Annotated in this window: 51 protein-coding genes, 1 tRNA gene and 4 pseudogenes (1 of these 56 only partly in view); 35 read left to right on the top strand and 21 right to left on the bottom strand. The window is 70.7% G+C overall.

Annotated features, from left to right (window positions below; translation table 11 throughout):
• From ACIP94_RS33605 to ACIP94_RS33580, 6 genes and pseudogenes are all read left to right on the top strand, one after another.
• A protein-coding gene (locus ACIP94_RS33605; RefSeq protein WP_402434270.1) for a GntR family transcriptional regulator crosses the window boundary here: on the top strand, positions 1 to 506 show its 3' portion. Its footprint begins 373 nt before the window's first position; only the last 506 of its 879 coding nucleotides appear in the window; its start codon lies beyond the left edge, outside the window; it ends in the stop codon at positions 504 to 506.
• 373 nt (positions 507 to 879) lie between these two features.
• Positions 880 to 2,973, top strand: coding sequence for a phosphotransferase family protein (locus ACIP94_RS33600; RefSeq protein ID WP_402434427.1), 2,094 nt, complete (start codon positions 880 to 882; stop codon positions 2,971 to 2,973).
• Between the two features lie 76 nt (positions 2,974 to 3,049).
• Positions 3,050 to 3,787 (top strand): annotated as a pseudogene (locus ACIP94_RS33595) (AAA family ATPase); the annotation flags it as partial.
• 147 nt (positions 3,788 to 3,934) lie between these two features.
• A complete protein-coding gene (locus tag ACIP94_RS33590; RefSeq protein WP_402434267.1) occupies positions 3,935 to 4,456 on the top strand; it encodes a helix-turn-helix domain-containing protein in 522 nt (173 codons plus the stop codon).
• Positions 4,457 to 4,539: 83 nt separating this feature from the next.
• Complete coding sequence (locus ACIP94_RS33585; RefSeq protein WP_402434264.1) at positions 4,540 to 5,187, top strand: hypothetical protein; 648 nt, start codon at positions 4,540 to 4,542, stop codon at positions 5,185 to 5,187.
• A gap of 150 nt (positions 5,188 to 5,337) precedes the next feature.
• Positions 5,338 to 5,673, top strand: a complete 336-nt coding sequence (locus tag ACIP94_RS33580) for a DUF2516 family protein (protein ID WP_267971890.1) — start codon at positions 5,338 to 5,340, stop codon at positions 5,671 to 5,673.
• A gap of 31 nt (positions 5,674 to 5,704) precedes the next feature.
• Here ACIP94_RS33580 and ACIP94_RS33575 read toward each other — a convergent pair whose 3' ends face one another.
• From ACIP94_RS33575 to ACIP94_RS33565, 3 genes are all read right to left on the bottom strand, one after another.
• Entirely contained in the window at positions 5,705 to 7,024 is a 1,320-nt protein-coding gene (locus tag ACIP94_RS33575) for a PP2C family protein-serine/threonine phosphatase (RefSeq protein WP_402434261.1), read from the bottom strand.
• 272 nt (positions 7,025 to 7,296) lie between these two features.
• Positions 7,297 to 8,403, bottom strand: a complete 1,107-nt coding sequence (locus tag ACIP94_RS33570) for an NlpC/P60 family protein (RefSeq protein ID WP_402434258.1) — start codon at positions 8,401 to 8,403, stop codon at positions 7,297 to 7,299.
• Between the two features lie 362 nt (positions 8,404 to 8,765).
• Positions 8,766 to 9,584 (bottom strand): class I SAM-dependent methyltransferase, encoded by an 819-nt coding sequence (locus ACIP94_RS33565; RefSeq protein WP_402434255.1) that lies wholly within the window; start codon positions 9,582 to 9,584, stop codon positions 8,766 to 8,768.
• Between the two features lie 226 nt (positions 9,585 to 9,810).
• On the opposite strand from ACIP94_RS33565, the gene mshA reads away from it, so the two are divergent.
• The 3 genes from mshA to ACIP94_RS33550 all read left to right on the top strand — a co-directional run bounded on the left by mshA (position 9,811) and on the right by ACIP94_RS33550 (position 13,505).
• Positions 9,811 to 11,151, top strand: a complete 1,341-nt coding sequence (gene mshA, locus ACIP94_RS33560) for a D-inositol-3-phosphate glycosyltransferase (RefSeq protein WP_402434252.1) — start codon at positions 9,811 to 9,813, stop codon at positions 11,149 to 11,151.
• 23 nt (positions 11,152 to 11,174) lie between these two features.
• Positions 11,175 to 11,675, top strand: a complete 501-nt coding sequence (locus ACIP94_RS33555) for a YbjN domain-containing protein (protein WP_402434249.1) — start codon at positions 11,175 to 11,177, stop codon at positions 11,673 to 11,675.
• A gap of 150 nt (positions 11,676 to 11,825) precedes the next feature.
• Positions 11,826 to 13,505: a glycosyl hydrolase family 28-related protein gene (locus ACIP94_RS33550; RefSeq protein ID WP_402434246.1), complete on the top strand. Its 1,680-nt coding sequence runs from the start codon at positions 11,826 to 11,828 to the stop codon at positions 13,503 to 13,505.
• A gap of 92 nt (positions 13,506 to 13,597) precedes the next feature.
• On the opposite strand, the gene ACIP94_RS33545 is transcribed toward ACIP94_RS33550, so the two are convergent.
• Positions 13,598 to 14,935: an MFS transporter gene (locus ACIP94_RS33545; RefSeq protein ID WP_402434243.1), complete on the bottom strand. Its 1,338-nt coding sequence runs from the start codon at positions 14,933 to 14,935 to the stop codon at positions 13,598 to 13,600.
• A gap of 175 nt (positions 14,936 to 15,110) precedes the next feature.
• On the opposite strand from ACIP94_RS33545, the gene ACIP94_RS33540 reads away from it, so the two are divergent.
• Positions 15,111 to 15,872 carry a phosphoglyceromutase gene (locus tag ACIP94_RS33540; RefSeq protein WP_402434240.1) on the top strand — a complete coding sequence of 254 codons (762 nt, stop codon included), beginning with the start codon at positions 15,111 to 15,113 and terminating at the stop codon, positions 15,870 to 15,872.
• A gap of 65 nt (positions 15,873 to 15,937) precedes the next feature.
• On the opposite strand, the pseudogene ACIP94_RS33535 reads toward ACIP94_RS33540, so the two are convergent.
• Positions 15,938 to 16,414, bottom strand: a pseudogene (locus ACIP94_RS33535) (tyrosine-type recombinase/integrase); the annotation flags it as partial.
• Between the two features lie 150 nt (positions 16,415 to 16,564).
• Between ACIP94_RS33535 and ACIP94_RS33530 the strand changes: the two are divergent.
• Together ACIP94_RS33530 and ACIP94_RS33525 are read left to right on the top strand one after the other, a co-directional pair.
• Entirely contained in the window at positions 16,565 to 16,861 is a 297-nt protein-coding gene (locus ACIP94_RS33530; RefSeq protein WP_402434237.1) for a hypothetical protein, read from the top strand.
• A gap of 255 nt (positions 16,862 to 17,116) precedes the next feature.
• Positions 17,117 to 18,958, top strand: coding sequence for a trypsin-like serine protease (locus ACIP94_RS33525; protein WP_402434234.1), 1,842 nt, complete (start codon positions 17,117 to 17,119; stop codon positions 18,956 to 18,958).
• A gap of 351 nt (positions 18,959 to 19,309) precedes the next feature.
• On the opposite strand, the gene ACIP94_RS33520 is transcribed toward ACIP94_RS33525, so the two are convergent.
• Positions 19,310 to 19,657, bottom strand: coding sequence for a hypothetical protein (locus tag ACIP94_RS33520; RefSeq protein WP_402434231.1), 348 nt, complete (start codon positions 19,655 to 19,657; stop codon positions 19,310 to 19,312).
• 421 nt (positions 19,658 to 20,078) lie between these two features.
• Between ACIP94_RS33520 and ACIP94_RS33515 the strand changes: the two genes are divergently transcribed.
• Entirely contained in the window at positions 20,079 to 21,752 is a 1,674-nt protein-coding gene (locus ACIP94_RS33515; protein ID WP_402434228.1) for an NAD-dependent malic enzyme, read from the top strand.
• Positions 21,749 to 23,239: a class II fumarate hydratase gene (fumC, locus tag ACIP94_RS33510; protein ID WP_402434225.1), complete on the top strand. Its 1,491-nt coding sequence runs from the start codon at positions 21,749 to 21,751 to the stop codon at positions 23,237 to 23,239. The genes ACIP94_RS33515 and fumC overlap by 4 nt, the downstream gene beginning before the upstream one ends.
• Positions 23,240 to 23,566: 327 nt before the next feature.
• On the opposite strand, the gene ACIP94_RS33505 is transcribed toward fumC, so the two are convergent.
• From ACIP94_RS33505 to phoU, 3 genes are all read right to left on the bottom strand, one after another.
• A complete protein-coding gene (locus tag ACIP94_RS33505; RefSeq protein ID WP_402434223.1) occupies positions 23,567 to 23,818 on the bottom strand; it encodes an SCO4226 family nickel-binding protein in 252 nt (83 codons plus the stop codon).
• A 198-nt stretch (positions 23,819 to 24,016) separates the two neighbouring features.
• Positions 24,017 to 24,169, bottom strand: coding sequence for a hypothetical protein (locus ACIP94_RS33500; protein WP_402434220.1), 153 nt, complete (start codon positions 24,167 to 24,169; stop codon positions 24,017 to 24,019).
• Between the two features lie 165 nt (positions 24,170 to 24,334).
• A complete protein-coding gene (gene phoU, locus ACIP94_RS33495; protein ID WP_402434217.1) occupies positions 24,335 to 25,024 on the bottom strand; it encodes a phosphate signaling complex protein PhoU in 690 nt (229 codons plus the stop codon).
• Positions 25,025 to 25,267: 243 nt separating this feature from the next.
• On the opposite strand from phoU, the gene ACIP94_RS33490 reads away from it, so the two are divergent.
• A complete protein-coding gene (locus ACIP94_RS33490; RefSeq protein ID WP_402434214.1) occupies positions 25,268 to 26,536 on the top strand; it encodes a sensor histidine kinase in 1,269 nt (422 codons plus the stop codon).
• Positions 26,533 to 27,213: a response regulator transcription factor gene (locus ACIP94_RS33485; protein WP_176101913.1), complete on the top strand. Its 681-nt coding sequence runs from the start codon at positions 26,533 to 26,535 to the stop codon at positions 27,211 to 27,213. The genes ACIP94_RS33490 and ACIP94_RS33485 overlap by 4 nt, the downstream gene beginning before the upstream one ends.
• A 210-nt stretch (positions 27,214 to 27,423) precedes the next feature.
• On the opposite strand, the gene ACIP94_RS33480 is transcribed toward ACIP94_RS33485, so the two are convergent.
• Entirely contained in the window at positions 27,424 to 28,092 is a 669-nt protein-coding gene (locus ACIP94_RS33480; RefSeq protein ID WP_402434210.1) for a DUF461 domain-containing protein, read from the bottom strand.
• A 690-nt stretch (positions 28,093 to 28,782) separates the two neighbouring features.
• Between ACIP94_RS33480 and ACIP94_RS33475 the strand changes: the two genes are divergently transcribed.
• The 8 genes and pseudogenes from ACIP94_RS33475 (at position 28,783) to ACIP94_RS33440 (ending at position 36,028) form a co-directional block, all read left to right on the top strand.
• Positions 28,783 to 29,265: a CarD family transcriptional regulator gene (locus ACIP94_RS33475; RefSeq protein ID WP_003953493.1), complete on the top strand. Its 483-nt coding sequence runs from the start codon at positions 28,783 to 28,785 to the stop codon at positions 29,263 to 29,265.
• Between the two features lie 462 nt (positions 29,266 to 29,727).
• Positions 29,728 to 30,522 carry a 2-C-methyl-D-erythritol 4-phosphate cytidylyltransferase gene (gene ispD, locus ACIP94_RS33470; RefSeq protein ID WP_402434207.1) on the top strand — a complete coding sequence of 265 codons (795 nt, stop codon included), beginning with the start codon at positions 29,728 to 29,730 and terminating at the stop codon, positions 30,520 to 30,522.
• Positions 30,512 to 31,006: a 2-C-methyl-D-erythritol 2,4-cyclodiphosphate synthase gene (ispF, locus tag ACIP94_RS33465; RefSeq protein ID WP_402434203.1), complete on the top strand. Its 495-nt coding sequence runs from the start codon at positions 30,512 to 30,514 to the stop codon at positions 31,004 to 31,006. The genes ispD and ispF overlap by 11 nt, the downstream gene beginning before the upstream one ends.
• Before the next feature lie 52 nt (positions 31,007 to 31,058).
• Positions 31,059 to 31,466, top strand: a complete 408-nt coding sequence (locus ACIP94_RS33460; protein WP_402434200.1) for a PPOX class F420-dependent oxidoreductase — start codon at positions 31,059 to 31,061, stop codon at positions 31,464 to 31,466.
• Positions 31,467 to 31,562: 96 nt separating this feature from the next.
• Complete coding sequence (gene cysS / locus ACIP94_RS33455; protein WP_402434197.1) at positions 31,563 to 32,963, top strand: cysteine--tRNA ligase; 1,401 nt, start codon at positions 31,563 to 31,565, stop codon at positions 32,961 to 32,963.
• Between the two features lie 98 nt (positions 32,964 to 33,061).
• Entirely contained in the window at positions 33,062 to 34,000 is a 939-nt protein-coding gene (rlmB, locus tag ACIP94_RS33450; RefSeq protein ID WP_402434194.1) for a 23S rRNA (guanosine(2251)-2'-O)-methyltransferase RlmB, read from the top strand.
• A gap of 446 nt (positions 34,001 to 34,446) precedes the next feature.
• A pseudogene (locus tag ACIP94_RS33445) lies at positions 34,447 to 34,806 on the top strand (hypothetical protein); the annotation flags it as partial.
• 238 nt (positions 34,807 to 35,044) lie between these two features.
• Positions 35,045 to 36,028 (top strand): DoxX family protein, encoded by a 984-nt coding sequence (locus tag ACIP94_RS33440; protein ID WP_402434424.1) that lies wholly within the window; start codon positions 35,045 to 35,047, stop codon positions 36,026 to 36,028.
• 263 nt (positions 36,029 to 36,291) lie between these two features.
• On the opposite strand, the gene ACIP94_RS33435 is transcribed toward ACIP94_RS33440, so the two are convergent.
• The 3 genes from ACIP94_RS33435 to ACIP94_RS33425 form a co-directional block, all read right to left on the bottom strand.
• Positions 36,292 to 37,014, bottom strand: coding sequence for an NDP-sugar synthase (locus tag ACIP94_RS33435; protein ID WP_402434191.1), 723 nt, complete (start codon positions 37,012 to 37,014; stop codon positions 36,292 to 36,294).
• 51 nt (positions 37,015 to 37,065) lie between these two features.
• Positions 37,066 to 37,512: a hypothetical protein gene (locus ACIP94_RS33430; protein ID WP_402434188.1), complete on the bottom strand. Its 447-nt coding sequence runs from the start codon at positions 37,510 to 37,512 to the stop codon at positions 37,066 to 37,068.
• A 221-nt stretch (positions 37,513 to 37,733) separates the two neighbouring features.
• Positions 37,734 to 38,870: an ABC transporter ATP-binding protein gene (locus ACIP94_RS33425; RefSeq protein WP_402434186.1), complete on the bottom strand. Its 1,137-nt coding sequence runs from the start codon at positions 38,868 to 38,870 to the stop codon at positions 37,734 to 37,736.
• 225 nt (positions 38,871 to 39,095) lie between these two features.
• On the opposite strand from ACIP94_RS33425, the gene ACIP94_RS33420 reads away from it, so the two are divergent.
• Positions 39,096 to 39,169 (top strand) — tRNA-Thr (locus tag ACIP94_RS33420).
• A 104-nt stretch (positions 39,170 to 39,273) separates the two neighbouring features.
• On the opposite strand, the pseudogene ACIP94_RS33415 reads toward ACIP94_RS33420, so the two are convergent.
• The 6 genes and pseudogenes from ACIP94_RS33415 to ACIP94_RS33390 all read right to left on the bottom strand — a co-directional run.
• Positions 39,274 to 39,816, bottom strand: a pseudogene (locus tag ACIP94_RS33415) (hypothetical protein); the annotation flags it as partial.
• A 471-nt stretch (positions 39,817 to 40,287) separates the two neighbouring features.
• Entirely contained in the window at positions 40,288 to 40,506 is a 219-nt protein-coding gene (locus ACIP94_RS33410; RefSeq protein ID WP_402434183.1) for a hypothetical protein, read from the bottom strand.
• A 376-nt stretch (positions 40,507 to 40,882) separates the two neighbouring features.
• A complete protein-coding gene (locus ACIP94_RS33405) occupies positions 40,883 to 41,521 on the bottom strand; it encodes a YncE family protein (RefSeq protein ID WP_402434180.1) in 639 nt (212 codons plus the stop codon).
• Between the two features lie 931 nt (positions 41,522 to 42,452).
• On the bottom strand, positions 42,453 to 43,475 hold the full coding sequence (locus ACIP94_RS33400; RefSeq protein WP_402434177.1) for an LAETG motif-containing sortase-dependent surface protein: 1,023 nt from the start codon (positions 43,473 to 43,475) through the stop codon (positions 42,453 to 42,455).
• A 297-nt stretch (positions 43,476 to 43,772) separates the two neighbouring features.
• Positions 43,773 to 44,348, bottom strand: a complete 576-nt coding sequence (locus ACIP94_RS33395; RefSeq protein ID WP_402434174.1) for a hypothetical protein — start codon at positions 44,346 to 44,348, stop codon at positions 43,773 to 43,775.
• A 472-nt stretch (positions 44,349 to 44,820) separates the two neighbouring features.
• Positions 44,821 to 45,915, bottom strand: coding sequence for an acyltransferase family protein (locus tag ACIP94_RS33390; protein ID WP_402434171.1), 1,095 nt, complete (start codon positions 45,913 to 45,915; stop codon positions 44,821 to 44,823).
• 525 nt (positions 45,916 to 46,440) lie between these two features.
• Between ACIP94_RS33390 and ACIP94_RS33385 the strand changes: the two genes are divergently transcribed.
• From ACIP94_RS33385 to ACIP94_RS33355, 7 genes are all read left to right on the top strand, one after another.
• Positions 46,441 to 47,589, top strand: a complete 1,149-nt coding sequence (locus ACIP94_RS33385; protein WP_402434168.1) for a SchA/CurD-like domain-containing protein — start codon at positions 46,441 to 46,443, stop codon at positions 47,587 to 47,589.
• Positions 47,590 to 47,653: 64 nt separating this feature from the next.
• The gene (locus ACIP94_RS33380) at positions 47,654 to 48,115 is read left to right on the top strand and encodes a cupin domain-containing protein (RefSeq protein ID WP_402434166.1); all 462 of its coding nucleotides are present in this window, start codon (positions 47,654 to 47,656) and stop codon (positions 48,113 to 48,115) included.
• Entirely contained in the window at positions 48,112 to 49,380 is a 1,269-nt protein-coding gene (locus ACIP94_RS33375) for a beta-ketoacyl-[acyl-carrier-protein] synthase family protein (protein ID WP_402434163.1), read from the top strand. Before ACIP94_RS33380 ends, ACIP94_RS33375 begins: the two co-directional genes overlap by 4 nt.
• On the top strand, positions 49,377 to 50,618 hold the full coding sequence (locus ACIP94_RS33370) for a ketosynthase chain-length factor (protein WP_402434160.1): 1,242 nt from the start codon (positions 49,377 to 49,379) through the stop codon (positions 50,616 to 50,618). Before ACIP94_RS33375 ends, ACIP94_RS33370 begins: the two co-directional genes overlap by 4 nt.
• 106 nt (positions 50,619 to 50,724) lie before the next feature.
• Positions 50,725 to 50,982, top strand: coding sequence for an acyl carrier protein (locus tag ACIP94_RS33365; protein WP_402434157.1), 258 nt, complete (start codon positions 50,725 to 50,727; stop codon positions 50,980 to 50,982).
• Position 50,983: 1 nt separating this feature from the next.
• Positions 50,984 to 51,463 (top strand): SRPBCC family protein, encoded by a 480-nt coding sequence (locus ACIP94_RS33360; RefSeq protein ID WP_402434154.1) that lies wholly within the window; start codon positions 50,984 to 50,986, stop codon positions 51,461 to 51,463.
• 20 nt (positions 51,464 to 51,483) lie between these two features.
• Positions 51,484 to 51,816 carry a TcmI family type II polyketide cyclase gene (locus tag ACIP94_RS33355; protein WP_402434152.1) on the top strand — a complete coding sequence of 111 codons (333 nt, stop codon included), beginning with the start codon at positions 51,484 to 51,486 and terminating at the stop codon, positions 51,814 to 51,816.
• 91 nt (positions 51,817 to 51,907) lie between these two features.
• On the opposite strand, the gene ACIP94_RS33350 is transcribed toward ACIP94_RS33355, so the two are convergent.
• Both ACIP94_RS33350 and ACIP94_RS33345 read right to left on the bottom strand, forming a co-directional pair.
• Positions 51,908 to 52,936, bottom strand: a complete 1,029-nt coding sequence (locus tag ACIP94_RS33350; protein WP_402434149.1) for a methyltransferase — start codon at positions 52,934 to 52,936, stop codon at positions 51,908 to 51,910.
• A gap of 67 nt (positions 52,937 to 53,003) precedes the next feature.
• Complete coding sequence (locus tag ACIP94_RS33345) at positions 53,004 to 53,276, bottom strand: hypothetical protein (RefSeq protein ID WP_402434147.1); 273 nt, start codon at positions 53,274 to 53,276, stop codon at positions 53,004 to 53,006.
• 184 nt (positions 53,277 to 53,460) lie between these two features.
• Between ACIP94_RS33345 and ACIP94_RS33340 the strand changes: the two genes are divergently transcribed.
• The 3 genes from ACIP94_RS33340 (at position 53,461) to ACIP94_RS33330 (ending at position 56,102) form a co-directional block, all read left to right on the top strand.
• The gene (locus ACIP94_RS33340; RefSeq protein WP_402434144.1) at positions 53,461 to 54,087 is read left to right on the top strand and encodes a rhomboid-like protein; all 627 of its coding nucleotides are present in this window, start codon (positions 53,461 to 53,463) and stop codon (positions 54,085 to 54,087) included.
• A 10-nt stretch (positions 54,088 to 54,097) separates the two neighbouring features.
• The gene (locus ACIP94_RS33335) at positions 54,098 to 55,504 is read left to right on the top strand and encodes an NAD(P)/FAD-dependent oxidoreductase (RefSeq protein ID WP_402434141.1); all 1,407 of its coding nucleotides are present in this window, start codon (positions 54,098 to 54,100) and stop codon (positions 55,502 to 55,504) included.
• 124 nt (positions 55,505 to 55,628) lie between these two features.
• On the top strand, positions 55,629 to 56,102 hold the full coding sequence (locus ACIP94_RS33330; RefSeq protein ID WP_402434138.1) for a GNAT family N-acetyltransferase: 474 nt from the start codon (positions 55,629 to 55,631) through the stop codon (positions 56,100 to 56,102).
• Positions 56,103 to 56,190: the final 88 nt, after the last annotated feature.

Here is a 56,190-nt window from a genome sequence, read left to right as displayed (position 1 = left end):
TGGCCCTCGGCGAGCCGGTCCGGCAGATCCACGAGGGCCGTCTGCGCCCCCGGTCGATCGATGTGCGGATCCTTCTGCCCTCCCGGGAGATCAACCTCGCGTTCCCGGTCTCCGTCACGAACCCCGGAGACGAGGATCCGGTCCACCGGCGCTGGCTCGAGCAGCGCAACGCCCAGGGGCACGTCCTGCGCCACAATCTCCAGACCCTGCGCACGTCGCACAACATCGACGTCCGGGTGACCTTCCGCGCGCTGCCCTTCACCCCGCCGGTGAAGCTCTACCTCCTCAACGGGACCGAGGCCCTGATCGCGTACTACATGCTCACCAAGCGGCAGGAGGAGGTGGAGAGCCGGACCCTGGAGATGTACGACACCCTGGGCGCCACGTCGCTCCTCTTCTCCTTCGAACGCCGCACGGGCACCCGGGACGCCGCGTTCGTGGAGCAGTCCCAGAAGTGGTTCGACGCCCTCTGGGAAACCATCACCACGGACCTGACGCTCTCCTAGCGACCTTTGATACGGCACAGGCTGATTTCGACTCCCGCTGGACGCTCTGGGCTTAGGAGACCCGACCTGCGCGCCGGCCCTTCCGGGCCCGCGCGGGGCGTGGGCCTTCCGGGTGCCGCGGGTGCTCGGATCCCGCCGGGAGTGCCGGGTCCGCCCCTCGGGGGCGGTCCCGATGCCCTAAGGTGTGCCCACCTCGTTCGCGGCGCATGAACATCGAGAGCGTCGCACAGTCATGCAGGAGTCACCGTTGGGCGGTCCGTCAGTGCCTGACCACCCCGCTCCACAGCGGTCGGCGGAGGACGCGTACGGAAGTTTTCTGCGCTACGCGCGGGCGCTCGGCTCCTTCGACCGCGGCCATCACCACCTGAACTACATGGTGAGGCCGCTGACCGAGCGGGACTCCGCTCTGGTGGCGGCCGACGACGGGGCGGCGGTCACGGTGCGGCAGCGGATCCCGACCGCGCTGCCCGTGGTCATCAGGACCTGGCAGAACGAGTCGGAGATCCTCGACAGGATCCGGGGCGTTCTGCCGCACGTTCCGCGCTGCCTGGCCGAGCACCGGGACCTCGTCGTCCTCAGCTATGTCGAGGGCGTCCCCCTCTCGAGCATCTGCCCCGACGGCACACCGCTGGACCCCGGCGTCATCACCGCCCTGGCGGGCCTGCTCGCGGACATGACCCAGGTGCGACGACGGCATCTGCCGCCGCTGCCCGTGTCCTGGCCTCGGTCCGGCCGGGACGGCAGGGCCTTTCTGCGGGCCCTCGCCCTGGCGGCGGAGGAGCAGATCAGAGCGCGCAACCGGGCCCGGTTCGGCGGTCTGTTCGCGATGCTGGGCATTCCCGATGACGCCATGGTCCGCTTCGCGGAACGGGTGCCCGCCCTCATCAACCGCCCCTTCAGCCTCCTGCACACCGATCTGCACCGGGACAACGTCATCGTGTCCTTCCACGGTGATCCGCCGCTGATCTGCGTCGACTGGGAGCTGGCGACCTACGGCGACCCCCTCCACGACCTCGCCAACCACCTCGTGCGCATGCGGTACCCGAGCCATCAGTGGGACCAGGTCGTGGAAGTCTGGCGCACCGTCATGGGGGAGCGGCGCAGCAAGGCCGTCCACGGACTCGACCGGGACCTGAAGCACTATCTGGCCTTCGAACGCGCCCAGTCCGTGTATCCGGACGTGATGCGCGCGGCCGACTCGCTCGGCGACTCCTTCGACCAGCGGGACCTGGACGCCGCCACGCAGGCGGTGCACCGGGCGCTGGTGGCGGCGGAGGAGCCCCTGTGCCTGAAGAACCTGCCGGACGAACGGGAGATCGAACGCATCCTCTTCCGGTGGAACGAGTCCCACGGGGTCCGGCCCAGCCGGGAGCGCACCAGGTTCCAGATCGTCTGGGAGCGCGACCGACGGGTTCCCGTCCGTCCGGACTTCCCCCTCTGGGCGGTCGGCCGCGCGCTGTTCGAGGAAGGGGCCGCGTCGGCGGACCGGGTGTTCAAGGGCACGGCCCACCTCAACACGGCCGTGCGGGTGGCGGGGGTCGGCTTCCCGGTCATGGTGCGCCGGAAGGCGGGATCGTCGAGCCCCCGCGAGCGGCGCTTTCTCAACGAGCACGTGGTGCTGGGCGCGATCGAACAGACCGGCGTACGGGTGTGCGCGCCGCGGGTGCTGGCGCTGGGCACCAGCGGACTGTGCGAGCCGTTCACCATCCACACCTACGAGGGCCCGGCGGGCGGGATCCGGCCGCCCGCCCACCCCGAGTACGGACTGCTGCCGCACGAGGCCGACGACCTCGTCGACCAGCTCGCCGAACTGACGGCCGTGTCCTGCGAGCGGGTCGACCCCATATTCAGGGACGTGGACTTCTACTCCTGGCTGCGGGCCGAGCTGGTCCACATGGTCGGCGAGCTGCCCAAGGGCACCAGGGACCTGGCCCGGGAACTGGGACTCCCGGACAGCGTCCGGCTGGACGAGATCCTCACCCGCCACATCCTCGCCCCGCGCCGGTCGGTGCTTCTGCACGGCGACCTCAACCCGTGGAACCTCGTACGCCGCGCGGACGGCGGTCTCACGCTCATCGACTGGGAGATGGCCATGATCGGGGATCCGCTGTACGACCTGGTACGCCATATGCATCTGACGCCCACCCGCCCGGACATCCGCCGGCGGCTGCTGAAGCGCTGGTCGCTGCGGCTGCCGGACGACTGCACCAAGGGCTGGCAGGAGGACTGGCGGGTGTACCGGTGGATCGAGATCATCCGCTCCGCGTATGTGGACCTCGACCGCCTGGTGACGGGCGACAGCCTGGAGGCCCCGAACGTACGCCGGGCGGTGGACACCTACGCGATGACGCTGGTGGAGGCCACGGCCGCGCTGGGCCTGCCGGACAGGTCCACGCTCAATCCCTACCTCGTCCGCGCGTTGCCGCACGGGGGTCACCGGGCGGCGCCGATGACGGCGGAGATCTGACCCACGCCGGCCGGGCGTTCCCGGTGCCCCGGACGTCCCCCGCGCTCCCGCCCCGCGCGGCAGCGCCTAGGCTCGGCCGCGCTCCCACCGCTCGGCGCGCTGGTCGGCCGCCGACCTCGTCCTTCTGGACGAGGTCGCGGGACTCATCGAGCACCCGGAGGGGTACGGGCATGTGGTCGTCGACGAGGCGCAGGACCTGTCGCCGATGGAGTGCCGGGCGATCGCCCGGAGGGTCGTCTTCGGATCGCTGACGGTGCTCGGGGACCTCGCCCAGGGGACGACCCCGTGGGCCGCGCGCGAGTGGCCCGGACTCCTTGCTCATCTGGGCCGGCCCGAGACCGCCGTGGTCCCGCTGACGACGGGATTCCGGGTGCCGGCGGCGGTCGTGGGGCTGGCCAACCGGCTGCTGGAGCGGCTGGACGTACGGGTGCCGGCGGCGCGGTCCCTGCGCCGGGACGGCGAGTTGCGGGTCAGCCGGGCGGCGGAGCTGACGGCCGGGGTCGTCGAGGCGGTGCGGGGCGCCCTCGCGCACGAGGGGTCCATCGGGGTCATCTCGGCCGGGGCGGATGTCGCCCGGGTCCGGCAGGCACTGGAGGCCGCGGGTGTGGCGACCGCCGGCCCCGACCGGCTGGGCGCACGGGTCACGGTCCTGGCGGCCGGCGTGGCCAAGGGCCTGGAGTACGACCACGTCGTCACCGTGGAACCCGCCGCGATCGCGGAAGCGGAGCCGCGCGGGCTGCACCACCTTTACGTCGTACTGACCCGTGCGGTCTCCCGCCTCGATGTGATCCACACCCGCCCACTGCCCTGGTGAGCCGACGGGGCCGGGTGGCCTCACGTCCGGTGGCCTCACGTGGTCCGGTGGCCCCACTGGGCCCCACGGGGCCGCGTCGCGCGGCGCGGCACACTCTTGCAAGCGGTGTGCTTGCAATTGTTAGCGCGAGTAGGGCACAGTGGAGACATGGCATCGCTCAACGTCGGCAACCTCGGTGAGTATCTGCGCGAACAGCGGCGCAACGCGCAGCTGTCGCTCAGGCAGCTCGCCGAAGCCGCCGGGGTGTCCAATCCGTATCTGAGCCAGATCGAGCGCGGGCTGCGCAAGCCGAGCGCGGAGGTGCTGCAGCAGGTCGCCAAGGCGCTGCGGATCTCCGCCGAGACGCTGTACGTGCGGGCCGGAATCCTCGACGCCGAGCGGGAGAGGGAGGAGTGCCGACGGGAAGGTGCGACGCGCGCCGTCATCCTCGCCGATCCCACGCTCACCGAGCGGCAGAAGCAGGTGCTGCTCCAGATCTACGAGTCCTTCCGCAAGGAGAACGGAGTCGGGATCGCCCAGGCGGGCACGGCGGACGAGAACGACCGGGTGGCCCCGAAGGCTCCGGACACGGACGACGCCCAGGACACCGACACCCCCGGCCCCCGCACGGCCGACGACAGCGATGCCGGTCCGCGGCGCGACACCCGCCGACCGGGCCGGCCGGCATGACCGGGCCGGCCGGGCCGACCCGGACGCGACCGGCGGACCACCCAAAACCCTCAGTCGAAAGCCGAACCGGGAGGACCGTTCCCATGGCCATCACCGACGACCTGCGCAAGACCCTCAGCGACCCCACCCCGCTTTACTTCGCCGCCGGCACCGCCGACCTGGCCATCCAGCAGGCCAGGAAGGTCCCCGGCCTGGTCGAGCAGCTGCGCTCCGAGGCCCCTGCCCGCATCGAGGCGGTGCGCAACACCGATCCGAAGGCGGTCCAGGAGCGGGCCGCGGCCCGCGCCAAGGAGGCCGGCGCCCGGGTGAGGGTGACGCAGGAGACCATCCAGGCGCGGGTCGGCGAGTTCCTGAACTCGCTCGACTCGGACCTCAAGAAGTTCGGCAGCACCCTCGACGCCGATCTGAAGAAGCTCGGCGAGACCGCCCAGGACATCGCGCTGCGCGGGGTCGGCGTCGCCGCCGAGTACGCGGTCAAGGCCCGCGAGACCTACGAGAAGGTCGCCGAGCACGGCGAGCAGGCCGTGAAGACCTGGCGCGGCGAGGCCGCCGAGGAGATCGAGGACCTCGCCGTCGCCGTCGAGGGCAAGCCGGAGCCCGTCGAGGTCAAGGACGAGCAGAAGCCGGCCGAGGCCAAGGCCGAGCCCGGCGACGACAAGAAGACCGCGCCGAAGAAGACGGCGCCGGTCCGCAAGCCGGTGGCGAAGAAGACCACCCCGCCGGCCAAGTAAGCGCGGTATGACCGGCCCCGCGTACGGCGGGACACCGGTGACGGGCCGGGCACTTCGCTGGTGCCCGGCCCGTTGTACGGATACACGGCGGCCGGACACGGGTACGGTGGCCGTACAGAGGACTCGACCCGGGTGGTGGGCATTGTGCTGATGACGGCATTCGGCGGCTTCTTGTCGCTGCTCTATCTCGCCATGCTGGTGCTCGCCGTGGTGGCACTGGCGATGGCCGCGCTGTACCGCGACGACGCGTATCGCGCCGCCGACAAGCAGAACAAGGGCTTCTGGCTGATCATCCTCGGTATCGCGGTCGCCGTGAACCTGCTGGTGCCGATGCTCTTCCTCCAGCTCGCCGGCCTGGTCGCCACGATCGTGTTCTTCGTGGACGTGCGGCCCGCGCTCAGGCAGGTCTCGGGCGGCGGCTGGGGCCGTCGCCGCCGCGGAAGCAGCAGCGACGGACCCTACGGCCCGTACAACGGCGGGCGGTGACCCGTCCCGCCCGCACCCGGGATGACGGCGCTTACGGCACGCGGTCGAGCAGGACGACCGCCACGTCGTCCGTCAGCTCTCCGCCGTTGAGATCGCGGACCTCGCTGACCGTCGCGCGCAGCAGCGCCTCACCGGTCAGGCCCTCGGCCAGCCGGCGACGGACCAGTTCCACCATGCCGTCCTGGCCGAGGCGCTCCCCGTCCTCGCCGACGCGCCCCTCGATGAGACCGTCCGTGTAGAGCATCAGGCTCCAGGCGGGGCCCAGCTCGACCTGCATCCGCGGCCAGCGGGCGTGCGGCAGCAGGCCGAGCGCGGGGCCGTTGTTGTCGTACGGCAGCAGCTCGGCCCTCGGCGTCCCGCCGGGAACGTGGGGCAGGCTCGGGCGCGCGATCAGCGGCGCCGGATGGCCGGCCAGGCACAGCCCGGCGCGGCGGCCGTCGGGCGTGATGTCCACCGTGCACAGCGTCGCGAAGATCTCGTCGTTGTCCCGCTCGTGCTCCAGGACCTGCTGAAGCGTGGACAGCAGCTCGTCGCCGCACAGGCCCGCCAGCGTCAGCGCACGCCAGGCGATGCGCAGCTCCACCCCGAGCGCGGCCTCGTCCGGGCCGTGCCCGCAGACGTCGCCGATCATCGCGTGCACCGTGCCGTCCGGCGTACGCACCGTGTCGTAGAAGTCACCGCCGAGCAGCGCGCGCGAGCGGCCGGGGCGGTAGCGCGCCGCGAAGCGCAGCGAGGAGCCGTCCAGCAGGGGCGTGGGCAGCAGACCGCGCTCCAGGCGGGCGTTCTCCTGCGCCCGCAGCCTGGACTCGGTCAGCCGCCGCTCGGCCGTGTCGGACCGCTTGCGTTCGACGGCGTAGCGGATCGCGCGGCTCAGCAGGCGCCCGTCGAGCTCGTCGCGGAACAGATAGTCCTGGGCGCCGACGCGCACGGCCTCGGCGCCGCGCTCCGCGTCACCGGACGCGGTCAGGGCCAGAACGGCATGGCGGGGCGCGAGCTGGAGGACGTGCCGCAGCACGGCCAGCTCGTCGTCCTCCTGGGCGGCCCGGCCGGGAGCGGGCAGCGCGAGGTCCAGCAGGATGCAGTGGACGTCGTCCGTGAGCAGCCGCTCGGCCTCGGTGAGGTTGCGGGCGGTGCGCAGCCGTATGGGGCGGCCCGCCGAGTCGAGCATCTCGGGCACGATCGGCGCGCCGGTCGGATCGTCCTCGATCACCAGCAGGGTGAGCGTGTCGGGCACGGCCTTGATGCGGGTGGCCGGCCCCGGTGCGGTCTGGGTCCCGGGCGGGGACACCGCTTGAGCCTGACCACTCTCCACGGCCGGGATCGCTCTCTGCCGCGGTACGGGTACGGGCATCGTCTTGGGTTCCTTCCCTCCCCCCGAGGGCACGGGCGGGGCGAGGGACCTCGACCCACCGACCGGGACCATAGCGGTAGCCGAGGCTGCAACGGAATGCCCGGCGGCGTGGCGCTGGGCAACGGGCCGCCGTCATATGCCGCATCCCCTACCGCAGTTGGACACGGGTGTCGGCGCCCGGGATGACGAAAGTCACGTCGGGTGCGGGTTTGGGGCGGAGGGTGGCGTGCTCCGTGTCACGTGGGACCCGTCACGTGGGACGGGCCGGCCCCTCAGGTCGCGTCCGGGCGCACCACTCCCAGGATCGGCATCGAGCCCGCGCCCGCGACCGTCACCGTGCGTCCCGGGCGCGGAGCGTGGATGATCGCGCCGTTGCCGACGTACATCGCCACATGGCTGGCGTCCTGGAAGTAGATGATGAGGTCGCCGGGGCGCATGTCCTTGATGTCGACGTGCCTGAGCCGCTTCCACTGCTCCTGCGAGGTGCGCGGGATGGGGGTGCCGGCCGCCGCCCAGGCCTGGGACGTCAGCCCCGAGCAGTCGTAGGACTTGGGGCCCTCGGCGCCCCATACGTAGGGTTTGCCGAGCTGGTCGGTCGCGAACCGCACCGCCGTGCGGCCCTCCACGGAGGCCTTGCTGCCGAGGTCCTTGAGTATGCCGGTGTCGAGCCAGGCGGTCTGCGCCTGGTTGGCGGCCTGTTCCTCCAGCTTCCGCAGCCGCTCCTGCTCCTGCTTCCTCAGCCGGGACCGGAGCTTCTCGGCGGTGGCGATCTCCTTCTCGATCCTCTTCTTGGCCTCGGCCTTGGCCTTGCGGTTGGCGTCGAGTCGCTTCCACTGGTCGGCGGCGTCACGCGCGTACTGCCTCAAGTCCTCCTGGGTGCGCGTCATCTCGGCGAGCAGTCCCTCGGTCGCGTGTTCGCCCTGGCGGACTGTGCCCGCGTCATCGAGGAACTTCTGCGGGTCGTTGCTCAGCCAGAGCCGGACCTCGGGCGGCAGCCCGCCGCCGCGGTACTGGGCGCGGGCGGCGGCACCCGCCCGGTCCTTCAACTCGGCCAGCTTCTCCCGGCCCTTGACGATCTCCCGGGCCAGATCGGCGATCCGCGCCGACTGCTGCTTGGTCTGCTCCTCGGCCGCGTTGTACGCGTCCGTGGCGACCGCGGCGTCGTGGTACAGCCTGTCCAGCTTCTTGCGGACCGCTTCGAGGTCCGTGCCGGCCGCGATGGTCGACCCGCCGGCCGCCGGGGCCGTCCCGCCGGGCGGAGGGGGTGTCGGGGCCGGCCTGCCCGGGCTCGCATGCGCGGCGCCCGGTGCGCCCAGCACGGTGACCGTGCAGACCAGAGCGATGGCCGCCGTGGTCAGGGCCCGCTTCCCGGATCCCATACTTCGCCCCCAAATCTGGTTTACCGTCAGTAACTTGCGACGTCTGGGGATCGTGCCATGTCGGCGGCCAAAGCGACAGAGGCGGGACTTATCCCCACAAAAAACTCCCTCGCCTGCCGCACCTGGTACGACGATCTCCCTACCCCTCGGCCGCTCTCGCACGGCCGTCTTTCCTGCCTTGCCGGTCGCCCGCGTACGGCGGTCTCCCGCCCCTTCGGTCACTCCCGGCACAGTGGTCTCCCCGCCCCCACGGTCACCCCGGCACAGTGATCTCCCTGCCCCTCACTCACCCTCGTACGGCCATCTCGCGCGAATGTGACGAAGAACGCGGGAAGATCGTTCCCCGCAGGTCAGGAGGGGTTTCAGGCGCGTGGCGCCAGGGCTTGCCAGGCGACCGTGACCTCGCCCTGGCGCCAGCGCGCCGGGCCGTCGGTCACCGGCCAGTCCGCCGTCAGCCGGCGGACCGTGCGTATCCAGCGCTGGCGTGCGCCGTAGGACGCGAAGGGCGCGGCGGCAGCCCAGGCGCGGTCGAAGTCACGCAGGAAGGCGTGCACGGGCTCGCCCGGGACATTGCGGTGGATCAGTGCCTTCGGCAGCCGCTCGGCCAGATCGGACGGGCGGTCCAGGGAGCCGAGGCGGGTGGCGAAGGTGACCGTGCGCGGCCCCTCCGGGCCGAGGGCGACCCACACATGGCGGCGGCCTATCTCGTCGCATGTGCCCTCGACGAGCAGCCCGCCGCGGGAGCCCGTCACCGGGTCGGCGGGGGACAGGCGGGCGCACAGCCGCTCCCAGACGGCGGCGACCTCCCCCTCCTCGTACTGCCGCAGGACGTTGGCGGCGCGGATGAGGCAGGGGCGGCCGGGCACCGGCACCTCGAAGCCGCCGTGCCGGAAGGCCAGGCCCTCCCGGGCGTACGGCCGCGCGGCGGCGACCCGGGCGGGCTCGATCTCCACCCCGACCACCCGGGTGCGGGGCGCGGCGGTGCGCAGGCGGTGCAGCAGCTCGACGGCGGTCCAGGGGGCTGCCCCGTATCCCAGGTCGACGGCCACGGGGTCCGCCGTGCGGCGCAGCTCGGCGCCGTGGGCGGCGGCGATCCAGCGGTCCATCCGGCGCAGCCGGTTCGGATTGGTGGTCCCGCGCGTCACCGTACCCACGGGGCGGGACGCGGCGCGGGTTGACATGCGTACGAGAGTAAGCGGCGGCACGGGAACGGCGGGCGGCCTGTGGACAACGCCGCTCCGCCGCCGTGGGGCCCGACCTCGCCGTCGAACGGTTGATCGGAAATACGCAATGATTCGGTAAAGCCATCCGTCGGGGAAATGGAGCGCCCCGCCCTGGCGTTCGCACCGTTGCGTGGGTGTGCGGGCCCCCGCACAAGGCATGCACGCAACAAGGGAGGAACGCGACGTGAGCCAGTACGTCAGCAGGCTCGGGCGTCGCTCCCCGGCGGCTTCCCCCCGGCTCCGGCTGCCGCACCGCAGGCCCCGCCGCATCGCCATGCTCTCCGTGCACACCTCGCCCCTCCACCAGCCCGGCACGGGCGACGCCGGGGGCATGAACGTCTACATCGTGGAGCTGGCCCAGCGCCTGGCCGCGATCAACATCGAGGTCGAGATCTTCACCCGGGCCACCACGGCCGCCCTCCCGCCGGCCGTCGAGCTGGCGCCCGGCGTCCTCGTCCGGCATGTCGACGCCGGACCCTACGAGGGGCTCGCCAAGGAGGACCTGCCCGCCCAGCTCTGTGCCTTCACCCACGGTGTGATGCAGGCCTGGGCCGGTCACCGCCCCGGCTACTACGACCTCGTGCACTCCCACTACTGGCTCTCCGGCCATGTCGGCTGGCTGGCCGCCCAGCGCTGGGGCGCCCCGCTGGTGCACGCCATGCACACCATGGCCAAGGTCAAGAACGCCTCCCTCGCCGAGGGCGACACCCCCGAGCCCGCCGCCCGTGTGATCGGCGAGACCCAGATCGTGGCCGCCGCCGACCGGCTCATCGCCAACACCGCCGAGGAGGCCGCCGAACTCGTACGGCACTACGCGGCCGACCCCGGCAAGGTCGCCGTCGTCCACCCGGGCGTCAATCTGGATCGCTTCCGCCCCGCCGACGGCCGTGCCGCCGCCCGCGCCCGGCTCGGGCTTCCGCAGGACGCGCTGATCCCCCTCTTCGCGGGCCGCATACAGCCCCTCAAGGCGCCCGACGTCCTGCTGCGCGCCGTCGCCGTCCTCCTCGACGAACGCCCCGAGCTGCGCTCCCGTATCGTCGTGCCGATCGTGGGCGGCCCCAGCGGCAGCGGACTCGCCAAGCCGGAGGGGCTCCAGAAGCTCGCCGCCCGGCTCGGCATAGTCGACGTCGTGCGTTTCCGGCCGCCCGTCGGGCAGGAGCAGCTCGCCGACTGGTTCCGCGCGGCCTCCGTCCTGGTCATGCCGTCGTACAGCGAGTCCTTCGGGCTGGTCGCCATCGAGGCACAGGCGGCCGGTACGCCGGTGCTGGCGGCCGCGGTCGGCGGTCTGCCCGTCGCCGTCCGGGACGGGCAGACCGGGTTCCTGGTCCAGGGGCACGACCCCGCCGCCTACGCGCGCGTCCTGCGCGACTTCGCCGACAACCCGCGGCTGTGCGCCCGTATGGGCGAGGCCGCGGCGCGGCACGCCGAGTCGTTCGGCTGGGAGACGGCGGCCTCGGCGACGGCCGGGGTGTACACGGAGGCCATGGGGGCCCACCGGCGCCGGGTGCGCGCGCACCACGGCTGACGCCCGTCGCGTACGCTGCCCGCATGGCTGAGGAACAGCGGGCGGCGCAGGTCATCGAAGGGGTCCTCAAGGACGCCGAACTGGAGTGGGAGAGCCCGCAGTCGGGCTCGTACGTCGTGAAGCTCCCCGGGACGCGCAAGCTGTCGACGACCGTCTCACTGATCGTCGGCAGACACTCCCTGTCGCTCAACGCCTTCGTGATCCGCCACCCCGACGAGAACGAGTCCGCGGTCCACCGCTGGCTGCTGGAGCGCAACCTCAGGCTCTACGGCGTGAGTTACGCCGTCGACCCGCTCGGCGACATCTATCTGACGGGCAGACTGCCGCTGGCCGCGGTCACGCCCGAGGAGGTGGACCGGCTGCTCGGCTCGGTCCTGGAGGCGGCGGACGGCAGCTTCAACACCCTTCTGGAGTTGGGGTTCGCCACCGCGATCCGCAAGGAGTACGCCTGGCGGGTGGCGCGCGGGGAGTCGACGCGCAATCTGGACGCGTTCAGCCATCTGACTGGGCGCTCCGAGGACTGACCGCCTGGACCGGACCAACCAATCGCTGCACGACTCTTTCTCGGTCAGCGGGTCCGTGGCATGCTCACTGCTGACGCACATCTGAACTTCGTTCACATCCATGGAAATTCACTCTCTGAGGCCTTGAAATCCTTGGAAGGCGGTTCGGACATGGGCAGGGGCATGAGGCACGCGGACATCAGCAGACGGAGCCTGCTCGGCGGCGCCATCGCCGTGGCGGCCGTCGCCGTGACCGGAACCACGGCGACGGCCGCCGCACCCGCCCCGCCGAAGGGCGAAGTCCCCGCGCTCTGGCGCGAGTTCGCGCGCACCCCCTTCACCCACCCGCAGATCCCGTACGTCGGCCGGGCCGGCTACCGCCGCGGGGCTGCGCGCTTCCCCCGCCGCCCCGTGGTGGCCGACGTGAGCGCGTACGGGGCCGTGGCGGACGGCACGACCGACTGCGCCCCCGCGATCAACCGTGCCATCGCCGCTGCCGGCAGGGCCGGCGGTGGCACGGTCCTCATCCCGCCCGGCACGTTCCGCATCGACGGCCTGATCCGCATCGGGTACGACAACGTCGTTCTGCGGGGCGCGGGCAGCGGCCGTACGACGCTGTACGCGACGAAGAACCTCACCGAGCTGATCGGCGTCTACGGCTCCCGGTACGGCGGAGACAAGTCGTCCTGGTCCTGGGCCGGCGGCCTCGTCTGGCTGGCGCCGGCGGCTCGTTGGGACTCCCTGGTCACGGCCATCCAGGCAAAGGCCTGGCCCTTCGAGGGCTGGACCGGCAACAAGCGCGACGAGTGGAAGACGCTGACCACGGTGTCCCCGGCCCGGCAGGGCTCCTGGACGGTGACCGTCGCCGACGCCCGGCGGCTGAGGCCGGGCCGGCTCGTCCTGCTCCGCCTCGCGGACGACTCCGGGCACACCCTCCTGGAGCACATGTCCGGCGGCGGCCCCGGTCCGCAGGCGTACTACTGGGACGACAAGACCAAGCTGACGTCGTACGTCCCCTATGAGTGGCCCGTACGCATCGCGCGCGTGGCGGGCCGGAAGGTCACGTTCGAGCGGCCGCTGCCGCTCGATGTGCGCCCGGAGTGGGACCCGCGTCTGACGACGCACGTACGGGCGCTGAGCGGCGCCGGAGTGGAGGGACTGACCCTCCAGGCGGTCGAGACCCCGCAGTCCCCGCATCTGCTCGACAAGGGCTACAACGGGGTCGTGTTCCAGTGTGCGTACGACTGCTGGGCGGACGATGTCGTCGTACGGCATGTGGACAACGGCTTCGGCCTGGTCGCCGCCTCCTCCTGCACCCTGCGCCGCACCCGCGTGGCGGGCCGGGGCTCGCACCACCCGTACTTCTGCCGGGAGGGCTCGCACGACAACCTGATCGAGGACTTCACCATCGAGCAGCGCACGGTCCCGGCACCGCCGAACACCCAACTGCACGGCATCAACGTGGAGGGCCTGTCCTCGTACAACGTCTGGTCGCGCGGCGAGATGCAGATGGGCACGTTCGACTCGCACCGCGGACTGCCGTTCGCCGACGTCCGTACGGACATCACGGTGAACAACAACGGCCGCCACGGCGGGGACGCCTCCGCCGGACCCCTGTTCGGCGCCCGCTTCACCCACTGGAACATCCGGGTCACCAACGGCCGCGCCGGCCTGATGAGGCTCGACGGACTGGCCCCCTGGTCGGCGACCGTCGGCCTGAACGAGGTCACGGAGTTCGACCAGATCGACGTGCCCGACTTCACGGGTGATCTGCACTCCCGGCTGGAGCTGTACGGCACGACGGACGTGGTCCGGCCGCGGAACCTGTACGAGGCCCAGCGGGAGCTGTAGGCCCTCACTCCCGCGGCGGGCTCAAGCGGTCGATCAGCGGGGCGAGCCGGCGGTCGCGCTACCAGAGCCCGGCTGGGGCGCTCCCGGCGGCGTCAGGCCGCGCCGACCTCCGCGCCCGCCGTCTCCGGCTCCGCCCCCGTCTCCGGCTCCGCCCCCGTCTCCGGCTCCGCCCCCGTCTCCGGCTCCGCCCCCGTCTCCGGCTCCGCCCCCGTCTTCTTGTCCGCCGCCGTCTCCTGCGGCGGAAGGCGGCGCATCAGCGCCCCGTACCCGACCGCGGCGCCCGTGCCGACCGCCGCGCACAGGGCCCACAGCCACCCGGCGCCGAGCCGGTCGATGACGAGACCGGACATCAACGGGGCGACCAGGGCGGCCACGGACCACGACAGGGTGTACATGCCCTGGTAGCGGCCGCGTCCGCGCACCGGGGAGAGACGGACGACCAGGCCCGTCTGGGTGGGCGCGTTGACGATCTCCGCGAGCGTCCACACGCACACCGTCAGCGCGAAGGCGCCGACCGACCCCGCGAAGGCGGTCAGTCCGAAGCCGTAGCCCGCGAGCAGGGACGAGACCACGAGCAGCCGGCGCGGGTCCCGGTGCTCGATGAGCCGGGTGACCGGGATCTGGAGCGCGACGATCAGCACGCCGTTGACGGCGATCGCCAGGCCGTAGTCCGCGGGCGTGAACCCGGCCCGGCCCATCGCCACCGGCAGGCCCACGGAGCCCTGCTGGAAGACCAGCGCGACGAGGAAGGACAGCCCGACCACGCTCATGAAACGGCCGTCGCGCAGCACGGTCCCGAGGCGCACGTCGTCCCCGGCTTCCCCGGCAAGCGGCGCCGGCTTCGACTCGGGCAGCTTCACGAAGACGACGATCGCGCAGATCATCGTCATGCCCGCCTCGATCAGGAACCCGGCGAGATAGCTGAACTCGGCGATGAGCCCCGCGGCCATGGAGGAGACGGCGAAGCCGAGGTTGATCGCCCAGTAGTTGAGGGAGAAGGCACGGAGCCGGTCCTCGGGCCGGACGATGTCGGCCATCATCGCCTGCACGGCCGGGCGGGAGGCGTTGGAGGCCATGCCCACGACAAAGGCGACGGCGGCGATGGCGACCGGGTCGCGCATGAAGCCGAGCAGGGCGACGGACAGGGCCGTGGACGACTGGGCGACAAGGAGGGTCGGCCGCCGTCCGAGCCGGTCGGCCATCACCCCCGCCCCGAGGGAGGAGGCGACGCCGCCGAGCCCGTGCAGCGAGGCGACGAGACCGGCGTACGAGGCGGAGTACCCGCGGTCCAGGGTGAGGTACAGGGCCATGAAGGTGGCGACGAAGGCGCCGAGCCGGTTGACGAGCGTGCTGGTCCACAGCCACCAGAACTCTCGGGGTAGCCCGGAGACGGTCTCCCGGGCGGCGCGTCTGAGGGTGGCGAGTGACATGTGTGATCCCCCACGAACGTAAGTGGCTCCAGCGGTGAGCACAACTTACGAGAGCAGGCCTCGGGACGGCCACTCAATTAACAGATGCCGTCAACTGTCGTACGGGCCAGGGGCGGGCTGTCCGCCCTCCGGGCAGGCGGGCAAAGCGGCGAATGCGTGGATTACGCTCTGAGGCATGGCCGACGCACCGTACAAGCTGATCCTCCTCCGCCACGGCGAGAGCGAGTGGAACGCGAAGAACCTGTTCACCGGCTGGGTGGACGTCAACCTGAACGAGAAGGGCGAGAAGGAGGCGGTCCGCGGCGGTGAGCTGCTGAAGGACGCCGGCCTGCTGCCCGACGTGGTCCACACGTCCCTCCAGAAGCGCGCGATCCGCACCGCGCAGCTCGCGCTGGAGGCGGCCGACCGCCACTGGATCCCGGTCCACCGCTCCTGGCGCCTGAACGAGCGCCACTACGGCGCCCTCCAGGGCAAGGACAAGGCCGCGACGCTGGCCGAGTTCGGCGAGGAGCAGTTCATGCTCTGGCGCCGCTCGTACGACACCCCGCCCCCGCCGCTGGCCGACGACTCCGAGTTCTCCCAGGCGAACGACCCGCGCTACGCGTCGCTCCCGCCGGAGCTGCGCCCGAGGACGGAGTGCCTGAAGGATGTCGTCTTCCGCATGCTGCCGTACTGGTACGACGGCATCGTCCCCGACCTGCTGGCCGGCCGCACGGTCCTGGTCGCGGCCCACGGCAACAGCCTCCGGGCCCTGGTCAAGCACCTCGACGGCATCTCGGACGCCGACATCGCGGGCCTGAACATCCCGACGGGCATCCCCCTCTCCTACGAGCTGGACGCCGACTTCAAGCCGATCACCCCCGGCGGCAAGTACCTCGACCCGGAGGCGGCCGCGGCGGCGATCGAGGCGGTCAAGAACCAGGGCAAGAAGAAGTAGGTTTTATGATCATGCCCCTGAGCTGCGCAGATGGCGCAGCTCAGGGGCATTTTCACGGCCTGGGCCCGCCGGGTCACCGGCTGGCCGTTCGCTCGTATCCACGGGAGTGTGATCTCTGCCGGCGGGAATCGCCGCATGTGCTGCTGTAGTGCCTCTGCCACGGGATCGGGCAGCGGTACGTCACGGAGCTTGCCGCCCTTCGGCGGCGCGAACACGGCCTTGCTCAGGTTCAGCTTGAGTTGCTGCACCACGTGCACGGTGCCGCTGTCGACGTCGATTTCATCGACGGACAGGCCGAGGATCTCGCCTTGCCGCAGGCCGCATCCGGCGCCCACGTCGACCATGGGCCGGAAGCGCTCGACCATGGCGGCGCGCACAGCAAAGACACGGTCAGGCTCCCAGGGGGCGACACGGTGCGCACCCATGGCCGGCGGGGTCACCGTGCGCGAGTTGCAGGGGTTCCGGCGCAGGCATCCGTCTTCCGCGGCGGCGGGGAGCACGGCGCGGACGTTGGAAAAAATGACGCGCGCGTACGCGCCGGACCAGGCGGTCCCGTGTGTTGACTGATCGCCCCGGCCGTGCACACTGCTGGGCGAATCCAGTGAGCAAGGGAATCGGGGAGCCGGATGGGACTTCGCAGTTGGTGGAGCAGTCGCAAGGCGAACGCTCAGATCGAGCGGATCGTCGATGCCGTGAACTCCGGGCAGGCCCTGATGGCTGACGCGATGGCGGTTGAAGCATCCGGAGCCCGCCAGGAGATCGCCGGTGTCGCGGAGGTCTGCGACGACCACCTTCACTTCAAATCGAACTCAGACCTCAAGGCCAGAGCCAAGGGCTGGCACATCGACCGGTCCGAGATCGCCGGTGTGCGGGACGGCGGCGAACCGGGTGAGGTGGTGATCAACTTCCGCACGCCAGGACGCTTCCACGCCATCGTGGTGACGCCTGTGATGCATGCAGACAAGTGGCGCGCCCTGGCCACCGGTTGAGACTCGCGACGCTCAGACGCTGTACCGGGCGCCATCCGCACCGTCCGGTTCAGGTACAGGCAGGCGTGCAACCGAAGCTGCGACTCCGTCGAGGCCTGCGTGGTCGGGTCCGGCGCTTTGGAAAAAGCAGGGCAACGGCGAGAAAATTAAAGGTTTCTGTGGCGTATGAGGCTGGTGAAGATCAACGAACCCGAAGTATGATCGGCCGCTTTGGTCGATGCCACCCCCCCAGCATCTTCATCACAGGAGACATGAGTGTCCTCTGCCCACAGAGGCGGGAAACACCGTCGCCGCGGCCGGATAGCCGTACCCGCCGCTGCCGCCACGCTGCTCCTCGGCGGCGCCAGTGCGCTCATCATGGCGCCTGCCAACGCAGCACCACTACCGACGGACATCGGAGTCAAGGGCCACAGCAGCGTCGGCAAGTCGCAGCTCACCGCCCGCGTGCACGGCGCGCTCACCGCGCCGGCCGCCAATACCCCCGCAACCCTGCGGCCTGCCGCGAGCACCGGCGCGCCGTCCGGAACCACCACCAGCCCGAAGCCGCAGCCGTCAGCTTCCGGCACTGCCGACGCGCAGATCATCGGTGGCACGACCACCAGCATCTCCACAGCCCCGTGGATGGTGCAGCTGTGGTACTACGACGACAAGGGAACCACCGACACCAGTGACGACGTCGGCTTCTTCTGCGGTGGCACCGTCGTGTCGCCCACGAAGATCCTCACGGCCGCGCACTGCGTCTCGGGCTACGACTGGCACAACAACGGCTCCATCGTCTACGGCACCGACCAACTGCCGACCACCGACTCGTCGACCAACACCACCGACCTCCACGGCGGCACGGTGACCGGCGTGTGGCGGCAGTGGAACGATCCTTCGTTCCAGATCACCTCGCACGGCACCGCCGTCAACGACGTCGCCGTGCTGACGCTGCCCAACCCGATCAGCGCCAAGCCGCTGCCCATCACCACCTCCGACGACACCACGTCGTACAAGGCGGGCACCCAGGCGCAGATCTACGGCTGGGGGCGCACCAGCTCCACCAGTCAGGACATCTCGCAGACCCTTCGCAAGGCCACCGTGCCGGTGAACGGCGATTCGACGTGCTCGGGTTTCTACGGCAGCGACTTCGTGTCGGGTGCCATGACCTGTGTCGGCGCGTCGGCCAGCGGCTCCGACAGCGGCACGGTCGCCACCTGCAACGGCGATTCCGGCGGCCCGCTGGTCGTCGGCGGGCGCGTCGTCGGTGTCGTGTCGTGGGGCGTGCAGGACTGCGTGAGCCAGGGCTCGTACAGCGTCTTCACCAAGCTGAGCACGTACGTCGGGGCGGCCGAACCGCGCATCGATGACGCCGACCTGAGCGGCGACGGCCGCGCTGACATGTTCGCGATCGCCTCCAACGGCCAGGGTTACGAGTACGACTCGCGTGGCAAGTCCTTCGGGTCCCGGGTGTCGCTCGGCGACTGGAGCGGGGTCAACCTGGTGCGCCAGGCGGACCTGGACCGCGATGGCTACGCCGACTTGCTGGTACGCGCCACCGACGGCACCCTGTACTGGCAGCACTACAACCTGTCCACCGACAACACCGACGTCACCAAGCTCGGGTCCGGCTGGAACGGCATGAAGGTCATGCTCGTGCCCGGCGACGTCACCGGTGACGGCTACCAGGACCTGCTGGCCGTGGACTCCAGCGGCAACTTCTGGCTCTACCCGGGCACCGGCCACGGCAACTTCGGCTCGCGCGTCAAGCTCGGCTACGGCTGGACCATGTACGGCGCCAACGTCTTCGGCAAGGGTGACTTCACCGGCGACGGCAAGCTCGACCTGCTCGCCCAGGACTCCTCTGGCAACCTGTGGCTGTACAAGGGCACCGGCAAGCCGTCGGCCCCGCTGGCGTCCCGTGTGAAGATCGGCTACGGGTTCCACTACACCGCGTACGTGATGAACGGGGACATGACCGGCAACGGCCACTCCGACCTGATCGCCCGCGACAGCAGTGGCAGCCTGTGGCTGTACGAAGGCACGGGCAACGTCTCGCACCCGCTGGCCTCCCGCGTCAAGATCGGATACGGCTACAACGGCTACCGGCTGAGCTGACCGGTCCTCCCGCGGAAGGCACCCGCACCCGGACGACGGGCCCACGTGCATCCTCACCAGAGCGTATGCGGGCCCGTTCGCCCAGCGCCCCAGCCAAGCAGCCGCTGCCCGCAGAGCCTTGATGGTCTGCACCGTGCCACGTACCAAGCCCCCGCAGCCTGCTGTCCCAGTACGGAAGCCGCCGTCACGGTGCTGGCCGACCGTCTCGGTTTCCGTTTCGTTCAGGCTCGTGCATGTCCGTTTAGGTGAGACTCCGGGACTGCTCTGTCCGGTCAATCAGCCACCGGTGAACGCGGGTGAACGACCCTGTACGCATCCGCTAAGACACCAACACAGTTGGAAAGCGCGTCGTCAGAAGCTCCGGACCGTGGTGGTGACCTGAGCCGCGCACGGGACTTGCCGGGCAAGGTACCGGTGCACGAACTGGCCCGGAGCCGGGCGCCTGGCGTTCCTCGCCGTGCCCGGCAACCGGGCGGTGGCCGGGTAGGGCCACTCGTCCTCCCCGGCTGCAAGGGGTAGGCGAGCGCAGGAGGAGACCCCCGGCCGGCCGGGGGTCTCGTCGTTCAGTCCCTCTTCTCCTCGCCTCTCCTCGCCGTTCTCCTCGTCCTGGTGCACATGCTTCAGACGCGTCCGTGCGTCCACCCTGTCCTCGGCGGCCACCTCGTCCCAGACACGGACACCACAGTTCGGCCACCTCATCGCCGTCGGCGTCGAGGGCACCGGAACCTATGGCTCGTTACTCGCCCGGTACCTGCGGGACAACAGGTCACCGTGATCGAGGTGGACCGCCCCGACCGCCGGGGCCGCCGGGCAGGCGGCAAGTCCCACCCCATCGACGCCTTCGCCGCCGCAGCAGCAGTCCTCACCGGCCGGGCCAGCGGGACGCCCAAAGCCCGCGACGGCATCGTGGAGGCAATCCGCGCCCTGCGGGTCGTGCGCCGAGTGGGAGAAATACAGGTCACACGTGGATGGCCGGCGCCCGGAGGCATGGCGCAGCAAGATCGGCGAGCGGCGGTGGGGCTGTGGGCGCACAGTGGAGACAAGGGGGTGGCTTGCCGGTCCGGGTTCGGGTGGGCGGTGCGTGACACGCGACAGCCGCATACGCGAGCAGGAGACCATCATGAGCGAGAAGACCGGCCCGACTCCGGCTACCCCGAGCGTTCTGACGGATCCGTTTCTCAACCGCGGTACGGCGTTCACCCAAGCGGAGCGGGAGGCCCTGGGCCTGACCGGGCGCCTGCCCTCCGGGGTGCTGACCCTGGAGCTGCAGGCGGAGCGCGCGTACCGGCAAATACGGTCGCAGGGCAGCGACTTGGCCAAGAACGTCGCTCTGGAGCAACTGCACGACCGCAACGAGACGCTGTATTTCAAGGTGCTGACCGACCATCTGGTGGAGCTGCTGCCGGTCGTCTACGACCCCACGGTCGGTGAGGCGATCGAGAAGTACTCCCATGAGTACCGGCGCCCGCGAGGGGCCTTTCTGTCCGTTGATCGGCCCGATGACATCGAGAAGGCCTTCGCCACGTTCCAGCTCGGGCCCGAGGACGTGGACTTGATCGTGTGCACCGATGCGGAGCAGATCCTCGGCATCGGCGACTGGGGCGTGGGCGGAATCCAGATCGCGGTGGGCAAGCTGGCGGTGTACACGGCGGCCGCCGGCATCGACCCGCGCCGGGTGATCCCGGTGTCGCTGGACGTGGGGACCGACCGTAAGTCCCTGCTGAACGATCCTTTGTATGTGGGCAATCGGCACCCGCGCGTGCGCGGCGCCGACTACGACGCGTTCATCGAGACGTACCTGCGCACCGCCTCCTCGATGTTCCCCAACGCCCTGCTGCACTTCGAGGACTTCGGCCCCGGAAACGCCCGGCGGATCCTGGAGAAGTACGGGGACACCTATCGCATCTTCAACGACGACGTCCAGGGCACCGGCGCGATCACCCTGGCCGCGGCGCTGTCGGCCGTCAAGGTGAGCGGTGTGCCGATGCGGGACCAGAGGCTCGTGGTCTTCGGCGCCGGCACCGCCGGGGTGGGCATCGCCGACCAGCTTCGGGACGCCATGATCCGCGACGGTGCGAGCCCCGAGCAGGCCACCGCCCAGATCTGGCTGGTCGACAAGCAGGGCCTGCTCACCCGTGACATGGACGATCTACGGGACTACCAGCGGCCCTACGCGCGCGACCGGGCCGAGGTCGCCGGCTGGCCGACCGACGACGGCGCGATCTCGCTGCTGACGACCGTGCGCCAGGTGAAGCCGACCATTCTGCTGGGCACCTCGACGGTGCACGGGGCGTTCACCCGTGAGGTCGTCGAGGCCATGGCCGAGGGCACCGAGCGGCCGATCATCTTCCCGATCTCGAACCCGACCTCGCGGATCGAGGCCATGCCCGCCGACGTCCTCGCCTGGTCCCGGGGCAAGGCGCTGGTCGCGGTCGGCATCCCCGTCCCACCCGTCGAGTTCGGCGGTGTCACCTACGAGATCGGGCAGGCCAACAACGCGCTGCTGTACCCCGGGCTGGGGCTCGGCACGATCGTCTCCGGCGCGTCGAGAGTGACGGCGGGCATGCTCCTCGCGGCGGCGCAGGCGGTGGCGGACCAGGTCGACCCCTCCACGCCGGGCGCCTGCCTGCTGCCGCCGGTGGAGAACCTGTGGGGCTCCTCGGCCATCACCGCCACCGCCGTGGTCGGCGCGGCGGTCAACGAGGGGGTCGCGAGCCACAAGCCGGAGGATCCCGGACGCGCCGTCCGGGAGGCCATGTGGCAGCCCGTCTACTCCGACGGGGCGGCGTCGTGAGTGCGCGCTCCGGCACGGACCGGACCGCCCCGGCCCCGCACGAGCCCGCGCCGCGGATCCTCGATGTGCCCATCGGCCTGCACGCGAGCGGCACCCGGCGGGAGACCGACTCCATGGGGGCCATCGACGTCCCGGCGGACCGCTACTGGGGCGCGCAGACACAGCGCTCCCTGATCCACTTCTCCATCGGGGACGACCGGATGCCGAAGGCGGTCTACCACGCCTACGGGTACGTCAAAAAGGCCGCAGCGCTGGTCAACGGCCGGGCCGGGCGGCTCCCCGCATGGAAGTCCGACCTGATCCAGAGGGTGGCCGACGAGGTCATCGCGGGCAAGCTGGACGACCACTTCCCGCTGTATGTGTGGCAGACCGGGTCCGGGACGCAGTCCAACATGAACACCAACGAGGTGATCAGCAACCGGGCGATCCAGCTGGTCGGGGGCGAGCTGGGCAGCAAGTCGCCGATCCACCCCAACGACCACGTCAACATGGGCCAGTCCTCCAACGACACCTTCCCCACCGCGATGCACATCGCCGCGGTCAAGGCGGTGCACGAACACTTGCTGCCCAGCCTGCGGGCGCTCCAGCGGGCCATCGAGGACAAGGCGGAGCAGTGGCGCGATGTGGTGAAGATCGGCCGTACGCATCTGGAGGACGCGGTCCCGCTCACCGTCGGGGAGGAATGGTCCGGCTACGCCCACCAGCTGTCGCAGGCCATCGACCGGGTGGCCGCGTCCGCGGAGGGCCTGTTCGAACTGGCCGCGGGCGGCACCGCCGTCGGCACGGGGCTGAACGCCCCGCCCGGGTTCGGCGAGCAGGTCGCCGCCGAGATCGCCGCCGAGACCGGCTGTCCGTTCATCACCGCCGGGAACAAGTTCGCCGCCCAGGGCGGACTGGACGCCATGGTCGGCGCCTCCGCCGGGCTCCGCGCCGTGGCCGTAACCCTGATGAAGATCGCCAACGACATCCGGTGGCTGGCCTCCGGCCCGCGCTGCGGCCTCGGCGAACTGCTCCTCCCCGCGAACGAGCCGGGTTCCTCGATCATGCCGGGCAAGGTCAACCCGACCCAGTGCGAGGCGATGGTCATGGTCTGCATCCAGGTGCTGTCCGAGGACACGGCCGTCGCCTTCGCCGGCTCACAGGGCAACTTCGAGCTGAACGCCATGCGCCCGGTGATCATCAACAACTTCCTGCACGCGGCCGGCATCCTCGCCGACGCCTCCACCAAGCTGCGCCGGTACTGCATCGAGGGCGCCCGACTCGACCGCTCCCGGATCGACGACTTCGTCAACCGGTCCCTGATGCTGGTCACCGCGCTCTCACCGGTGATCGGCTACGACAAGGCCTCGGCCATCGCCCACAAGGCCAACGACGAGGGCACCACCCTGCGCGAGGCCGCCCTGGCGTCCGGCTATGTGAGCGCCGAGGAGTTCGACCGCACCGTCGACCCGGCCGCCATGGTCGGCCGGGCATCCGGCGACGCATGACACGGTGGACCCGGCCGCGGCCGCCCCGGGACCGGCCTGGGAAGTTTCCCCGGGCCTCGGAAGCGCGTCCCGCCCTCTCGGCCGCCGTCCTCTGGGTACCCGCGCGCCGGCCCCGGTCTCACCGGCGGCGGCATGGGCTGGGTGCACGCTCCGTGAGAACCAGCGGGTCCGTGAGAACCAGCGGGTCCGTGAGAACCAGCGGGTCCGTGAGAACCAGCGGGTTTCCGAGAACCAGCGGGCCCAGAAATCAGCCGGCCCCCGAGAACCAGCGGGCCTAGAAATCAGCCGGCCCGAGAGAACCAGCGGGCCTGAGAACCAGCCGACCGGTCACCAGATGGACAGCGGCACAGGGTGGATCTCGTCGGGTGCGTGGCCCGCGCGTTCGTGGACGCGGCGGACCGCTTCGGCCGAGGGGGCCTCGGAGAGGCAGTACACCGTGCCCGACTCCGGGTCCGCCCAGGCCCGCTCGAAGTGCACGCCCTCTTCCCTCTCCACGGCGAGATCGGCCCGGTGGGCCTGCTTGAGCTGCTCGTCCGTGATGCCCTGCATGCCGTGGTGGACGTCCATGAACTGAGTCATGGCCTCGCGCCCTCCTTCCGCGTGCGCTCGCCTGCCCCCGCCTCCATGCTGCGCCCGTGTGACCCCGGCTGCCACGGAGGCATGGGCACATGAAGAAGCATGGGCGCATGAGGAGGAGGGGCCCCGCGTCAGCCGGGGCCCCTCCTCCTCGTCACTCCGTGTGCGGTTGTCGGGGGGGATCATGCGTGCCGTGCGTGGTCAGCCGCACTGGCAGGGCGCGCCCGACTGGCATCCGCATCCGCAGCCGGAGCCGCAGCCGCACGCGCCGACCAGGGGAAGGCTCTTGATCTCGAACGGCTGCTGGGTCTCGCGCTCCTGCGTGGGGTCGGGCGTACTGGGGGCCTCGGCCATGGGTCTCTCCTCGAGTCTGACGAGACTGTGCCTGTGCCCATCTCATGCCCGCCACGGGAGGCGCATCAACGGCGCACGGAGGCTCGCCCCCTCTCGGCCGGGCTCCTTCGACCCCGGCCGACCCCGGCTCGGGCACGCCCGCCCGGCCGGATCCGCGAGCGGCGGTCAGGCGCCTTCGACGCCCGTCACCGGCCGGATGTCCGGCTGGAGATCGTCGGCGTGCTCACCCGTGACCAGGTACACCACCCGCTTCGCCACGGCCACCGCGTGGTCGGCGTAGCGCTCGTAGTAGCGGCCCAGCAGGGTGACGTCGACGGCCGTCTCTATGCCGTGCTTCCAGCGGTCGTCGATCAGGTGCTGGAAGAGCGTGCGGTGCAGCAGGTCCATCTCGTCGTCGTCCTGCTCGAGCTGCATCGCCAGATCGATGTCCTTCGTGACGATGACCTCCGCGGCCTTCGCCATCAGGCGCTGCGCGAGCTGACCCATCTCCAGGATCGTCGCGTGCAGGTCCTGCGGGACGGCGCGTTCCGGGAAGCGCAGCCGGGCCAGCTTCGCGACGTGCTGGGCGAGGTCGCCCGAGCGCTCGAGATCGGCGCTCATCCGCAGCGACGTGACGACGATGCGCAGGTCCGTCGCCACCGGCTGCTGACGGGCGAGCAGGGCTATCGCGCGCGCCTCCAGGTCGTGCTGGAGGTCGTCGACCTTCTTGTCGCCCTCGATCACGGCTTCCGCCAGCTTGAGGTCGGAGTCGAGGATCGCCGTCGTGGCGCGTCCGATCGCCGACCCGACGAGCCGGGCCATCTCGACCAGACCCTCGCCGATCGAGTCAAGTTCCTCGTGGTACGCGTCCCGCATCAGGATGTCCCTCTCTTACGTCTACTTCGGGGGGCCGGGGGCCGGGGCCCGTCGTCACCATGGCGAACACGGCGGACACGACGCCCTTCGGTCCCCACGCTCCCACGTTCCGGTCCGTACGCGACCGTTTCCGGCATCCCAAATGAACCAATACTGGCTCCAAGGTGAACTCTGGGCGACGAGTGTTCGAGGTCGCACTCGCATGGCTGTGGGTAAGTGTCAGGACGTGCCTAACCTGGGTGCATGGACGTGAACGCGGCGGTCGCCGCAGCGGCAGCGATCGCCGGAGTGCTCACCGGCGTCATCGCCATGCTGGCGTTCCGCTGGAGCGAGCGCGACCAGAAGCGCCCCACCCGCACATCCCTGCACACCGACCCCGTGCTTCCGCCGGGCGTGGACACGGTGCTGTCCGTGCTGCGGTCCTCGGCCGTCGTACTCGACGAATCCGACGCAGTCGTCAAGGCGAGCTCCGCCGCCTATGCCCTCGGCCTCGTGCGCGGCGGCAAACTCGCGGTCGAGCCGATGCTCCAGATGGCACGTGACACCCGCCGGGACGGCGAGATACGCCAGGTCGAGCTGGACCTGCCGCGCCGCGGCACCGGGCGCGGAGAGGCCCTCGCCGTCTCCGCGCGCGTGGCCCCGCTGGGCTCCCGGCTCGTGCTGCTGCTCGTCGAGGACCTCACCGAGGCCCGGCGGATAGAGGCGGTGCGCCGCGACTTCGTGGCGAACGTCAGCCATGAGCTGAAGACGCCGGTGGGGGCCCTGTCGCTGCTCTCCGAGGCCGTGATGGACGCCTCCGACGACCCCGAGGCCGTGGAGCGCTTCGCGGGCCGTATGCAGATCGAGGCCACCCGGCTGACCAACCTGGTCCAGGAGCTCATCGACCTGTCACGGGTGCAGAACGACGATCCCCTCGAGGACGCCGAGCCCGTGCGGGTCGACGAACTCGTCGCCGAGGCCATCGACCGCTGCCGCCACCAGGCCGGCACCAAGCAGATCACGATGGCCGCCGGAGGCACCGCCGACCTGCATGTGTGGGGCAACCGCGGACAGCTGGCCGCCGCCCTCGGCAACCTCGTCGAGAACGCCGTCAACTACTCGCCCGCCCGCACCCGCGTCGGCATCGCCGCCCGCAGGGTGCCGGCGACCGGCGGGGACATGATCGAACTTGCCGTGACCGACCAGGGCATCGGCATCTCCGACAAGGACAAGGAGCGCATCTTCGAGCGCTTCTACCGCGTCGATCCGGCCCGCTCCCGTGCCACGGGCGGTACGGGTCTGGGTCTCGCGATCGTCAAGCATGTGGCCGCCTCGCACGGCGGGGAGGTCACGGTGTGGAGCTCGGAGGGACAGGGCTCCACGTTCACCCTGCGGCTGCCGGAGGCGGGTGCGGCCCGCGACCGTGCGACCGATCATCCGTCCGACCTCGAAGAAGAGGACGGCCGGCCCGACGGGACGACCACCGTCTCATCCCCGTACGAACCGCTTCCCGCCCCGGAGGTCCTTCCGTGACCCGAGTGCTCGTCGTCGAGGACGAGGAGTCCTTCAGCGACGCCCTTTCCTACATGCTCCGTAAGGAGGGCTTCGAGGTCGCCATCGCGACCACCGGGCCCGACGGTCTCGACGAGTTCGAGCGCAATGGCGCCGATCTCGTCCTGCTCGACCTGATGCTGCCCGGTCTGCCCGGCACCGAGGTCTGCCGGCAGCTTCGCGGCCGGTCCAACGTCCCGGTGATCATGGTGACCGCCAAGGACAGCGAGATCGACAAGGTGGTCGGGCTGGAGATAGGGGCCGACGACTACGTCACCAAGCCGTTCTCCTCGCGCGAGCTGGTCGCCCGTATCCGGGCCGTCCTGCGCCGCCGTGGTGAGCCGGAGGAGGTCGCGCCGGCCGCGCTGGAGGCCGGGCCGGTGCGCATGGACGTCGACCGGCACGTGGTGACGGTCGCCGGATCGAAGGTCGACCTGCCGCTGAAGGAGTTCGACCTCCTGGAGATGCTGCTGCGTAACGCGGGCCGTGTCCTGACCCGTATGCAGCTCATCGACCGGGTCTGGGGCGCCGACTACGTCGGCGACACCAAGACTCTGGACGTCCATGTCAAGCGGCTGCGCGCCAAGATCGAGCCGGACCCGGGCGCCCCGCGCTACCTGGTCACGGTCCGCGGTCTCGGCTACAAGTTCGAGCCGTAAGCCGGCCCACGGTCCGCGGGTCACGACGACTCATGGTTCACGGCCACCGGCCTATGGCCACCGGCCCCAAGGCCTCGTGATCGAGCGGCCTCACGACCGCACGCCGAAGGGCGGCACCCCTGGTGGGGCGCCGTCCTTCGGCGTCCACGGCTGTACGGGCGTCGTGCACGGCCGTACGGGCGGGGCCATGGCCCCGCCCGCCCCGGTGTGTCAGTGACCGGCGGACGCGGAAGCGGTCGCGGTCGCGCTCCTGGACGCGCCGTGGCCGGGCTTGCCGGACGAGCCCGCGGCGGGGGAGCCCGACGCCGACTTCGAGGGCTTGGCGCCCGTGCTCTGCGACGGCGAGGCGGTGGCGGTCGGCGAGGGGATGTTGCTCGGTCCCCACTTGGCGAAGTAGCTCTCGGCCGGCACCACGAACGCCTTCAGGCTCACGTCGCCGGTCTTGCTGAAGCTGAACGTGATCTTCTGCGCGTTGCCGTTCTGGACGGAGGCGCCCACGTTGTCCAGGACGGCGGAGGCGTTGCCCTTGCCGCCGAGGACGAGGGAGCCGCCGGCCGGGACGGTCACCTTGCCCGAGCCCTTGGCGGGGGAGAGGGTGGCGGTGCCGTCGCCGTCCACGCTGATCGAGTCCAGCGTCTGCTCGGTGCGGCCGGTGTTGAAGATGGTCGCCGAGATCACCGCGGGGCCGGTGGCCTTCGGGTCGGGCTGGGTGATGACCAGAGCGTTCTGGATCTTGATGTCGCCGACGCTGGTCGCGGCGTTGTCCGGCTTGACCTCGAGCGTCTGGCTGCTGTTGCCGGCGCCGCATGCGGCGAGCGAGGCGATCGAGAACGCGAGGGCGGCGGCGGCGAGGGCGCCGCGTCGAAGGCTGCTGCTCACGGCGGCGGCAACTCCTTGAACGTGGGCGGAGCAGGGCGACTCCCTGATAAAGGCGCCCTAAGTGTCTTTCAGCGGCCTTAGGTTACCGAGCCGTTCCCCGGCCGCTGCACCCGACCCTCCCCAAGGCCCCCAGTTCGTTCGCGAAGAGGGCCCGGGCAGCGGCCCTCGGGGATGTGGCGTGGGGTCCTCCGGGCCGTCTGAGGGGACGCCTCCGGTCACTGTGACCTCATCCTTCGCACCTGCCTCATCAGCCACCTTGACCTCGGCTTGGTCTTCCATTCACATAACCGCCTCGGTTCTGCCATGAATTTTCCGGCAAGGAATGCGCGGCGGTACCGAAAATCGATCACGGGGGCAACCGGGCGGGGATCGTCTGCCGCCTTGATCAATTCCTGATTCGGCTCGTACGCGACGACAGACACCGAACGGAGTAGCGTAAGTCGAGCGCTTGGAGCCGGACAAAAGGGGACGATCAGACGCTGACCGGAGGGCTTCGAGGCGTGCGACGTACGCGTTTCGCTGTGCCCGCAGAGCCGCTCCGACCTGCGAATACCCCCTTCCGCTCGCCCCTCGAAGCACGTTCCTGTCGCGGTTGTCAAGCCCCGAGATATGCCCTGACCTGCGAAAACGCCATTCAGAAGACGCGGTTTCCGTGTTACCCTGGATAGCCACGGAAGGGGTACCTGTCACATGACGTTCAAGGTTGGCGACACCGTGGTCTATCCCCATCACGGGGCCGCGCTGATCGAGGCCATCGAAACTCGTCAGATCAAAGGCGTGGACAAGACCTACTTGGTGCTGAAGGTCGCCCAGGGCGACCTGACGGTGCGTGTGCCAGCGGACAATGCGGAGTTCGTCGGCGTGCGTGATGTGGTCGGTCAGGACGGGCTGGACCGGGTCTTCGAGGTGCTGCGCGCGCCGTACGCCGAGGAGCCCACGAACTGGTCGCGTCGCTACAAGGCAAATCTGGAAAAGCTCGCCTCCGGCGATGTCATCAAGGTCGCGGAAGTCGTGCGTGACCTGTGGCGTCGCGAGCGTGAGCGCGGACTGTCCGCGGGTGAGAAGCGGATGCTCGCCAAGGCCCGGCAGATCCTGGTGAGCGAGCTGGCCCTCGCGGAGAACACGAACGAGGACAAGGCCGAGGCGCTGCTCGACGAGGTCCTCGCGTCCTGACGCCCTTCCGCTCCGCCTGGTTCCCCCGAGGGGCGCCGCTCGGCCTTTGGAGGTGCGGGGCGGACGGACCGGTGCACAGCACCCATGCATATGCCGCGGTGCCCGATGACGCAGTAGCTGTCGCCGGGCGCTGCGGCATGTTCACGTTCGTCCCCAGAGGCACACGCCGTACCCACAAGCACACCACGGACCCGGAAGCACCGTCGTACCCGCAGGCATATGCGTATGTGGAGCCCTCCCGAGATGTGGAGCCCTGCACAGAGCCCTGCCCTGCTGTTCCGTGCCGGGGAAAACCCCGATACTTGGCGTGCCGGGCCCGGACAGCCGGCTCGACCGGATGTCACGGAAGGGTCCGGTCAAGGCTCGCGCCCGGCACTCCCCCACGCTCTCCGCTTCGTTCGAGCAGGGGCACCCCCAGGGCCATACCCATCCCGGCCGAGCACACAAACCTGACAGGAACCGATGTCTGACGATTCGCGCCCTTCACCCGCCGGAGTCCTTCCCCAGGCGGGGACCCGCATCGCCGCGGTGATTCCGGCCGCCGGCCGGGGAGTTCGCCTCGGTCCGGGCGCCCCCAAGGCGCTTCGCACACTCAACGGCACCCCCATGCTCATCCACGCGGTGCGCGCCATGGCCGCGTCCCGCGCCGTCTCCCTGGTGGTCGTCGTGGCCCCGCCGGACGGCGCCGCCGAGGTCAAGTCGCTCCTCGACGCGCACGCGCTGCCCGGGGGCACCCCCGGCGGCAGCTGGGGGAGGACGGACTTCGTGGTCGTGCCCGGCGGGGACACACGGCAGCAGTCCGTGAAGCTGGGCCTCGACGCGCTGCCGCCGGAGTACGAGATCGTCCTCGTCCACGACGCGGCCCGCCCGCTCGTTCCGGTGGACACGGTGGACGCGGTGATCGAGGCGGTACGGGAGGGCGCGCCCGCCGTGGTCCCGGCGCTGCCGCTCGCCGACACCGTCAAGGAGGTCGAGCCGGCCGCCACGCCCGGTGAGCCGGAACCGGTGGTCGCCACTCCGGAGCGGGCCCGGCTGCGTGCGGTGCAGACCCCGCAGGGCTTCGACCGCGCCACGCTGGTGCGGGCCCACGAGACGGTGACGGACAACGTCACGGACGACGCGAGCATGGTCGAGCAGCTGGGGCTCGGGGTCGTGGTGGTGCCCGGCCACGAGGAGGCCTTCAAGGTGACGCGGCCGCTGGACCTGGTGCTGGCGGAGGCGGTCCTGGCCCGCAGGAGGCTGAACGATGGCTTCTGAGGCGCCGCTGCTGCCGCAGGTGGGCGTCGGCACCGACATCCACGCCTTCGAGGAGGGGCGGGAGCTGTGGTGCGCGGGCCTGAAGTGGGAGGGCGAGGGGCCGGGCCTCTCCGGCCACTCGGACGCTGACGTGGTCGCGCACGCCGCGTGCAACGCGCTGTTCTCGGCGGCCGGCCTCGGCGATCTCGGGCAGCACTTCGGCACGGGCCGCCCCGAGTGGTCGGGCGCGTCGGGTGTCACGCTGCTGACCGAGGCGGCGCGGATCGTCCGCTCGGCCGGGTTCCGGATCGGCAACATCGCGGTGCAGGTCGTCGGGCCCCGTCCGAAGATCGGCAAGCGCCGCGACGAGGCGCAGAAGATCCTCTCGGAGGCGGCGGGCGCCCCCGTGTCGGTCTCGGGCGCGACGACGGACGGCCTCGGTTTCCCGGGGCGCGGCGAAGGACTGATGGCGGTCGCGACGGCGCTCGTGGTGCGGGTGGACTGAGGGCGCGCGGGTACCCGGGGGCCACCAGTGACCAAGGTCCCGGAGGTACCCCATGGCATCCGCCGCCCTGTCCGACCGGCTCAAGGCCCTGCTCGACCGCCCCGTCTTCGTCGTCCTGGGCACGATCCAGCCCGACGGGAGCCCGCAGCTGTCCCCGGTGTGGGTCAAGCGGGACGGTGATCACCTCCTGGTCTCCACCACCGTGGACCGGCGCAAGAAGAGGAACCTGGACCGCGACCCCCGGGTGAGTGTCGTGGTCCAGGACCCCGACTCGCCGTACGAGTACGCGGAGATCAGGGGGACCGCGGAGCTGACGGCCGAGGGCGCCCGGGAACTCATCGACGAGCTGTCGCTGAAGTACACCGGCAGGAAGTACGCGGAGTTCAACCCGGACTCGGTGCGCGACGCCGAGCGGGTGGTGGTGCGGATCGTCCCGCGGAAGGTGGCCGGGAGTCTGTGAGAGCGGGTCCCCGGCGCCCTTGACGTCGGTCACGAATGCGCGCCCCCTGACGGCAAGGGGCGTGAGGCACTCCCTGCGGCCCACTACCCTGGACACGTGACCATTCGCCTGTACGACACCAGCGCCCGGCAGATCCGTGACTTCACCCCGCTCAAGCCGGGTTGTGTCTCGATCTACCTGTGTGGTGCCACCGTGCAGGCGCCGCCGCACATCGGGCATATTCGCTCCGGCCTCAACTTCGACATCATGCGCCGCTGGTTCGAGTACCGCGGCTTCGACGTGACGTTCATCCGCAATGTCACGGACATCGACGACAAGATCATCAAGAAGGCGCACGAGCAGGACCGCCCGTGGTGGGCCATCGGCTACGACAACGAGCGCGCCTTCAACGACGGCTATCGCGCCCTCGGTTGCCTGCCGCCCACCTACGAGCCCCGCGCCACCGGCCATGTGCCCGAGATGATCGAGATGATGCGCGGGCTCATCGAGCGCGGACACGCCTACGAGGCCGACGGCAACGTCTACTTCGACGTGCGCTCCCTGCCCGGGTATCTGTCGCTGTCCAGGCAGGAGCTCGACGATCTGCGCCAGCCCTCCGAGGAGGGTGAGACCGGCAAGCGCGACGCGCGCGACTTCGCCATGTGGAAGGCGGTGAAGCCGGGCGAGCCGAGCTGGGAGACGCCCTGGGGGCGGGGGCGCCCGGGCTGGCACCTGGAGTGCTCGGCCATGGCGCACAAGTACCTGGGGTCGGTCTTCGACATCCACGGCGGCGGGATCGACCTGATCTTCCCCCACCATGAGAACGAGATCGCCCAGGCCAAGGGCTTCGGCGACGAGTTCGCCCGGTACTGGCTGCACAACGCCTGGGTCACCATGAGCGGCGAGAAGATGTCGAAGTCCCTCGGCAACTCGGTGCTCGTCTCCGAGATGGTCAAGCGCTGGCGGCCCATCGTGCTGCGCTACTACCTGGGCACCCCGCACTACCGTTCGATGATCGAGTACAGCGAGGACGCCCTGCTCGAGGCCGAGTCCGCGTTCGCCCGGATCGAGGGCTTCATGCAGCGCGTCGTGGAGAAGGCCGGCGGTGCCGTCGAGCCCGCCGCCGAGGTACCGCCCGCCTTCGCCGAGGCGATGGACGACGACCTGGGCGTGCCGCAGGCGCTGGCCGTGGTGCACACCACCGTCCGGCAGGGCAACAGCGCGCTGGCCGCCGACGACAAGGAGGCCGCCGTGGCCCGGCTCGCCGAGGTGCGGGCCATGCTCGGCGTCCTCGGCCTCGACCCGCTCGACGCGCAGTGGTCCGGGGAGGCCGACCGCGGCGAGGATCTGCACGGGGTCGTCGACAGCCTGGTGGGCCTGGTGCTCCAGCAGCGCGAGGCGGCCCGGGCCCGCAAGGACTGGACCACCGCGGACGCCATCCGCGACCAGCTCAACCAGTCGGGTCTCGTCATCGAGGACAGCCCCCAGGGCCCACGCTGGACGCTCGGCTCGCGCTGATCGCGTCCCGGCGACTCCTTGATCGATTGTGCCGCCCGGCCCTCCGGGCGGCACACTGCATAGACGTACGTACGAAAGCCTCAACAGACAGGTAGGTCATGGCCGCGAACAACCGCCGCATGTCCGGCAAGAAGGGCGCGCAGGTCGGCAGCGGCGGCAAGCGGCGCCGCGGCCTGGAGGGCAAGGGCCCGACCCCGCCCGCCGAGATGCGCAAGGGGCACGCCAAGCAGCGCGCCGCCCAGGCGAAGGCGCGCCGCGCCCAGGGGCGCCCCCAGCGTCGTACGGGCGGAAAGGCGTCGTCCGAGCTGGTCGTCGGGCGCAACCCGGTCGTCGAGGCGCTCCGCGAGGGCGTGCCCGCGTCCACGCTGTACGTCCAGCAGTTCATCGACAGCGACGAGCGGGTGCGCGAGGCGCTCCAGCTCGCGGCGGAGCGCGGCGGGATCAACCTCATGGAGGCCCCGCGTCCCGAGCTCGACCGCATGACGAACGGCCTCAACCACCAGGGGCTGGTCCTCCAGGTCCCGCCGTACGAGTACGCGCATCCCGAGGACCTCGTCGACGCCGCGTTCGACGAGGGTGAGGACCCGCTGGTCGTCGCCCTCGACGGGGTGACCGACCCGCGGAACCTGGGCGCGGTCGTGCGGTCCGTCTCCGCCTTCGGCGGGCACGGGGTCGTCGTCCCCGAGCGGCGTGCGGCCGGGATGACCGCCGGTGCGTGGAAGACGTCCGCCGGTACGGCCGCCCGTACGCCCGTCGCGCGCGCCACCAATCTGACGCGCGCCCTGGAGGCGTACAAGAAGGCGGGCATCACGGTCGTCGGGCTCGCCGCGGACGGGGAGGTCGAACTGGGCGACCTCGACGCTCTTCAGGGACCCGTCGCGATCGTGGTCGGCAGCGAGGGCAAGGGCCTGTCGCGGCTGGTCGGCGAGACGTGCGACCTCCGGGTGCGGATCCCGATGCCGGGCGGCGCCGAGTCGCTCAACGCGGGTGTGGCCGCGGGCATCGTGCTGTACGAGGCGGCCCGCAGGCGCGCCTGAGGCCGGGGGCCGGGCCTGAACAGACGGCCCTGACGGGCCCGGAGGGCCGTTCGCACACTCACCCGTACGGGGGAAACCGGTCGTACAGGGCGAGCTTGACGGGGTCCGGACAGATCCGCGCGGTCAAAGCAGTGTCCTAACCACACGTCACTCGGTTAGATGAGTGTGGACACCAGAACACGCCGCACATCCACGGGGGAGCGGTCGTCGGGATTCGACGACACCCCCGCGCTGAGCATGGTGAAGGTGCCGAGCGACCCGGCGCAGGTCATCGTCAATCATGCGAGCTTCCGCGTGCAGTTGGGCGCGTCGACACGGCGCGCCCCGTCCCCGCGCGCGGCGCGGCAGTTGAGCGCCCCCCAGGACGTCGCGCGCCTGCCCCTCGCCGGCCAGGCGGGCGGAACGGGAGTCCCCGCCGATGCCGCGGGCCGCCGTCGTCCCGTCGTGTGGAGCGGGAGGTCCGCGCCGGACGACACCGGAGCCCACCGGCTGCTTCAGGCCGTACGAAGCCAGAGCATGCGCCATGGCGAGGAACCGGCCGTGGACGCGGGCGCGACGCAGCTCATGTCCCGCCTCGATGGGCCGCGCCTGCCCGGCCAGGGCTACGACTCCGGCGCGACCCGGCTGCTGCCGCACATGCGGAGCACGGGCAGCACATACGACGACCCGCTCCACACGGAACCGCTGTACGACGGACCGGCCTACGACGAGTCCCCGTACGACGAGTCACCGTACGACGGCCGTACCTACGACGAACCGTCCTACGGCGGGCCGTCCTACGACGAACCGACCTACGGCGGGCCGTCCTACGGCGGGCCGTCCTACGACGAACCGACCTACGGCGGGCCGTCCTACGACGAACCGGCCTACGACGAACCGTCCTACGACACGCCCGGCCACGGCGAACGGACCTACGCCGGTCCCTTCTTCAGGGACGAGGTGGGGACCGCGGAGCCGGAACCGCGGGGCAGGCGGCGCGGGGGCGCGCCGAACACGTCCGCCGCCGCGGCGGGGGTGCGGCACGCCTACTACCCGGGCCGCCGGATGAATCTCGGCGTGGTGCTGCTGCCGCTGCGCATCTTCCTGGGCTCCATCTCCGCCTACGCCGGCATGGGCAAGCTCTGCGACCCCGTCTACTTCGACGGCGGCAGACGGGGCTCCATGGTCACCTGGCTCAGCACGCTCCACCCCTGGCAAGTCGCCGAGCCGCTGCGCCAGTTCGCCCTCCAGCACCCGGTCGGGACCGGGCTCGTCATCGCCTTCCTCCAGGTGATCGTGGGCGTGCTCACGGTCCTCGGCCTGTGGCAGCGGGTCGCGGCCGCGGTCGGCGCGCTGCTGTCCGCGGCGCTCATCGTCACCGTGAGCTGGCGGACGGTTCCCGCGTACGACGCGCCCGACATCATCTACCTCGCGGCCTGGTCGCCGCTCGTCATCGCCGGGGCGCCGGTGTACTCCGTGGACGGCCGTCTCGCGGGTGGCGCATGGCGCACACTCGGTCCGCGGGCGGACATCTGGGAACTGCGGCGGTACGTGCTGCGGCGGGGCGCGCTGCTGACCGCGCTCGTGACAGGCCTGACACTGCTCGTCGGGTCGCTGCTCGGCGGGGCGGTACGGGACGCGGACCGTGTGGTCGTCCCCGGCCCCGGGGAGGCGCCGCGCAACGAGCTGCCGGGCTCGCCGCTGCCCGGGACGCCGGGCGACCGGCAGCACACCTCGAGCCCCTCGGCCTCGCGGCCCTCGGCGACGCGGGGGGCGACCTCGTCGTCACCGTCGAGCGCGGTCACCACGCCGGGTACGGCCGGGGCGACCGGCACCGTCACCGGCGGCCAGCCGAGCCAGACCCAGGGCACCGCCGGCCAGGCCCCGCCGCAGCGCTCGGCACCGGCGCGGCAGGCTCCCAGCACCAGCGCGGGCCCGTCGTCCTCGGGCGGCAGCGGCACGGGCGGCCCGACGGGCGGAGCGGGCGGCAGCGGCGGCGGCGGCAGCTCCGGCGGCTCGGACCACCTGGTGGGCGGCCTCCTGGGCTGACGCGGACCGAGCTTCGGGTGGCAGGGCCTCGTACCGGGGAGGTGCGGGGCCCTTGTCATGTCGTGGGGCGGGCGAGGGCCCGGTGCCGCCGGGGCCGGGTGCGACGTCAACGGCGCGTACGGATCTGCTGATGGCGCCGCTCGACACCGGCCATGAACCGTGCTGACGCCTCCATGCATCCTCCCCATGCGGTGGATCACCTGGTCCACCGCATGGCGAGCATGGACCGAGGGTCGAGCCTTGGGGGCGTCCGGGCCAGCGGTTCAGGTGGCCAGTTCCTTGGCCGCCTCCGTGAGGTCCTTCGCCGTGTCGATGGCCCGCCAGTAGGCGCCCTGCGGGAGGGGGAAGCCGGCCAGGCGGCGTTCCCGGGCCAGGCGGGGGAAGGTCGTGCGCTCGTGGTCGCCGCGCTCGGGGAGCATCTTGGCGAACTCGGCGGAGAACACGTAGACACCCGCGTTGATCTCGAACGTCGACGGCGGGGCCTCGATGAAGTCCGTGACGTGCCCGAAGCCGTCCGTCTTGACGGCACCCCACGGGATGCGCGGGCGGGCCAGCGCGAGGGTGGCGACGGAGTCACGCTCGGTGTGGAAGTCCGCCATGTCCCGCAGCGAGAACCGGGTCCAGATGTCGCCGTTCGTCGCGTACCACGGCTTGTCGGGGTGCGGCAGATGCTCGGCGGCGTAGCGCAGACCGCCGCCACGCCCGAGCGGCTCCGCCTCGACGACCGTCGTGACGCGCAGGGGCAGATCGGCGGAGTCCAGCCACCGCTGGAGGACGTCGGCGAGGTGGCCGCAGGAGACCACCACATCCGTGACACCCTCTTCGGCGAGCCAGGTGAGCTGGTGGCCGATGATCGGGGTCCCGGTCCCCGGGATCTCCACCATCGGCTTGGGCCGGTCGTCGGTGTACGGACGCAGCCGTGAGCCCTGGCCCCCGGCCAGGATGACGGCTTGAACGGGGCGCGAGACGGCGTTCGGGTCGGTCATGACCGAACTGTACGTCGCGCGCCCCGTCCGCTGTCCGGACGGCCGGCTGCCTCAGGCGTGCCGCATGGCCACGCCCGAGGCGAAGGAGGTGTCGCAGACCGGGCGGGCGTAGGACTGGGCGCGTGTGGGGCCGTAGATACGGACGGCGGCGCGGCCGAGCGCGCGGGCGATGGAGGCGCAGTGCTTCGCCAGCGACGGGCGGCCGTTGACCGCCTGCTGGAGGTGGGTGAGCGCGACGCCCGGGTTCCTGTCCTGGAGCTCCAGCAGGAGCTTGTCGCGCAGCACGTCCTGCGGGGCGCGGGAGGAGGCGCGCGTGGAGACGTCCGCGGCGGACGCGGCGAGCACCGAGTTCGAGGATCCCCCCGACCAGTTCACGCGGGTGACCGCGAGGGTCCCGGACAGCACCAGGACGACGGGCAGGACGAGGGCCAGGGTGCGGCCGATCCGGCGGGCGGGGCCACGGCCGCGCCGGGTCCGAGGAGTAGTGGTGTGCATCACGCGAGTGAGGGTAGCGCGACGTAGTGATTTGGCGACATTTAGTCACCGGTTCGAGGGATGGGAAAGTGACGATTTCCGGGCAGGGGGTTGACGCTCCCGGTCGAAATGTCGTGTATGCCGGGGTATTTGCCGACAGTGAAGAGGGCCCCGCGGCAAGCCGCGGGGCCCTCTTCGTCACTCCCGTGGGACGTCACCCGGCCCGGTCCGGCCGGTGGTGGACCTCAGTCGGACAGGCGCTCGCCGGTCGAGGTCGAGAACACGTGGGTCTCGCCCGGCCGCGGCACGACGTGCAGCTGAGCGCCCTTCTCCGGCACCTGGCGGCCGCCGACGCGGACCACCAGGTCCTTCGGCTCGCCGCCGACCTCGGCGGTGCCGTAGACATAGCCGTCGGCGCCCAGCTCCTCGACCACGTTCACGGAGATGGCGAGGCCGGCCGGGGCGTCCTCGGCGTCCTTGGACAGCGAGGCGGCGGCGGAGCCGCCCAGCTCGACCACGTCGAAGTGCTCGGGGCGCACACCGACGGTGACCGTACGGTCACCCTTGTCGGCGGCGGCCTTGAGGGCCTCACGGTTGACCGGCACGACACTGTTGCCGAACTTCACGCCGCCGTCCGTGATCGGGACCTCGACGAGGTTCATCGCCGGGGAGCCGATGAAGCCGGCGACGAAGAGGTTGGCCGGGCGGTCGTACATGTTGCGCGGCGAGTCCACCTGCTGGAGGAGACCGTCCTTCAGTACGGCCACGCGGTCGCCCATCGTCATGGCCTCGACCTGGTCGTGGGTCACGTACACCGTGGTGATGCCGAGACGGCGCTGGAGCGACGCGATCTGCGTACGGGTGGAGACACGGAGCTTGGCGTCCAGGTTGGACAGCGGCTCGTCCATGAGGAACACCTGCGGCTCGCGCACGATGGCGCGGCCCATGGCGACACGCTGGCGCTGACCGCCGGAGAGCGCCTTCGGCTTACGGTCCAGGTACTCGGTGAGGTCGAGGATCTTGGCGGCCTCCTCGACCTTCTTGCGGATCTCCGCCTTCGCCACGCCGGCGATCTTGAGCGCGAAGCCCATGTTGTCGGCGACCGTCATGTGCGGGTAGAGCGCGTAGTTCTGGAACACCATGGCGATGTCCCGGTCCTTGGGCGGCAGATGCGTGACATCACGGTCGCCGATCCGGATGGCGCCGGAGTTCACGTCCTCGAGCCCCGCCAGCATGCGGAGCGAGGTGGACTTGCCGCAGCCGGACGGGCCGACCAGGACGAGGAACTCCCCGTCCTCGATCTCGATGTCGAGTGCGTCGACGGCGGGCTTGGTGGAACCCGGGTATATCCGGGTCGCCTTGTCGAACGAGACAGTGGCCATGGTGAATGGGCCCCCTTCACCGGCAGGAACGTGCCGGACGATCCGTTGTAAAGGTGGTGTCCACTACGGGGTTCCGTTGTGGTGTAGTCCACAAGAGTGAACTGGCTCAGGACGGTACCTGCCTTTCACCTGCTCTGTCAGTACCCGGGCGACTGTGAACTTCGCGGAAATTTTCGACGGTTCCGGGCCCGGACCTGGGTACACTGCACGGGCGCGCATGCGCACGCCTCCTTAGCTCAGCTGGTCAGAGCGCCGCTCTTGTAAAGCGAAGGTCGTCGGTTCGAATCCGACAGGGGGCTCTCCCGCTGAACAGCGCAAACGCCCCGGCCGATGATCGGTCCGGGGCGTCTGACATCCACGGGTGACATCAACCGGGGCGGTCACTCACGGTCGAGGCGGTGTGCTGATACACCGACTTGCCAGAGAGGGTGGCGCCCGGCGTCAGAGCCATCGGGACCTTGCGGTAGTCCCGCTCGTACACCGTGCCGTCCTCCCGCGGCGCGACCGGAACGACCAGGTCACGGGGCGGGCCGAGCGAGGAAGCCGGACCCGGCGGAGCACGTCATACCCGGTCATCCGCAGTTCGACGTACCCCGGCTTGATCTCCGCCACGGTGACCGACTGCACCCCGAAGGCGGCGAAGCCGCTCAGAGGACGCGGCCACGTCCGCCGGTTCCGGGCCCGCCGGAAGCCGCAGCGTGATCCGCAGCCCGGTCATGGTCGGCCGCACCCGACGAACCTTCGGCGGCACCGGCCGCACCTCCCGACGAGCCACGGTCCGGGTCATGAACGCCCGCAGACGAGACGGCCGCACCGTCAGCCCGCACACCTCCATCGTCGACCCGTAGGGCCGGGTGAACCGGCCCCAGGTGACCGGGGGAGAGGCCACTAAAGGACACTCACGCAATCGCCGCACAAATCTCTTCAAAGCGGTCAACAAGGGCATTCGGTATGTCTCGCCCAACCGACCGCCTGATCACCTCCGGGTCGAGTGCAATACGGCGGAGAAGTACAGCAACGTTGCCGACCTCAAGGTGGCCATCCCGACCCAACTACCAACCCTGCAACCAGGGTTGCTGACCTCAGCGCCCGTAGTTCGCATCGAGAGGGTTATCCGTGCACAGTTCTGTGCCACCCTCGGGCCAGAACGGGCGGGGAATCACGGGGGGAATAGGGGTGCGCAAGGGCACGGCCGCGGGACGCCGTCCAAGACAGGGAACCCGCAGGTCAGGCGCGTGACTGCCAACCTCGCTCCTAAAGCGGGTGTCCCAGCTTCCAATCCCGCGGGGAGAACTGGCGCAAGGACCCGATCTGATCACGGCCCGGGGTCTTGATCGAGCTTGTGCAGCAGGGATCAGCTCGGCTGCTGCCTGCGGATCAGCAGGTGATGGCCTTGCCGTGTATCGCGCCGAGGCCATCAAGTCTCCGGACCCCAGCGTTCTGGCCCGACGCCGCGCCAGTCGATCCAGGGCGACTCCGCGATCTCCGCCGGGTCTATCTCCAGCCCGGCGCGGCGAAGGAACTCAGCGACGTCGACCACGTGGTGGGCCAGGCCGAGGGTCTCGCCATCCACGCGTACGCGCCGGCCACCCGTCGGCGACGGCGGATGCACGATCACACGTATCGGGCCGGACATGCCTTCAGAATCATCCGGGATGTACGGTCCCGCACTCCGGCCCTTCATTCAGACGCCGACGCAGCTCGGTACGGCCAGGGCGCTCGGCGGGCTGCCGGTGGGTAGCGCTCCATTCCTACTGCGCCTGGGCCAGGTCGGCGGGAAACGATCGCATGACTCAATTCAAGCACGCGTTCGATTTACTCGTCCATCGACGCTGCCAAGCAGCTGGTCACCCAGGCACCGTGCCGATCGTGATCGGACACGCAGCGGGCCGGCCGGCGCGACTTGCTCCCGCCGACGGCACTGCACCGTGGCTGAGGCGGATGGGGGGTACGGCGCATAGGTGCCGGTCGACGGCGTGGGCCCGCTCGTGCGGGCCGGCGCGGCCCGGCCGCTACCCGATGGAGCCCTGGGACTTGAGGATGCCCACGCCCACCGGACTCGTGCCGACGGTGATGGTGGCCACGACTTGGTTGGTCCTGGTACGGATCACGGACACGGTGGCGTCGCCGGAGTTGGCGACGTAGACGTATTGGTGATCAGGGGTGATTGCAAGGCCCTGCGGGTTGTGGCCGACGGGGACGGTGTCAGTGACGGTGTTGGTCCGGGTGTCGATCACGGAGACGGATTGCGAGCCGTAATCGGCCACATACAGATGGCGCCGGTCCGGGGATGCGACGTCGCCGGTCGGGGTGTTGCCCACGGGGATGGTGTGGGTGACCGTGTTGGTGCGGGTATCGATCACGGAGACGCTGTTGGAACCTTGGTTGGCCACGTAGACATGGCGTTCGTCCCACGCCGCCGCCACGCCGACCGGGAGGGCCCCGACGGGGATGACGGCGCTGACCGTGTTGGTCCGCGTGTTGATGACCGAGACGTTGCTCGAGCCGGCGTTTGCGACGTAGGCCTTGACGCATTCAAGATCTCGCGCCGAGGCCTGGGGGCTCAGCCCCGTCGACGCCAGCAGCCAGCCGACAGTCAGCAGTGCGAGCCCCGCCGAACGCGCTCGGGGCCGACCGGTCCGTGGATCCATGAGAGCGGCCGTCAAGAGCCTCGACCGAAACGGGAACACCCCTGTTCACCTCGCTGGTGGTGCGGCGGTCGTGCGGCCTCGACGCGGGGATCAGCGGTGCCCAAAGCCGCGATACCGATGATTGTTCGGAACGCAGAACTTTCTACGACATGTGTCTTCGATCCTCGTCAAGACGCGCCGCCCGGCCGCCGAATGGGGATCTCCGAAGTTGAGCGATACGCCTCGTCTCGCACACTGACGTGGTGTCACGTTGTGGTGGAAGCGTCCTTCAGGTGCCTGTACTACGCCGCCATGCGGCCAACCGAGGCAGCCGCCCTTGCTCTGTCCCAGTGCCGTCTGCCTCAGGCCGGCTGGGGGAACGTTGACCTTGCGGCAGGGCGTGGTCCGGGGTCGGCGCGGGCCGGACCGACGACGCTGCCGCTCCTCCGAGCGCCGGTCGCATGGCCTTGTCGGCGGCCGTGTCGCCTGCGCGACGGATTGGTTCCGTGACCGCCTCTGGCACAGCGTCCGTAACCCGTCTCACGGCGTTTCCCGCGACCTCACCGGTGCGACCGAGCGCGACGCTCGCCCAGTTCGGCAGACCACGGCGGTTGTTGCGGCGCTGCCAGTGCTCGTTGAGCGTGTCCGGAGATTAAGGGACCTGGAAACCGTGGGGAACAGGCGTCCCATCCAGCGCGCGCCTCACCAGAGGTGTCGGCATCGAGGCGGTGGCCCTCTTCCGTCTTCCTGGTCGCTTGTGCCCTTGGTGCAGGTCCCTGTCCGGAAACCTCCGGGCGCCCCGGGGTTCCTTGGTCCTCGATACCGCGACCGGCCTTCTCGAGTGTGCGGGTGTCATGGCGGCCGCGGCAGAGGTCAGCCGTCGCAGGTCGCCGGCCGAGAGGCGGGGGTGGCATGCATCACCCCCGCCACGTTCGTGCCGCCGTATCCGTGGCTACGCGGCGAGGTTCGATCCGGCGCCCTTGCGGCGACGGACGGCGAACAGCGCACCGGCACCGACGACTATGGCCACACCGCCGACCAGGCCGATGGTCGGCACCATGGAGCTGGAGCCGGTCTCGGCGAGGTTGCCGGTGGGCACGATCTCGGTGCTGCCGCCCTGCGGCTTCTTGCCGCTGACCGGCTTCGTACCCTTGCCCGGCTTGGCCTCGCCGGGAGTGTCGTTGCTGCTGCCGGGCTTGAGGACGGTGAAGTCGTAGAAGTCGAACGCGCTGTGCACACAGTTCTTCTGCTCATCGACGTAGCCGCCGATGCCCATGCTGAAGCCGTCGCCGGCGGGCGCCTTCGCCGTGATGTCGACGCGCAGCTTGATGTCGACCGTCTTCTTGGGGCCGAGGGGAGTCTGGCCGAAGTAGGCACCGTTGCCGATCTCGTCTGCCATCGACTCCCACGCCTTGGCCTGGGGGTTGAAGTACTCGAGGTTGGCGTAGGTGCTCAGCCAGTCCTTCTCGTTGTCGCTCGCGGAGTCGTTGTCGATGGTCGCGAGCCACTGCACGGTGCCGAGTGACTGGTCGCTGTGGTTGGCGGCCGTCATCGTGAAGTAGTGCCAGCCACTGCCGGCGACGATCTTGCCGGGCAGACCGGAGACGGAGATGCTGAGCTGGGATTCGGGGTCGACCCCATTGTCGTCGACCGGGCAGTCGCTGGGCTCCGCGCTCTCGGTGGGCTGGGCCGACGCCGGGGCGGAGGCCGACGCGGTCGCGCTCTCACTCGCGGAGGCGGATGCGGCTGGGGTGCTTTCCGCAGTGCTGGGAGTGCTTTCGTCAGCGGCCGGGCTGCTCTCGTCGGCCGCGGGGGCGCTTTCGTCGGCAGCGGGAGAGCTCTCCCCGGCCGCCGGACTGCTCGCTGACACAGTCGGAGTTCCGTCCGTCGCGAACGCGGCCGGGGCGGAGAGCAGGGCCAGCGGGGCTATGACTGCAGTCGCGGCCGCGGTGACCACGGCACGGCGAAGCTTCATGGGAGACCTCAAGAGGGCTGGCGTGCTGCGGCGCCGCAGCACGTGTCGGAGACCTCCGCGTGTGGGGCGCGGGAGTGGCCAGGGGTTACGTAGATCAGATCGGTGACTCGCGAGAAGGGTTGTGCTTCACGTCGCCGGATTCTCGCGTGAAATAGGTCACAAAGATGAACCTGTCCAGCGTTGCGCCCGTCCGACCCCCGCCTCGATCATCCTCATTTGTGTCAACACAAGACTGGAAAGCGGCGCTCGTGTCGACTGTTTCTGCCTTGCCGCGCCCAGGATCACCGCCTGCGGGCGTTACTGCCACTGTGAGCTGGTTGCGATGGCCCGCAGTTGGGCCGGTGTCAGGATCGGCGTGGTACGGGTCGAGGGGGCGTCCTGGCTCGGTGCCTGCCACTCCATGATGGTGACGTAGAGCCCGTCAGGATGCAGTACGTTCACCGCCTGGTGCCCGGGGTCCGTTCCGGGTGGTGCCTGCCGGGACTCGATCAGGGTGCCGTCGGCCAAGGGTGTCGTGCCGGCGAAGACGTGGCTGCGGATCGCGGTGGTGGAGGTCTGCCGGGAGACGTGCACCTCGAGCAGCGACTTGCCGTGGCCGTCGTCCACCCACAGCTGCCCGGAGCGCCGGCCGCCGGGCGGGCTCGAATGGGTCAGGCCGGTCGGCAGCAGCGCGGTCAGAGTGGCAAGGGCGCGGTCGGCGGGCAGTGTGCCGGTGAAGGCCGGCTTCGGGGTGGCGGATGCCGTGGCCGAGCCGGTTGTGGCCGAGGCCGCCGGACCGGCGAGCGTGTGGTCGGCTGTTCGCCCGTCGGGCAGCAGTCCGGGAACGACCGTCGCGCCGAGCCCGACGAGCGCGAGTACGGCCGCTCCGCTCACGCCGACGGCCGTGGCGCGGCGGCGGCGCCTGCGCCGGCCGTTGCGGACACCGGCCTGATGCCGCAGATCAGCCGGGGCTCTCCGCTGAACAGCGCAAACGCCCCGGCCGGTGATCGGTCCGGGGCGTTCGACATCCACGGGTGGGGATTGAAGTCCCGCACCACGCGCGGTGAGGGGTGGTACGGGCTTCCGGAGGCGAACAGCGACGACACCGACCTCCGTCTGCTCCCTGCCGGTCACCGTCAGGCACAGCAGGGGCACGACGACCGCTCCGACGATCGCCACCACGGCGGGGGCCGGCGCCCACCGCGCGGAGGACCTCGCCGCGACCGACTGACAGACGAGCTTGAGTGCGGGCAACTGCCCGCGAAGAGCACCAGTGCGAGATCACCGATTCACACCGGTCCCGATGACCTGCACGTTCGAAGATGAGAAACGCTCGATCACGCCCGGCCGCGGTTCGGCGCGGCGGTCATCCAGCCCCTCGCCCAAGGGACTTCCAGGATCGGTGTCGCTGGAAGGGCTTCTCGAAGACCTCGGCGAACATCCAGGCTCCCAGGATCGAAGCGGGCAGTCCCAGCGTCAGTGTGAACCAGAAGGTGGGAAGGCCGGGGGCTACGTAGTGCGGGGCGATTTTTCGCACGACGGTCATGACGACGGGCAAATGGACGAGATAGAGGCTGTAGGAGAAGCCGCCGAGACCACGCAGCGGGCGGGTGGTCAGGAGTCGCATGAGGGAGGCGGGCCTGCCCGTTGCGATCGCGGCGAGAAGCATCGTCATGGCGGGAATGACGGCAAGGTCGATCCAGAAGTAATGGCTGACGGTCCAGGCCGGTCCCTTGGCGATGACGAGTGCCAGAGGCGGTGCGGCGGCCAGGAGGGCCGCCCAGTGCCACGGCAGGCGCCGGATCCTGTCCGGTGCGGTGATGATCCCCGCGCCGACCAGGCCGGCGACGAACACCGGGGCGAGATTCGGAGTCAGCCAGTTCATGCCTTCCGCCGGGTTGGCGTGTGCCGCCGACAGGCCGCGGATGACCGCCAGGAGGGTCACTCCCGCGACGAGGGCCACCGCTCCCAGCCGTCGCCGGACCAGAAGGAGCAGGGGGAAGAGGAGATACAGCTCCGCCTCCACGCCGATCGACCAGAACGCCCCATTCGGTGTCGGCGCCATGACCATGTCTTGGACTACGAGCCCGTACACCGGAATGGTTGAGCCGTTCGGCGGTCCGAAGTGCGAGGCCGGCACCACGAAGTAGGCGATGAGCAAGCTGAAGGCGAGTGCCGCCCAGTACGGAGGCAGGATTCGCCAGGCGCGCCGACGCAGGAAACGGGCGGCGCCGCCCAGACGCCAACCGTTTCGCGCCGGAGAGAGCGCCAGAGAGAAACCGGACAGCACCAGGAAGAAAACGACCGCGATACGCCCGTACATCATCCAGCCGAGCCAGGCCGGGCCCGAGTTGTGGGGAAATCCCGGGAAGCTCAGGAGCCGGCAGTGGAACAGGACCACGTACAGCGCGGCCAGGCCGCGGAGCCCGTCGAGGCCCCGCACATGGGCGGGATCTCGCACTCCGCCGGGCTGGTCCCGGTGTCGCGCGGGGGCGGGTACGTCAAGATCACTCCTGAGGGAAGAGTTCAACCCTGAAATCGCTCGGCCCTTTCTTGCGCGGTGCGGTCCCGACTGGTCCTGGTGGTGGGGGCGCGGTGCCACCCACAGTGACTGATACGTCGCAGGTGGCCAGGAGGTTCAAGGGGTGAGCGCATGTCTTCCCCCGGACCGGGCGCGAGGCGCCACGTCGCGGCGGTTACCCGCGGTTTCGGTCGCAGGACCGCCGCCAGGACCTCCCGCAGGGTCCCTCCGGGGCCGGCCGCGGGGTGCCGGTGCGGGGCGCGTCGCGGTGTGCATGCCCTGCCGGGAGCGGCTTCGCGTGCGCCCGGGGCCCCCGTCACCCACCTGGTTCACGGGCCCCATCACCCACGCGGTTCATACGAGTCGCGCGCCCCCTGACCCCGGCACAAGATCGAAGAACGCTGACGTCGCGTCACCCCGCGGCCGGCGATGCCCTCTGCCCCCGCGTAAGGAGAAGTGCGCAGGATGACCACAACGACGGAACGTATTTCAGCTCCGGTGACGCGCCAGTCGTCGAAACGTGTCTCCCAGTCCGTCTTCGACGGCTCCCGCCTGCGGGTCGTTCTGCTGGTGGACGTCTACGACGGAGCCCAGCAGGAATTCCTGGAGGCGTACGAGCACCTGTGCAGTCAGGTCGCGTCCGTTCCCGGGCATGTCAGCGACCAGCTCTGCCAGTCGATCGAGAACCCCTCCCAATGGCTCATCACCAGTGAGTGGGAGAGCGCCCCGCCGTTCCTCGACTGGGTGAACAGCGATGAGCATGTGAAGATGGTGCGGCCGCTGCACAGCTGTGTCCGGAACACCCGGTCGCTGCGCTTCCACATCGTCCGCGAGACCAGTGGCGCGGTTCCGGCCGATTCGGGCACCCGCCGGCTCCAGTTGGCGCCGCGGATCGGTGACGGCAAGATCCGTCACGCACTCTCCTTCACCGTCCGACCCGGCAGCGAGGAGACCGTCGCCAGGATCCTCGCCGACTACGCCCCGCCGGAGGCGCAGGTCGACGAGAACACGCGGCTGTGCCGCACCACGCTGTTCATGCACGGCAACCGGGTGCTGCGGACCATCGAGGTGGAGGGCGACCTGCTCGCCGCGCTGCGTCATGTCTCCCGGCAGCCCGAGGTACGCGCCGTCGAGGAGGCCATCAACCCGTATCTGGAGAAGGAGCGGGATCTGACCGACCCCGAGGCCGCGCGCATCTTCTTCGCCCTGGCCGCCGTCCCCGCCGTCCACCATGTGACGGCGGACGATGAGTGCCCGGAGGCGGTGCGGCACGCCCTGTACTACCCGGCCCGTCCGGGCCGTGGGATGCAGCTGGCCCGGCTGCTCGCGCAGCAGGACGAGGCGTCGGCGAACGACCCGAACTGCCCGGTGTGCCGCAGCACCATCTTCCAGCGCGACGACATCGTGGTGCGGCTGGTCGACGTACGGGGCGATCTCGCCGGTGACCCGGTGCACTCCATCACGGACTCCGCGCAGGTGGCCGAGCTGATGTCCCTCCTCGACGGCGAGGTCCTCGGTGCGAACGGCTCGGCGCCGAAGGCCGAGGACGCCGCGCACTTGCTCAAGCTCGCCCGCATGGAACTCATCACCGACCGCCGGTCGGACCAGGCCTGACCGGCACCCTCGGGCCGTAGCGGCCGCACCCCCTGACGACGCAGCACACCACCGGAGGAACGACGTGATCAAACCCCGGCCCCGGATCGTGAATCTCAGCGAGACCGAGCCCAACACCAAGCGCGGAGGCGATCTGCGCGCCATGCTCACCCCGGCCACGGTCGGCTCCACCAGCGGTTTCATGGGCGTGGCCATTGTGCAGCCCGGCGACCGCATCGGCGAGCACTACCACCCGTACTCCGAGGAGTTCGTCTACGTCATCTGCGGGAGCCTGGAGGTCGACCTGGACGGCGAACCCCAGCCGCTGCGGCCCGAACAGGGGCTGCTGATCCCCGCCTATATGCGCCACCGCTTCCGCAACGTCGGTGACACGGAGGCCCGGATCGTCTTCCATCTGGGCCCCCTGGCCCCGCGCCCGCAGCTGGGGCATGTCGACACCGAGGGGACCGACGCGGTCGCGGTCGCGGCGCAGGCAGCCGAGGCTGTCGCCGCCCGGCCGGCCGAGCGAGACCAGGTCCGTTCATGACCAGGCGGGTGGCGGTCACCGGCATAGGCGTGGTGGCGCCGGGCGGCATCGGCGTCCCTGCGTTCTGGGACCTGCTCTCCAGCGGCCGTACCGCGACGCGCGGCATCACCTTCTTCGACCCGTCCAGCCTGCGTTCCCGGATCGCCGCCGAGTGTGACTTCGACCCGGCGGCCCACGGGCTGGACGCGGAGCAGGTCGCGCGCTGCGACCGGTACATCCAGTTCGCCCTGGCGGCCGGGGAGGAGGCGGTGCGGGACGCCGGCCTCGACACGGACCGGGAGAACCCCTGGCGGATGGGGGTCTCCCTGGGCACCGCGGTCGGCGGCACCACCCGGCTGGAACACGACTACGTCCTGGTCAGCAACCACGGGGAGCGCTGGGACGTGGACCCCCGGCAGGCGCAGCCGCACCTGCACCGGGCGTTCTCGCCGAGCACCCTCGCCTCGACGGTGGCGGAGCGCTTCGGGGCGCGCGGGCCGGTGCAGACCGTCTCCACGGGCTGCACCTCCGGGCTCGACGCGGTCGGCTACGCTCTGCACACCGTCCAGGAGGGCCGGGCCGATGTGTGCTTGGCGGGCGCCTCGGACTCGCCGATCTCCCCGATCACCATGGCGTGCTTCGACGCGATCAAGGCCACCTCCACGAACAACGACGACCCCGCGCACGCCTCCCGTCCCTTCGACAACAACCGTGACGGGTTCGTCATGGGTGAGGGCGGCGCGGTGCTCGTCCTGGAGGAGCTGGAGCACGCCCGGGCCCGCGGGGCGCGTGTGTACTGCGAGCTGAGCGGCTACGCGACCTTCGGCAACGCCTACCACATGACCGGTCTCACCAGCGAGGGCCTGGAGATGGCGCGGGCGATCGACGAGGCGCTGGACCACGCGCGGCTCGACGGCTCGGCGATCGACTACGTCAACGCCCACGGCTCGGGCACCCGGCAGAACGACCGGCACGAGACCGCGGCGGTGAAGAGGGCCCTGGGGCACCACGCCTACGACACCCCGATGAGCTCCATCAAGTCGATGGTGGGGCACTCCCTCGGGGCGATCGGGGCGATCGAGGTGGTGGCCTGCGTGCTGGCCCTGGACCGCCAGGTCGTACCGCCCACCGCCAACTACGAGACCCCGGACCCCGAGTGCGACCTGGACTACGTGCCCCGCGTGGCCCGCGAGCGCAGGCTGGACAACGTGCTCTCCGTGGGCAGCGGGTTCGGCGGGTTCCAGTCCGCGGTGATCCTGACCCGGCCGAGGGAGAGGACACTATGAGCGCACCGCATGTCAGGCGCGCCGGCGTCACCGGAATCGGCATCGTCGCGCCCAACGGAACGAGTACCGACACCTTCTGGAAGGCCGTTCAGGCGGGCGTCAGCGCCCTGGACCGGGTCACCCGGGAAGGGTGCGAGCACCTGCCGCTCAGGGTGGCGGGCGAGGTCCGCGCCTTCGAGCCGGCGGCGACGATCGAGGAGCGATTCCTCGTCCAGACCGACCGGTTCACGCACTTCGCGATGGCCGCGGCCGATCTCGCGCTGGAGGACGCGCGGATCGGCCAGGCCGATCTGAGCGGCACTCCGTTCGTCGCCGGCGTGGTCACCGCGGCCGGGTCCGGCGGCGGCGAGTTCGGACAGCGGGAACTGCAGCGACTGTGGGGAAAAGGCAGCCGCTTTGTGGGCCCGTACCAGTCCATCGCCTGGTTCTACGCCGCCAGTACGGGTCAGATCTCCATCCGCCGCGGTTTCAAGGGGCCCTGCTCGGTCGTCGCCGCCGACGAGGCCGGCGGCCTCGACGCTCTCGCGCACGCCGCGAGAGCGGTGGGGCGCGGAACCGATGTGATCGTGGCCGGTTCCACCGAGGCGCCGCTGGCTCCCTACTCGGCTGTCTGCCAGCTCGGCTATCCGGAGCTGAGCACGGCCTCGGACCCGGCCCGCGCCTACCGTCCGTTCACCGCCGACGCCTGCGGGTTCGTGCCCGCGGAAGGCGGCGCGATGCTGGTCGTGGAGGAGGTGGGCTCGGCCCGTGAGCGGGGCGTGCCCGTGCGTGCAGTCATCGCGGGGCACGCGGCCACGTTCACCGGGGCCTCCTGCTGGGAGGAGTCCCGGGAGGGGCTCGCCCAGGCGATCCGCGGCGCCCTGGACGAGGCCGGCTGCGCCCCCGAGGAGATCGACGTGGTCTTCGCGGACGCCCTCGGCATCCCGGCGGCGGACCGTGCGGAGGCGCTGGCGATCGCCGACGTCCTGGGCGCGCAGGTGCCCGTCACCGCGCCGAAGACCGGGATCGGTCGCGGCTACTGCGCGGCGCCCGTGCTGGACACCGCGGCGGCGGTGCTCGCGATGGAGCACGACCTGATTCCGCCCACACCGCATGTTTTCGATCTCTCCCATGACCTCGACCTGGTGACCGTCCGCGCCCGCGCGGCCGACCTGCGCACGGCACTGGTCCTCAGCCGGGGGCTCATGGGTTCGAACTCGGCGCTCGTGCTGCGGCACGGCGCCGCCGACGCCTCCTAGCGAGGCGCCCCCGCAGCACAACCACGGCAACCCACAGCAACCCCCGCAGCAATCCCTACAGACCATCAGCAAACCGGAGCAGGCATCAGCAAAGGAGAGGAACCGCATGAGTGATCGCATCACCCTGGAAGAACTGGCCGAACTGATGAAGACGGCCGCCGGGGTCACCGTGGCCCCGGAGGATCTCGAGCGGAGCTACGACTCGGGTTTCGAGGCCCTCGGCATCGACTCGCTCGGCCTGCTCGGCATCGTGGGGGAGCTGGAGAACCGGCACGGCACCCCGATGCCGCCCGACGCGGAACGCTGCAAGACCCCCCGGCAGTTCCTCGACCTCGTCAACACCACCCTCATGGCTGGAGCCTGACATGGCCGGACACACCGAGAACGCCATCACCATCGCCGCCCCGGTCGACCTCGTCTGGGACATGACCAACGACCTGGAGAACTGGCCGCGGCTGTTCAGCGAGTACGCCTCCTGTGAGGTCCTCTCGCGTGAGGGGAACCGGACGACCTTCCGGCTGACCATGCACCCCGACGAGAACGGCACGGTGTGGAGCTGGGTGTCGGAGCGGGAGACCGACCGCCCCACGCTCAGCGTCAGGGCCCGCCGTGTCGAGCCGGGTCCCTTCGCGTACATGAACATCCGCTGGCATTACGAGGAGGTACCCGAGGGCACCCGGATGGTGTGGACGCAGGACTTCGAGATGAAGCCGGAGGCGCCGGTCGACGACGCGTGGATGACCGACAACATCAACCGCAACTCCAAGATCCAGATGGCCCTGATCCGGGACCGGATCGAGCAGGTCGCCGCCGATCACCGGCCCGCGCCGGCCCTCACCGACTGAGCCGGACGGAGGACAGGCCGATGCACCAAGCCCTGATCGTCGCCCGGATGGCCCCGGGCTCCGCCCCGGACATCGCCAAGGTGTTCGAGGAGTCCGACCGGGGAGAGCTGCCGCATCTCGTCGGGGTCACCCGGCGCAGCCTCTTCCAGTTCGGCGATGTCTACATGCACCTCGTCGAGGCCGACCGGGACCCCGGCCCCGCCATCGCCAAGGTGACCGGGCACCCGGAGTTCCGCTCCATCAGCGAGCGGCTCTCCGCGTACGTCAGCGCCTACGACCCCGCGACCTGGCGCTCGCCCAAGGACGCGATGGCGCAGCGCTTCTACCTCTGGGAGCGGGATGCCACCTCCTGAACCGCCCATACGGCCACCGGTCGCCGGGCCCGCGCGATGGACGCGGACCCGGCGACCGGTGCTGTGGGGGCCTGACCCCGGCGCGTTGGGGTCAGGCCGGCACGGTGCAGTCGAACGCGTGCAGATAGGGGTTGACCGGGCGGACCGCGTCGATGACCAGTCCCGCGGCGGTCAGCCGGTCGACCATGCTCCGGGTGGTGTGCTTGGCGCCGCCCACGTTGAGGAGGAGCAGCAGGTCCATGCCGGTGCTGAACCGCATCGAGGGCGTGTCGTCGACGAGGTTCTCGATGACCACGACCCGCGTCTTCGGCCCGCCCGCCTCGATGACGTTGCGCAGCGTCCGGGCGGTGCTGTCGTCGTCCCACTCCAGGATGTTCTTGATGACGTAGACGTCGGCCCGGACCGGGATCGCCACGCGGCAGTCGCCGGGCACGATGGTCACCCGGTCCGCGAGCGCGCCCCCCTCGCGCAGCCGGGGCACGGCGTTCGCCACGACGGGCGGCAGGTCCAGCAGGGTGCCGTGCAGCGAGGGGTACTTCTCCAGCAGGCTCGCCACCACATGCCCCTGGCCGCCGCCGATGTCCGCGACCGACGCGCACCCCGACAGGTCGAGGAATTCCGCGACGTCCCGCGCCGACTGCTCGCTGGAGGTGGTCATGGCCCGGTTGAAGACGTCGGCCGATTCCGGGGCGTCCTCGTGCAGATAGGTGAAGAACTCCTTGCCGTACAGGTCCTCGACGACGTTCCGGCCGGTGCGCACCGCCTCGTCCAGCCGCGGCCACGCGTCCCAGGTCCAGGGCTCGGTGCACCACAGGGAGATGGAGCGCAGGCTGCCCGGGTGGTCCTCGCGCAGCAGCCGGGACATCTCGGTGTGCGCGAAGGTGCCGTCCTCGTGCTCGGTGAAGACGCCGTAGCAGGACAGGGCGCGCAGCAGGCGTCGTAGCGGCCGCGGTTCGGTCTTCACCGCGGCAGCGAGGTCCTCCACGCTCAGGGGGCTGTCCCCCAGCGCGTCGGCGACGCCCAGTCGGGCGGCGGCGCGGACTGCGGCGGCACAGGCCGCCCCGAACACGAGTTCCCTCAGCCGCATGGACGGCGGTGGGGCGGGGGTTGCGGTCGTCATGTGCCGCCTTTCCTCTCTGGGGCCGCTGGTGGGAAGGGGTGGGCCGGCCGGTGCCGGGACCGGCCGTTCAGCACAGCGGTGAGGTCGTCGTCCGCCCCGGTGAGGAGCGTCCCGTGCCGGGCAGGGTCGGTCCGGACTTGGTGATCCGGGCGCTCTCGCGGTACGTGCCGGCGCAGAGCGGGACGGTGTCACCGGACCGGGCGGCGGCCACCGCCTGCCGGATCGATTCCCCCGGGTGGACCAGATGGCTGGTGGGGCCGGCGACGCGCGGAGCGGCGCCCCGTCCCGACCCGACGAGCGCTGCTGTGCACGCCAGATAGGCAATGTGGCGTTTCGTCATGTTCTGTACGCTATGGCCCGTTATGGGGGAGAGAAAGCCGAGTCGGCCATCCGGTGGCGTGCCACCGTGAACGTGTGTGCGAGAAGAGGGACGGGAGATCGGCTCGCCGGGCACATCGATGGCGGGGGCGACCATACTGGCGAATGTGGATCCGGTGATACGGCTGAGGTGTGGACTCGGAGCAGTGACGGCGTATGTCCGCAGCGCCCCGGGCACCTACCTCTGGCTGGCGATCCTCTTCGTCACCACCGTCGCCCTGCACCATATGTCGCCGCACGTCGAGGAGGACTTCCTGCGCCAGCGGTCCACCAACATCCACGAGCTGTCGTCCCATCCCGTGCGCGCGTTCATCGCCAGCGCGATGTGGATCGACGGCGGACACTGGCTGCCCTACGCCGTGCTCTACACCGTCTTCCACGCGCAGGCGGAACGCTGGCTGGGCACCGCGCGCTGGCTGGCCGTGTGCGTCGCCGCCCATGTCCTGGCCACCCTCGCCAGCGAGGGAGCTCTGCTCCAGGCGATACGCCGGGGCGTCGCCCCTCTCTCCGCCGCCGACACCCTGGACATAGGCGTCAGCTACGCACTGGCCGGGGTCGTCGCGGTGCTTGCCTACCGGATCGCGGCGCCCTGGCGTTACGCGTATCTGGCGGTCGTCCTGACCGTGTACGCCATCCCCCTCGCCCTCGCTCCCACTTTCACCGATTTCGGACATCTCATATCGGTGCTGATCGGTCTCGGCTGCTATCCGCTCACCCGGGGCCGCGCAAAAGCATGGAATCCGAAGGAGACACTGGCCACCCTCAGGAGTTAACGTCCGGCCCATGAACAGCGCAGCGAGCGGTGTCGTCAACGGCGGCATCTCCTACTGGTACGCCGACGACGGCCTCCCCGCCCCGCGGGAGCCCCTGGCCGGGGACGCGACCGCCGACGTCGTGATCGTGGGCGGCGGCTACACCGGCCTGTGGACCGCCTACTACCTGAAGAAGTCGGCACCCTTCCTGCGCATCACCGTGCTGGAGCAGAAGTTCTGCGGCTACGGCGCCTCCGGACGCAACGGCGGCTGGCTCTACAACGGCATCGCGGGCCGCGACCGGTATGCGCGGTTGCACGGCCACGAGGCCGCCGTACGCCTCCAGCAGGCGATGAACGAGACGGTCGCCGAGGTCGTCCGGGTCGCCGAGGAGGAGGGCATCGACGCCGATGTGCGCGTCGGCGGCGTCCTGGAGGTCGCGTACACGCCCGCCCAACTGGCCCGGCTGAAGGCGTTCCACGAGCACGAGCTGTCGTTCGGCGAGAAGGACCGCGAGCTGTACGGCGCCCGGGAGACCGCCGAGCGGATCAGGGTCGCGCACGCGGTCGGCTCGACCTGGACCCCGCATGGAGCGAGGCTGCATCCGGTCAAGCTGGTCAAGGGCCTCGCGGCGGCCGTCGAGGCGCTCGGCGTGACGATCCACGAGGGCACGCCGGTCATCGAGGTCCGCCCCAAGCACGCGGTGACGCCCTACGGCACGGTCCGCGCGCCCTATGTCCTGCGCTGCACCGAGGGGTTCACGGCGTCGCTGAAGGGGCAGAGACGCACCTGGCTCCCGATGAACTCCTCCATGATCGCGACCGAGCCGCTGACCGACGCGCAGTGGGCCGGGATCGGCTGGGAGCGCTGCGAGGCGCTGGGCGACATGGCGCACGCGTACATGTACGCGCAGCGCACCGCCGACGGCCGGATCGCACTGGGCGGCCGCGGCGTCCCCTACCGCTTCGCCTCCCGCACGGACAACGACGGCCGCACGCAGCCCGCCACCGTCGAGGCGCTGCACGAGATCCTGGTCCGCTTCTTCCCGTCGCTGGCCGGGGTCAGGGTGGCCCACGCCTGGTCGGGCGTGCTCGGGGTGCCGCGCGACTGGTGCGCGACGGTCACCCTGGACCGTTCGACGGGGCTCGGCTGGGCGGGCGGTTACGTCGGCTCGGGCGTCGCCACCGCGAACCTCGCCGCGCGGACCCTGCGCGACCTCGTCCAGCAGGACTCGGGCCAGGCCGGCGGGACCGGTCTGACGGAGCTGCCCTGGGTGAACCACCGGGTGCGCAAGTGGGAACCGGAGCCGCTGCGCTGGATCGGGGTGCACGGCCTGTACACCACCTACCGCGCCGCGGACCGGCGGGAACTCACCGCTCCCGACGCCCAGTCGTCATCGCTGGCGCGGTTCGCGGACCGGGTGGCGGGGCGGCACTGACCGGCCCCCGGCCGCCGATCGGGCGAGGGATCCGGACGATCGGCCTGCTACGCCCGCGCCGACCGGTGCGGACGGCGGGGGAGGGGCTTGCCGGGCCCCGCCTCCGCCGTGTGACACTGCGCGCATGATCCGCACCGCGACCCCCGACGACATCCCCGTCCTGCATGCCCTGATCCGTGAGCTGGCCGCGTACGAGAAGGCGCCGGACGAGGCACGGGCGACCCAGGAGCAGCTCGGGGAGGCCCTGTTCGGCGACCGCCCGGCGGCGTTCGCGCATGTCGCCGAGGAGGACGGCGAGGTCGTCGGCTTCGCGCTGTGGTTCCTGAACTTCTCCACCTGGCGGGGCGTGCACGGCATCCATCTGGAGGACCTCTATGTGCGCCCCGAGGCCCGGGGCGGCGGCCATGGCAGGGCGCTCCTGACGGAACTGGCCCGGATCTGCGTCGCACGCGGCTATGAGCGCCTGGAGTGGTCGGTACTCGACTGGAACCGCCCCGCCATCGCCTTCTACGAGGCTCTGGGCGCCCGCCCGCAGGACGAGTGGACCGTGTACCGGCTGGCGGACGGGGAGCTGGCCGAGCTGGGAAGGCACGCCTAGTGAGCCGGTCCGGAGATCCTGTCGCAGTAGCGGCAGATGCGGTCGATGATCTGGTCTGCGGTCTTGGTCCACTTGAAGGGGCGGGCCT

It is taken from the genome of Streptomyces sp. NPDC093261 (assembly GCF_044753645.1).
GTDB lineage: Bacteria > Actinomycetota > Actinomycetes > Streptomycetales > Streptomycetaceae > Streptomyces.
This window is presented reverse-complemented; position numbering and strand designations above follow the sequence as displayed.

Coding starts and splice junctions, on each gene's coding strand:
- ACIP94_RS33475 (WP_003953493.1), top strand. CDS start 28,783: ATGACGTTCAAGGTTGGCGACACCGTGGTCTATCCCCATCACGGGGCC.
- ACIP94_RS33355 (WP_402434152.1), top strand. CDS start 51,484: ATGCACCAAGCCCTGATCGTCGCCCGGATGGCCCCGGGCTCCGCCCCG.
- ACIP94_RS33550 (WP_402434246.1), top strand. CDS start 11,826: ATGGGCAGGGGCATGAGGCACGCGGACATCAGCAGACGGAGCCTGCTC.
- ACIP94_RS33545 (WP_402434243.1), bottom strand. CDS start 14,935: ATGTCACTCGCCACCCTCAGACGCGCCGCCCGGGAGACCGTCTCCGGG.
- ACIP94_RS33400 (WP_402434177.1), bottom strand. CDS start 43,475: ATGAAGCTTCGCCGTGCCGTGGTCACCGCGGCCGCGACTGCAGTCATA.
- ACIP94_RS33385 (WP_402434168.1), top strand. CDS start 46,441: ATGACCACAACGACGGAACGTATTTCAGCTCCGGTGACGCGCCAGTCG.
- ACIP94_RS33515 (WP_402434228.1), top strand. CDS start 20,079: ATGAGCGAGAAGACCGGCCCGACTCCGGCTACCCCGAGCGTTCTGACG.
- ACIP94_RS33575 (WP_402434261.1), bottom strand. CDS start 7,024: ATGCCCGTACCCGTACCGCGGCAGAGAGCGATCCCGGCCGTGGAGAGT.
- ACIP94_RS33405 (WP_402434180.1), bottom strand. CDS start 41,521: ATGGATCCACGGACCGGTCGGCCCCGAGCGCGTTCGGCGGGGCTCGCA.
- ACIP94_RS33590 (WP_402434267.1), top strand. CDS start 3,935: ATGGCATCGCTCAACGTCGGCAACCTCGGTGAGTATCTGCGCGAACAG.
- ACIP94_RS33585 (WP_402434264.1), top strand. CDS start 4,540: ATGGCCATCACCGACGACCTGCGCAAGACCCTCAGCGACCCCACCCCG.
- ACIP94_RS33360 (WP_402434154.1), top strand. CDS start 50,984: ATGGCCGGACACACCGAGAACGCCATCACCATCGCCGCCCCGGTCGAC.
- phoU (WP_402434217.1), bottom strand. CDS start 25,024: ATGCGGGACGCGTACCACGAGGAACTTGACTCGATCGGCGAGGGTCTG.
- ACIP94_RS33425 (WP_402434186.1), bottom strand. CDS start 38,870: ATGGCCACTGTCTCGTTCGACAAGGCGACCCGGATATACCCGGGTTCC.
- ACIP94_RS33335 (WP_402434141.1), top strand. CDS start 54,098: ATGAACAGCGCAGCGAGCGGTGTCGTCAACGGCGGCATCTCCTACTGG.
- ACIP94_RS33350 (WP_402434149.1), bottom strand. CDS start 52,936: ATGACGACCGCAACCCCCGCCCCACCGCCGTCCATGCGGCTGAGGGAA.
- ACIP94_RS33370 (WP_402434160.1), top strand. CDS start 49,377: ATGAGCGCACCGCATGTCAGGCGCGCCGGCGTCACCGGAATCGGCATC.
- rlmB (WP_402434194.1), top strand. CDS start 33,062: ATGGCCGCGAACAACCGCCGCATGTCCGGCAAGAAGGGCGCGCAGGTC.
- ACIP94_RS33555 (WP_402434249.1), top strand. CDS start 11,175: ATGGCTGAGGAACAGCGGGCGGCGCAGGTCATCGAAGGGGTCCTCAAG.
- ACIP94_RS33410 (WP_402434183.1), bottom strand. CDS start 40,506: ATGTCCGGCCCGATACGTGTGATCGTGCATCCGCCGTCGCCGACGGGT.
- ACIP94_RS33570 (WP_402434258.1), bottom strand. CDS start 8,403: ATGGGATCCGGGAAGCGGGCCCTGACCACGGCGGCCATCGCTCTGGTC.
- ispD (WP_402434207.1), top strand. CDS start 29,728: ATGTCTGACGATTCGCGCCCTTCACCCGCCGGAGTCCTTCCCCAGGCG.
- ACIP94_RS33375 (WP_402434163.1), top strand. CDS start 48,112: ATGACCAGGCGGGTGGCGGTCACCGGCATAGGCGTGGTGGCGCCGGGC.
- ACIP94_RS33435 (WP_402434191.1), bottom strand. CDS start 37,014: ATGACCGACCCGAACGCCGTCTCGCGCCCCGTTCAAGCCGTCATCCTG.
- ACIP94_RS33500 (WP_402434220.1), bottom strand. CDS start 24,169: ATGGCCGAGGCCCCCAGTACGCCCGACCCCACGCAGGAGCGCGAGACC.
- ACIP94_RS33440 (WP_402434424.1), top strand. CDS start 35,045: ATGAATCTCGGCGTGGTGCTGCTGCCGCTGCGCATCTTCCTGGGCTCC.
- ACIP94_RS33490 (WP_402434214.1), top strand. CDS start 25,268: ATGGACGTGAACGCGGCGGTCGCCGCAGCGGCAGCGATCGCCGGAGTG.
- ACIP94_RS33565 (WP_402434255.1), bottom strand. CDS start 9,584: ATGTCAACCCGCGCCGCGTCCCGCCCCGTGGGTACGGTGACGCGCGGG.
- ACIP94_RS33520 (WP_402434231.1), bottom strand. CDS start 19,657: ATGAGGTGGCCGAACTGTGGTGTCCGTGTCTGGGACGAGGTGGCCGCC.
- ACIP94_RS33540 (WP_402434240.1), top strand. CDS start 15,111: ATGGCCGACGCACCGTACAAGCTGATCCTCCTCCGCCACGGCGAGAGC.
- ACIP94_RS33365 (WP_402434157.1), top strand. CDS start 50,725: ATGAGTGATCGCATCACCCTGGAAGAACTGGCCGAACTGATGAAGACG.
- ACIP94_RS33600 (WP_402434427.1), top strand. CDS start 880: ATGGTGAGGCCGCTGACCGAGCGGGACTCCGCTCTGGTGGCGGCCGAC.
- ACIP94_RS33460 (WP_402434200.1), top strand. CDS start 31,059: ATGGCATCCGCCGCCCTGTCCGACCGGCTCAAGGCCCTGCTCGACCGC.
- ACIP94_RS33330 (WP_402434138.1), top strand. CDS start 55,629: ATGATCCGCACCGCGACCCCCGACGACATCCCCGTCCTGCATGCCCTG.
- ACIP94_RS33505 (WP_402434223.1), bottom strand. CDS start 23,818: ATGACTCAGTTCATGGACGTCCACCACGGCATGCAGGGCATCACGGAC.
- ispF (WP_402434203.1), top strand. CDS start 30,512: ATGGCTTCTGAGGCGCCGCTGCTGCCGCAGGTGGGCGTCGGCACCGAC.
- ACIP94_RS33580 (WP_267971890.1), top strand. CDS start 5,338: ATGACGGCATTCGGCGGCTTCTTGTCGCTGCTCTATCTCGCCATGCTG.
- ACIP94_RS33345 (WP_402434147.1), bottom strand. CDS start 53,276: ATGACGAAACGCCACATTGCCTATCTGGCGTGCACAGCAGCGCTCGTC.